The organism is Bradyrhizobium sp. HKCCYLS3013 (genome assembly GCF_051167615.1).
In the GTDB taxonomy this organism is placed as follows: Bacteria; Pseudomonadota; Alphaproteobacteria; order Rhizobiales; family Xanthobacteraceae; genus Bradyrhizobium.
Genome location: NZ_JBNPTK010000022.1, coordinates 54,976 through 111,706, shown reverse-complemented (window position 1 = coordinate 111,706; position 56,731 = coordinate 54,976). Strand labels below are relative to the sequence as shown.

At 65.1% G+C, this 56,731-nt stretch carries 51 protein-coding genes (2 of these 51 running past the window's edge); 18 read left to right on the top strand and 33 right to left on the bottom strand.

Annotation, left to right across the window (positions count from 1 at the left end):
* The 4 genes from ACQR1F_RS29130 to ACQR1F_RS29115 all read left to right on the top strand — a co-directional run.
* On the top strand, positions 1–1,023 hold the 3' portion of the coding sequence (locus tag ACQR1F_RS29130; RefSeq protein ID WP_434914327.1) for a Do family serine endopeptidase. The gene continues 561 nt to the left of window position 1, outside the view; only the last 1,023 of its 1,584 coding nucleotides appear in the window; the start codon falls outside the window, past its left edge; the stop codon is at positions 1,021–1,023.
* Positions 1,024–1,294: 271 nt separating this feature from the next.
* On the top strand, positions 1,295–1,975 hold the full coding sequence (locus ACQR1F_RS29125) for a response regulator transcription factor (protein ID WP_315726077.1): 681 nt from the start codon (positions 1,295–1,297) through the stop codon (positions 1,973–1,975).
* Positions 1,959–3,419, top strand: coding sequence for a sensor histidine kinase (locus ACQR1F_RS29120; protein WP_316238672.1), 1,461 nt, complete (start codon positions 1,959–1,961; stop codon positions 3,417–3,419). The genes ACQR1F_RS29125 and ACQR1F_RS29120 overlap by 17 nt, the downstream gene beginning before the upstream one ends.
* On the top strand, positions 3,416–6,373 hold the full coding sequence (locus tag ACQR1F_RS29115) for a bifunctional [glutamine synthetase] adenylyltransferase/[glutamine synthetase]-adenylyl-L-tyrosine phosphorylase (protein WP_434914326.1): 2,958 nt from the start codon (positions 3,416–3,418) through the stop codon (positions 6,371–6,373). Before ACQR1F_RS29120 ends, ACQR1F_RS29115 begins: the two co-directional genes overlap by 4 nt.
* 24 nt (positions 6,374–6,397) lie before the next feature.
* Here ACQR1F_RS29115 and ACQR1F_RS29110 read toward each other — a convergent pair whose 3' ends face one another.
* From ACQR1F_RS29110 to ACQR1F_RS29090, 5 genes are read right to left on the bottom strand one after another with little or no spacing between them, the layout of a single operon-like run.
* Positions 6,398–6,640 carry a formate dehydrogenase subunit delta gene (locus tag ACQR1F_RS29110; RefSeq protein WP_315777578.1) on the bottom strand — a complete coding sequence of 81 codons (243 nt, stop codon included), beginning with the start codon at positions 6,638–6,640 and terminating at the stop codon, positions 6,398–6,400.
* On the bottom strand, positions 6,630–7,478 hold the full coding sequence (fdhD, locus tag ACQR1F_RS29105; RefSeq protein WP_434837928.1) for a formate dehydrogenase accessory sulfurtransferase FdhD: 849 nt from the start codon (positions 7,476–7,478) through the stop codon (positions 6,630–6,632). Before fdhD ends, ACQR1F_RS29110 begins: the two co-directional genes overlap by 11 nt.
* A 1-nt stretch (position 7,479) precedes the next feature.
* Positions 7,480–10,359 carry a formate dehydrogenase subunit alpha gene (gene fdhF / locus ACQR1F_RS29100; protein WP_316182737.1) on the bottom strand — a complete coding sequence of 960 codons (2,880 nt, stop codon included), beginning with the start codon at positions 10,357–10,359 and terminating at the stop codon, positions 7,480–7,482.
* Between the two features lie 25 nt (positions 10,360–10,384).
* Positions 10,385–11,941, bottom strand: a complete 1,557-nt coding sequence (locus ACQR1F_RS29095; protein WP_315805079.1) for a formate dehydrogenase beta subunit — start codon at positions 11,939–11,941, stop codon at positions 10,385–10,387.
* A complete protein-coding gene (locus tag ACQR1F_RS29090; protein WP_434914328.1) occupies positions 11,938–12,414 on the bottom strand; it encodes a formate dehydrogenase subunit gamma in 477 nt (158 codons plus the stop codon). The genes ACQR1F_RS29095 and ACQR1F_RS29090 overlap by 4 nt, the downstream gene beginning before the upstream one ends.
* 274 nt (positions 12,415–12,688) lie before the next feature.
* Between ACQR1F_RS29090 and ACQR1F_RS29085 the strand changes: the two genes are divergently transcribed.
* Complete coding sequence (locus ACQR1F_RS29085; RefSeq protein WP_316238669.1) at positions 12,689–13,582, top strand: LysR family transcriptional regulator; 894 nt, start codon at positions 12,689–12,691, stop codon at positions 13,580–13,582.
* A gap of 57 nt (positions 13,583–13,639) precedes the next feature.
* On the opposite strand, the gene ACQR1F_RS29080 is transcribed toward ACQR1F_RS29085, so the two are convergent.
* The 6 genes from ACQR1F_RS29080 to ACQR1F_RS29055 form a co-directional block, all read right to left on the bottom strand.
* Complete coding sequence (locus ACQR1F_RS29080) at positions 13,640–13,981, bottom strand: antibiotic biosynthesis monooxygenase (protein WP_434848298.1); 342 nt, start codon at positions 13,979–13,981, stop codon at positions 13,640–13,642.
* A gap of 114 nt (positions 13,982–14,095) precedes the next feature.
* A complete protein-coding gene (locus ACQR1F_RS29075) occupies positions 14,096–14,608 on the bottom strand; it encodes an isoprenylcysteine carboxyl methyltransferase family protein (RefSeq protein ID WP_434914325.1) in 513 nt (170 codons plus the stop codon).
* A 336-nt stretch (positions 14,609–14,944) separates the two neighbouring features.
* Positions 14,945–15,283 carry an antibiotic biosynthesis monooxygenase gene (locus ACQR1F_RS29070; protein ID WP_315805083.1) on the bottom strand — a complete coding sequence of 113 codons (339 nt, stop codon included), beginning with the start codon at positions 15,281–15,283 and terminating at the stop codon, positions 14,945–14,947.
* Between the two features lie 99 nt (positions 15,284–15,382).
* Entirely contained in the window at positions 15,383–16,723 is a 1,341-nt protein-coding gene (locus ACQR1F_RS29065) for a hypothetical protein (RefSeq protein WP_434847671.1), read from the bottom strand.
* A gap of 1,193 nt (positions 16,724–17,916) precedes the next feature.
* On the bottom strand, positions 17,917–20,241 hold the full coding sequence (locus ACQR1F_RS29060; protein ID WP_315805085.1) for a sensor histidine kinase: 2,325 nt from the start codon (positions 20,239–20,241) through the stop codon (positions 17,917–17,919).
* A gap of 207 nt (positions 20,242–20,448) precedes the next feature.
* Positions 20,449–21,762, bottom strand: coding sequence for a cation diffusion facilitator family transporter (locus tag ACQR1F_RS29055; protein ID WP_434914324.1), 1,314 nt, complete (start codon positions 21,760–21,762; stop codon positions 20,449–20,451).
* Between ACQR1F_RS29055 and ACQR1F_RS29050 the strand changes: the two genes are divergently transcribed.
* Positions 21,743–21,871, top strand: a complete 129-nt coding sequence (locus tag ACQR1F_RS29050; protein WP_315716165.1) for a hypothetical protein — start codon at positions 21,743–21,745, stop codon at positions 21,869–21,871. The two genes, ACQR1F_RS29055 and ACQR1F_RS29050, sit on opposite strands and share 20 nt — an antisense overlap.
* Positions 21,872–21,945: 74 nt before the next feature.
* Here the strand turns inward: ACQR1F_RS29050 and ACQR1F_RS29045 are convergent, their stop codons facing one another.
* From ACQR1F_RS29045 to ACQR1F_RS29010, 8 genes are all read right to left on the bottom strand, one after another.
* On the bottom strand, positions 21,946–22,914 hold the full coding sequence (locus tag ACQR1F_RS29045; protein WP_434914323.1) for a quinone oxidoreductase family protein: 969 nt from the start codon (positions 22,912–22,914) through the stop codon (positions 21,946–21,948).
* Between the two features lie 138 nt (positions 22,915–23,052).
* Positions 23,053–23,472: a CBS domain-containing protein gene (locus ACQR1F_RS29040; RefSeq protein WP_315805088.1), complete on the bottom strand. Its 420-nt coding sequence runs from the start codon at positions 23,470–23,472 to the stop codon at positions 23,053–23,055.
* A 212-nt stretch (positions 23,473–23,684) separates the two neighbouring features.
* Positions 23,685–24,998 carry an oxalate/formate MFS antiporter gene (gene oxlT / locus ACQR1F_RS29035; RefSeq protein WP_315805089.1) on the bottom strand — a complete coding sequence of 438 codons (1,314 nt, stop codon included), beginning with the start codon at positions 24,996–24,998 and terminating at the stop codon, positions 23,685–23,687.
* Between the two features lie 244 nt (positions 24,999–25,242).
* Positions 25,243–26,529, bottom strand: coding sequence for an oxalate/formate MFS antiporter (gene oxlT / locus ACQR1F_RS29030; RefSeq protein ID WP_315716169.1), 1,287 nt, complete (start codon positions 26,527–26,529; stop codon positions 25,243–25,245).
* Between the two features lie 218 nt (positions 26,530–26,747).
* Positions 26,748–28,247, bottom strand: a complete 1,500-nt coding sequence (locus tag ACQR1F_RS29025; RefSeq protein WP_434864285.1) for a tripartite tricarboxylate transporter permease — start codon at positions 28,245–28,247, stop codon at positions 26,748–26,750.
* 41 nt (positions 28,248–28,288) lie between these two features.
* Positions 28,289–28,783 carry a tripartite tricarboxylate transporter TctB family protein gene (locus tag ACQR1F_RS29020; RefSeq protein WP_316238662.1) on the bottom strand — a complete coding sequence of 165 codons (495 nt, stop codon included), beginning with the start codon at positions 28,781–28,783 and terminating at the stop codon, positions 28,289–28,291.
* A 10-nt stretch (positions 28,784–28,793) separates the two neighbouring features.
* Positions 28,794–29,792: a Bug family tripartite tricarboxylate transporter substrate binding protein gene (locus ACQR1F_RS29015; protein ID WP_315805092.1), complete on the bottom strand. Its 999-nt coding sequence runs from the start codon at positions 29,790–29,792 to the stop codon at positions 28,794–28,796.
* 388 nt (positions 29,793–30,180) lie between these two features.
* On the bottom strand, positions 30,181–30,318 hold the full coding sequence (locus tag ACQR1F_RS29010) for a hypothetical protein (protein ID WP_315805093.1): 138 nt from the start codon (positions 30,316–30,318) through the stop codon (positions 30,181–30,183).
* A gap of 451 nt (positions 30,319–30,769) precedes the next feature.
* Here ACQR1F_RS29010 and ACQR1F_RS29005 point away from each other — a divergent pair, with 451 nt between their 5' ends.
* Positions 30,770–31,246, top strand: a complete 477-nt coding sequence (locus tag ACQR1F_RS29005) for a peptidoglycan-binding domain-containing protein (protein WP_434914322.1) — start codon at positions 30,770–30,772, stop codon at positions 31,244–31,246.
* A gap of 194 nt (positions 31,247–31,440) precedes the next feature.
* Here the strand turns inward: ACQR1F_RS29005 and ACQR1F_RS29000 are convergent, their stop codons facing one another.
* The 4 genes from ACQR1F_RS29000 to ACQR1F_RS28985 all read right to left on the bottom strand — a co-directional run bounded on the left by ACQR1F_RS29000 (position 31,441) and on the right by ACQR1F_RS28985 (position 36,232).
* Positions 31,441–31,839, bottom strand: a complete 399-nt coding sequence (locus ACQR1F_RS29000; RefSeq protein WP_434885305.1) for a hypothetical protein — start codon at positions 31,837–31,839, stop codon at positions 31,441–31,443.
* A gap of 529 nt (positions 31,840–32,368) precedes the next feature.
* Complete coding sequence (frc, locus tag ACQR1F_RS28995; RefSeq protein ID WP_315805096.1) at positions 32,369–33,646, bottom strand: formyl-CoA transferase; 1,278 nt, start codon at positions 33,644–33,646, stop codon at positions 32,369–32,371.
* 59 nt (positions 33,647–33,705) lie between these two features.
* Complete coding sequence (gene oxc / locus ACQR1F_RS28990; RefSeq protein WP_434914321.1) at positions 33,706–35,439, bottom strand: oxalyl-CoA decarboxylase; 1,734 nt, start codon at positions 35,437–35,439, stop codon at positions 33,706–33,708.
* 61 nt (positions 35,440–35,500) lie between these two features.
* Complete coding sequence (locus ACQR1F_RS28985) at positions 35,501–36,232, bottom strand: GntR family transcriptional regulator (RefSeq protein WP_315805168.1); 732 nt, start codon at positions 36,230–36,232, stop codon at positions 35,501–35,503.
* A 189-nt stretch (positions 36,233–36,421) separates the two neighbouring features.
* Here ACQR1F_RS28985 and ACQR1F_RS28980 point away from each other — a divergent pair, with 189 nt between their 5' ends.
* A complete protein-coding gene (locus ACQR1F_RS28980; RefSeq protein ID WP_434872435.1) occupies positions 36,422–38,563 on the top strand; it encodes an acetate--CoA ligase family protein in 2,142 nt (713 codons plus the stop codon).
* Between the two features lie 126 nt (positions 38,564–38,689).
* Positions 38,690–39,523 (top strand): IclR family transcriptional regulator, encoded by an 834-nt coding sequence (locus ACQR1F_RS28975; RefSeq protein WP_316182749.1) that lies wholly within the window; start codon positions 38,690–38,692, stop codon positions 39,521–39,523.
* Between the two features lie 120 nt (positions 39,524–39,643).
* Here the strand turns inward: ACQR1F_RS28975 and ACQR1F_RS28970 are convergent, their stop codons facing one another.
* Positions 39,644–40,129 carry a hypothetical protein gene (locus tag ACQR1F_RS28970; protein ID WP_316182750.1) on the bottom strand — a complete coding sequence of 162 codons (486 nt, stop codon included), beginning with the start codon at positions 40,127–40,129 and terminating at the stop codon, positions 39,644–39,646.
* Between the two features lie 425 nt (positions 40,130–40,554).
* Between ACQR1F_RS28970 and ACQR1F_RS28965 the strand changes: the two genes are divergently transcribed.
* The 3 genes from ACQR1F_RS28965 to hyi all read left to right on the top strand — a co-directional run bounded on the left by ACQR1F_RS28965 (position 40,555) and on the right by hyi (position 45,137).
* Positions 40,555–42,357, top strand: a complete 1,803-nt coding sequence (locus ACQR1F_RS28965) for an adenine deaminase (RefSeq protein ID WP_434914320.1) — start codon at positions 40,555–40,557, stop codon at positions 42,355–42,357.
* A 168-nt stretch (positions 42,358–42,525) separates the two neighbouring features.
* The gene (gcl, locus tag ACQR1F_RS28960) at positions 42,526–44,313 is read left to right on the top strand and encodes a glyoxylate carboligase (RefSeq protein ID WP_434914319.1); all 1,788 of its coding nucleotides are present in this window, start codon (positions 42,526–42,528) and stop codon (positions 44,311–44,313) included.
* A gap of 32 nt (positions 44,314–44,345) precedes the next feature.
* The gene (hyi, locus tag ACQR1F_RS28955) at positions 44,346–45,137 is read left to right on the top strand and encodes a hydroxypyruvate isomerase (protein ID WP_316182753.1); all 792 of its coding nucleotides are present in this window, start codon (positions 44,346–44,348) and stop codon (positions 45,135–45,137) included.
* Between the two features lie 182 nt (positions 45,138–45,319).
* Here the strand turns inward: hyi and ACQR1F_RS28950 are convergent, their stop codons facing one another.
* Complete coding sequence (locus tag ACQR1F_RS28950) at positions 45,320–46,138, bottom strand: alpha/beta fold hydrolase (protein WP_316182754.1); 819 nt, start codon at positions 46,136–46,138, stop codon at positions 45,320–45,322.
* A 235-nt stretch (positions 46,139–46,373) separates the two neighbouring features.
* On the opposite strand from ACQR1F_RS28950, the gene ACQR1F_RS28945 reads away from it, so the two are divergent.
* Positions 46,374–47,297, top strand: coding sequence for a LysR substrate-binding domain-containing protein (locus tag ACQR1F_RS28945; protein ID WP_316182755.1), 924 nt, complete (start codon positions 46,374–46,376; stop codon positions 47,295–47,297).
* Between the two features lie 137 nt (positions 47,298–47,434).
* Here the strand turns inward: ACQR1F_RS28945 and ACQR1F_RS28940 are convergent, their stop codons facing one another.
* Entirely contained in the window at positions 47,435–48,853 is a 1,419-nt protein-coding gene (locus ACQR1F_RS28940; protein WP_434914318.1) for an ABC transporter substrate-binding protein, read from the bottom strand.
* 663 nt (positions 48,854–49,516) lie between these two features.
* Here ACQR1F_RS28940 and ACQR1F_RS28935 point away from each other — a divergent pair.
* Positions 49,517–50,158 (top strand): hypothetical protein, encoded by a 642-nt coding sequence (locus ACQR1F_RS28935; RefSeq protein WP_315805108.1) that lies wholly within the window; start codon positions 49,517–49,519, stop codon positions 50,156–50,158.
* A gap of 184 nt (positions 50,159–50,342) precedes the next feature.
* Here the strand turns inward: ACQR1F_RS28935 and ACQR1F_RS28930 are convergent, their stop codons facing one another.
* A complete protein-coding gene (locus ACQR1F_RS28930) occupies positions 50,343–50,996 on the bottom strand; it encodes an alpha/beta hydrolase family protein (RefSeq protein WP_434885316.1) in 654 nt (217 codons plus the stop codon).
* A 361-nt stretch (positions 50,997–51,357) separates the two neighbouring features.
* Positions 51,358–51,573: a hypothetical protein gene (locus ACQR1F_RS28925; protein ID WP_434885317.1), complete on the bottom strand. Its 216-nt coding sequence runs from the start codon at positions 51,571–51,573 to the stop codon at positions 51,358–51,360.
* A gap of 599 nt (positions 51,574–52,172) precedes the next feature.
* On the opposite strand from ACQR1F_RS28925, the gene ACQR1F_RS28920 reads away from it, so the two are divergent.
* The gene (locus tag ACQR1F_RS28920; protein ID WP_315805169.1) at positions 52,173–52,562 is read left to right on the top strand and encodes a DUF1236 domain-containing protein; all 390 of its coding nucleotides are present in this window, start codon (positions 52,173–52,175) and stop codon (positions 52,560–52,562) included.
* Positions 52,563–52,619: 57 nt separating this feature from the next.
* On the opposite strand, the gene ACQR1F_RS28915 is transcribed toward ACQR1F_RS28920, so the two are convergent.
* The 3 genes from ACQR1F_RS28915 to ACQR1F_RS28905 form a co-directional block, all read right to left on the bottom strand.
* Complete coding sequence (locus ACQR1F_RS28915; RefSeq protein ID WP_316218496.1) at positions 52,620–52,973, bottom strand: VanZ family protein; 354 nt, start codon at positions 52,971–52,973, stop codon at positions 52,620–52,622.
* A gap of 129 nt (positions 52,974–53,102) precedes the next feature.
* Positions 53,103–53,702: a thiamine pyrophosphate-dependent enzyme gene (locus ACQR1F_RS28910; protein WP_434914317.1), complete on the bottom strand. Its 600-nt coding sequence runs from the start codon at positions 53,700–53,702 to the stop codon at positions 53,103–53,105.
* On the bottom strand, positions 53,699–54,250 hold the full coding sequence (locus ACQR1F_RS28905; RefSeq protein ID WP_316218495.1) for a thiamine pyrophosphate-binding protein: 552 nt from the start codon (positions 54,248–54,250) through the stop codon (positions 53,699–53,701). The genes ACQR1F_RS28910 and ACQR1F_RS28905 overlap by 4 nt, the downstream gene beginning before the upstream one ends.
* Before the next feature lie 149 nt (positions 54,251–54,399).
* Between ACQR1F_RS28905 and ACQR1F_RS28900 the strand changes: the two genes are divergently transcribed.
* The 3 genes from ACQR1F_RS28900 (at position 54,400) to ACQR1F_RS28890 (ending at position 56,093) form a co-directional block, all read left to right on the top strand.
* Entirely contained in the window at positions 54,400–55,449 is a 1,050-nt protein-coding gene (locus tag ACQR1F_RS28900; RefSeq protein ID WP_434914316.1) for a hydroxyacid dehydrogenase, read from the top strand.
* Between the two features lie 33 nt (positions 55,450–55,482).
* A complete protein-coding gene (locus ACQR1F_RS28895; protein WP_434914315.1) occupies positions 55,483–55,611 on the top strand; it encodes a hypothetical protein in 129 nt (42 codons plus the stop codon).
* Positions 55,612–55,880: 269 nt separating this feature from the next.
* Positions 55,881–56,093, top strand: coding sequence for a hypothetical protein (locus ACQR1F_RS28890; RefSeq protein WP_315805115.1), 213 nt, complete (start codon positions 55,881–55,883; stop codon positions 56,091–56,093).
* An 8-nt stretch (positions 56,094–56,101) separates the two neighbouring features.
* On the opposite strand, the gene ACQR1F_RS28885 is transcribed toward ACQR1F_RS28890, so the two are convergent.
* Complete coding sequence (locus ACQR1F_RS28885; RefSeq protein ID WP_434914314.1) at positions 56,102–56,674, bottom strand: GNAT family N-acetyltransferase; 573 nt, start codon at positions 56,672–56,674, stop codon at positions 56,102–56,104.
* 8 nt (positions 56,675–56,682) lie between these two features.
* Positions 56,683–56,731 carry the 3' end of an Orn/Lys/Arg decarboxylase N-terminal domain-containing protein gene (locus ACQR1F_RS28880; protein WP_316218493.1) on the bottom strand. It continues 2,309 nt past the right edge of the window, so the window shows 49 of its 2,358 coding nt (coding positions 2,310–2,358); its start codon lies beyond the right edge, outside the window — the gene reads right to left on this strand; the stop codon is at positions 56,683–56,685.

Here is a 56,731-nt window from a genome sequence, read left to right as displayed (position 1 = left end):
GATCCGCGCACGGATCTGGCGCTGATCAAGGTCGAGGGCGGCTCGAACTTCTCGTTCGCCAAGCTCGCCGACGGCAAGCCGCGCATCGGCGACTGGGTGCTGGCGGTCGGCAACCCGTTCGGCCTCGGCGGCACGGTGACGGCCGGCATCGTCTCGGCGGTCGGCCGCGACATCGGCAACGGCCCGTATGACGATTTCATCCAGATCGACGCGCCCGTGAACAAGGGCAATTCCGGCGGTCCGGCGTTCGATGTCGACGGCAATGTCGTCGGCGTCAACACCGCGATCTACTCGCCGTCCGGCGGCAGCGTCGGCATCGCGTTCTCGATCCCCGCCTCGACGGTGAAGAGCGTGGTGGCGCAGCTCAAGGACAACGGCTCGGTCAGCCGCGGCTGGATCGGCGTGCAGATCCAGCCGGTGACGCAGGACATCGCCGACAGCCTCGGCATGAAGAAGGCCGAGGGCGCGCTGGTCGCCGAGCCCCAGGCCAACGGTCCGGCGGCGAAGGCGGGCATCCAGTCCGGCGACGTCATCACCGCTGTCAACGGCGAGCCGGTGAAGGACGCGCGTGAGCTCGCCCGCACCATCGGCGGCATCGCGCCGGGCGCCTCGGTCAAGCTCAACGTCCTGCACAAGGGCGAGGACAAGACCATCAACCTGACGCTCGGCAAGCTGCCGAACACCATCGAGGCCAAGGCCGACACCGGCGGCGACAATGCGAGCCCGACCCGCGGCGCCGACGTGCCGAAGCTCGGCATGACGGTGGCGCCCGCGTCGAGCGTCGCCGGCGCCGGCAAGGAGGGCGTCGTCGTCACCGAGGTCGATCCGAAGAGCGCCGCTGCCGATCGCGGCTTCAAGGAAGGCGACGTCATCCTCGAAGTGGCCGGCAAGTCGGTGACCTCGGCCGGTGACGTGCGCGAGGCCATCAACGCCGCCAAGGCCGACAACAAGAACAGCGTGCTGATGCGTGTGAAGAGCGGCGGCCAGTCGCGCTTCGTCGCGGTGCCGCTGGCCAAGGGCTAAGGGAGGGCTAAGGCCCTCACGAGATGGGAGACCGCCGGCATGTGCCCCCGCACCGGCGGCTCTTCCTGGGGGCGGGCTTCAAGTTCCGCTCCCGCAAACCTTCCGTTGGATAATGCCCCCCTCCGTCGGAAGGAACTCGGGCGGTGAGGTCCCCCAGCCTCACCGCCCACTTTGCTGCCGATCAACCCCGGGCCCATGCCGCCTTGCACGGAAACGGCGGCCGGTCCATGTAGATGGACATCCAACCGTGACCGCCGCCCCCGTTTCCGCAATGCGCCTCCTGATCATCGAAGACGACCGCGAGTCCGCCGACTATCTGGTCAAGGCGTTCCGCGAGGTCGGACATGTCGCAGACCTCGCCAGCGACGGCGAGGAGGGGCTCGCCATGGCCGAGAGCGGGGATTACGACGTGCTGGTGGTCGACCGCATGCTGCCCAAGCGCGATGGCCTGTCGCTGATCGGCGCGCTGCGCGACAAGGGCAACCGGACGCCGGTGCTGATCCTGTCGGCGCTCGGCCAGGTCGACGACCGCATCAAGGGCCTGCGCGCCGGCGGCGACGATTATCTGCCGAAACCCTACGCCTTTGCCGAGCTGCTGGCCCGCGTCGAGGTGCTGTCGCGCCGCCATGGCGGCCCGGCCGAGGAGACCACCTATAAGGTCGGCGACCTCGAGCTCGACCGGCTGTCGCATCGCGTCGCCCGCGGCAAGGACGAGCTGACCCTGCAGCCGCGCGAGTTCCGCCTGCTCGAATATCTGATGAAGCATGCCGGCCAGGTGGTGACGCGCACGATGCTGCTGGAGAACGTCTGGGATTATCACTTCGATCCGCAGACCAACGTGATCGACGTCCACATCTCGCGGCTGCGCTCCAAGATCGACAAGGGGTTCGACCGCCCGCTGCTCCACACCATCCGCGGCGCGGGGTACATGATCCGTGACGGCCTTCGGTAAGCTGATCCGCACCACGGCGTTCCGGCTGACGCTGGTCTATCTGCTGTTGTTTGCGCTGTTCGCAGCCTCGCTGCTCGGCTATTTCGCCTGGAACACCCGCCGCCTCATCACCGAGCAGATCTCGACCACGGTCACCTCCGAGATCAGCGAGATGACCGACATCTTCGCCCGCTGGGGCCTGCGCGGCATCGTCGGCGCGATCGAGAGCCGCGCGCTGCGGCCGGGCGCCAATCTCTATCTGATCACCACGCCGAGCGGGCAGGCGATCGCCGGCAATGTCGGCTCGCTGGCGCCGGGCGTGATGGGCTCGTCCGGCTGGTCGGAGACGTTCTACCGGCGGCTCGACGACAGCACCGAGCACAGCCACCGCGCGCTGGTCTATGTCACCCAGCTCTCCAGCGGCTTTCGGCTTTTGATCGGCCGCGATCTCGAGGAGCGCCGCCGCCTGTTCGGCATCGTCGCCAAGGCGGCGCAATGGTCGGTGCTGGTCGTGGTGGTGCTCGGCATCGGCGGCGGCATCTTCGTCGCGCGGCGCGTGCTGTACCGGATCGACGCGATGACCGGCACGACGCGGCGGATCATGGATGGCGATCTCTCCGGCCGGCTGCCGGTCGGGCGCAGCGGCGACGAGCTCGATCGCCTGGCGGAGAATCTCAACGCCATGCTGGAACGCATCGAGGCGCTGATGACCGGCCTCAAGGAGGTCTCCGACAACATCGCGCATGATCTCAAGACGCCGCTGACGCGGCTGCGCAACCGCGCCGAGGAGGCGCTGGCGAAGTCGCGCTCCGAGGACGAATATCGCGCCGCGCTGGAGCGGACGATCGAGGAATCCGACGGCCTGATCCGCACCTTCAACGCGCTGCTGATGATCGCGCGGGCGGAGTCCGGGCAGGCGCGCGGCGACATGGTCGAGTTCGATGCGGCCGAGGTCGCCGGCGGCATCCACGAATTGTACGAGCCGCTGGCCGAGGACAACGAAATGACCCTGCGGGTCAAGGCCGCGGCTGCGCCGGTGCACGGCAATCGCGAGCTGATCAGCCAGGCGCTCGCCAATCTCGTCGAGAACGCGATCAAATACGGCAAGCCAGCCGCGCTGCCGCTCGATCCCGCCGCCGCCGCTGACAGCCGCGAGATCCTGATCGAGGCCCGGCGCGAGGGCGGGCAGGTGCTGCTCAGCGTCACCGATCATGGCGAGGGCATTCCCGAGGCCGAGCGCAAGCACGCCGTCGAGCGCTTCGTGCGGCTGGAGGCGTCCCGCACCTTGCCGGGGTCGGGCCTCGGCCTCAGCCTCGCCGCCGCGGTGGCGACCCTGCATGGCGGCGAGCTCCGGCTCGGCGATGCCAGGCCGGGCCTGGTCGCGACCCTGGTGCTGCCGGCCGGCGCAGGCGCACCCGCGAAGCTTGCGGCGCCGGCGCAGGATGTGCCACAGAAGGCCGCATGACCTCATCCGCGCCGGGAAACGCGGACGGGCAGATGCTGGCCGAACGTTTCGTTGCCGGCCCACATGTCCGTGCGCCCGACAAAGCCGAACTCCGTCTCAACGAGTGGCTCGCCGAGCTCGAGCCGTCCTTGGCCGCCTCGCTCCGCCCGCTTCTCGCCGGCGGCTGGGCCCGCACCATCCTGCTCGGGATTGCCGACAGCTCGCCCTATCTGTTCGATCTCGTCCGCGCCGACGGCCATCGCCTCGACCGTCTCTTGCGCTGCGAGCCGCAGGCGCATCTTTCCGAGCTGATCGCCCGCACCGGCCGCGAGGTGTTTGCCGCGTCCAATGAAGCCGAGGTGATGAGCCTTTTGCGCCGGCTGAAATCCGAGGCGGCGCTCCTGATCGCGCTGTGCGACATCGGCGGCGTCTGGCCGGTGATGCAGGTGACGGCGGGGCTGACCGACGTCGCGGTGTCCTCGGTGCAGATGGCGCTGCGGTACCTGTTGCGCCTGGAGACGGTGCGCGGCCGGCTCGCGCCCGTCGATGCCGACGATCCGGAGCAGGGCAGCGGCCTGTTCGTGCTCGCAATGGGCAAGATGGGCGCGGGCGAGCTCAACTATTCGAGCGACATCGACCTGATCGTGTTCTTCGATCCCGAGGTCAATTCGCTGGCGCGCGACATCGAGCCGCAGCCGTTCTTCGTCCGCGTGACCCAGGCGATGGCGCGGCTGCTGCAGAGCCGCACCGCGGACGGCTACGTGTTCCGCGTCGATCTCCGGCTGCGGCCGGATCCGGCCTCGACGCAGGTGGCGATGTCGACCGAGGCGGCGCTGCACTACTACGAGCGCGAGGGCCGCACCTGGGAGCGCGCCGCGATGATCAAGGCGCGGGTCTGTGCCGGCGACGTCGTCGCGGGCGAGGCGATGCTGGCCGAGCTGTCGCCGTTCGTGTGGCGCAAGCATCTCGACTTCCAGGCGCTGACCGACGTCCACGACATGAAGCGGCAGATGCAGGTCTATCGCGGCCACAGCGAGATCGCGGTCGAAGGCCACAACGTCAAGGTCGGCCGCGGCGGCATCCGCGAGATCGAGTTCTTCGCCCAGACCCAGCAGCTGATCGCCGGCGGCCGTCATCCCGAGCTGCGCGTGCGCCCGACGCTCCAGGCGCTCGACGTGCTCACGGCCAGCAACTGGATCACGGAGCAGGCGCGCGACGAGCTCACCACGGCCTATGAGTTCCTGCGCCGGGTCGAGCACCGCCTGCAGATGATGGCGGACGAGCAGATCCACAGCCTGCCCGACGATGTCGAGGGCGTGAGCCGCTTCGCATGCTTCTTCGGCTATGAGAGCCGCGAGCGGTTCGCGGCTGATCTGCTGTTCCATCTCGACATCGTGCAGGGACATTACGCGCGGCTGTTCGAGGGCGATCCGACCGGCACCGTCAGCCTGCCCGCGGTGAACTATGGCGCCGGGCCTGACGAGCCGCGCCTGATGGAGCATCTTGCCGGATTGGGCTTCCGCGATCCGGTGATGGTCGCCAAGACCCTGCAGCAATGGCTGGCGGGCGAGTACCGCGTGTTCCGTGCGGATGCGACGCGCACCGCGTTCACCGATTTCCTGCCCGCGCTGATCGATGGTCTCGCGCATGCCGACGAGCCGGATCGCGCCGTCGTGGCCTTCGACCGCTTCCTGCAGGCGCTGCAGCTCGGCGGCCGCCTGATCACCCTGCTCGGGCAGAACCGTGATCTCGTTGCGCTCGTCGCGCTCGTGCTAGGCGCTGCGCCGCGGCTCGGCGACATGCTGGCGCGGCAGCCGCGGCTGATGGACGGCCTGATCGATCCGCGCTTCTTCGGCGCCATCCCGGACCGGCGCGAATTGTCCGAGCGGCTGGCCTCGACGCTGCAGGATGCCGGGACCTATGAGGAGTTTCTCGATCGTCTCCGGCTGTTCGGCCAGGAAAGCCTGTTCCTGATCGGCACGCGCATCCTCTCCGGCACGGTGTCGGCGCAGCAGGCCGGCACCGCGTTCGCCGACGTCGCCGAGGGCATCGTGCACACCGTGCATGATCTCGTGACCGAGCGCTTCGCCGCCCAGCACGGCCGCATCAAGGGCCAGGAGACCGCGATCGTCGCGATGGGACGGCTCGGGGCCCGCGAGATGACGGCCTCGTCCGATCTCGACCTGATCCTGCTCTATGATTTCGACGGCGATGCCCCGGATTCCGACGGCGAGCGCTCGCTGCAGGGCGCCCACTACTTCGCGCGCTTCACTCAGCGGCTGATCTCAGCCTTCACCTCGCGCACCAATTACGGCGTGCTCTACGACATCGACATGCGGCTGCGGCCGTCGGGCCGCGCCGGCCCGCTGGCCTCGCACATCGACTCCTTTGCGCATTATCAGGAGCAGGAGGCGTGGACCTGGGAGCACATGGCGCTGACGCGGGCGCGGGTGATCTCGGCTTCGCCGGCGTTTCGGGTTCGGATCGAGGAAATCATCCAGGCTGCGCTGCGGCGGGTGCGCGACAGGAGCGCGATCGCGCGCGATGTCGCCGACATGCGCCGCGCGATCGCGGCCGAGAAGGGCGAGGCGGATCTGTGGGACCTCAAGCATGCCGCCGGCGGCATGGTCGACATCGACTTCGTCGCGCAATATCTGCAGCTCGTGCATGCGGCGACGACGCCGGAGATCCTCGACGTCAGCACGCTCGCGGTGCTCGACAATGCCGAGCGGCTCGGCGTTTTGCCGCGGGCCGAAGCCGTGATCCTGCGCCAGGCCGCGCGGCTGTATCACGATCTGACGCAGATCGTGCGGCTGTGCGTCAGCGACAAGTTCAGGCCGGATCAGGCCGGCGAGGACCTGCTGCGGGTGATGGCCCGCGCAGGCGACGCGCCGGATTTCTCGGCGCTCGAGGCGCGGCTGCGCGAGACGCAGACCGAGGTGCGGCGCGTGTTCACCGCCCTCGTGGAGGGATGACCGGGAGCGCGGTCGGACGGCCGCCTATGCCTTTTCCTTGGCGACCGCCGCCTGCTTCAGCCGGCCGATCGCTTCCTTCACCGCCGGGTCGAGGCCGGCGCCGCCGGCATCGTGGTGCGCATAGATCGTCTTGAGCATGCGCGGGTCCCAGAACTTCTTGATGTGCTCGGCGACGCCGGCGACCTCTTTCTCCTGCCCCTGGCTCTGGAAGAACTTGCCGATCTGGTTGGCCATGTAGACGAGGCGCTCGGAGGGGTTATGCGACATGGGTGTTGTCCGTCTCTGTTGGTCGCGCGCCGGTCTCGGCGCCCGCGACGATCCGGTCGGGATGGGTGAAGATTTCGAAGCCGTCGTTGCGGGCCACGGCAATGAGCGTGATGCCCGCGGCGTCCGCCATGCGAATGGCGAGCGCGGTCGGCGCTGACACCGCGATCATGATGGGGGCGCCCATGGCAGCCGCCTTCTGCACCAGCTCGACCGAGACGCGGCTCGTCAGGATCACGAGGCCCTCGCTCGCCGCACAGCGCGCTTGCGCGAGGTGGCCGGCGAGCTTGTCGAGGGCGTTGTGGCGGCCGACATCCTCGCGGAGCGCGACGATGCCGCGCGCCGGCGTCCAGAAGGCGGCGGCGTGCACCGCGCGGGTCTCGTGGTTGAGCTTCTGCAGCGGCTCGATCGCCGCCAGGGCCGCCATGACGTCGCGCGGCGTGAAACGCCGGCCGTCGGGGACATGCGCTGCCGGCCGGACCGCTTCGCTGATGGAATCGATGCCGCACAGGCCGCAGCCGGTGGGGCCGGCGATGTTGCGGCGGCGCTCGGCCAGGCGTTCGGCGAGAGCGTCGGGCAGCCACATCCTGAGCTCGATGCCGTCATCCAGCTCGACGACGTCCAGCGAGATGATGTCGTCGCGGCTCGTGACAAGACCTTCGTTCAGGCTGAAGCCGATGGCGAAGTCGCGGAGGTCCTGCGGCGTCGCCATCATGACGGCCTGGGTGCCGCCATTGTAGGTCAGCGCGACCGCAGTCTCCTCCGGCACGCGGCGGTGGCCCTCGGTGAGGGCTCCGTCGCGCCAGACCAGACGATCCGCGATGCGCACTGCATCGGTCATGCTACTCCGCCGCCTCCACGACCGGGGCGATGCGGCGCGAGTTGCGGGCCTGCTCGTCATAAGCCTTTTGCCAGTCCGACGGACCGTTGGACTGCGACACCTGCACCGCCGTGACCTTGTACTCCGGACAATTGGTCGCCCAGTCCGAGTAATCGGTGGTGATGACGTTGGCCTGGGTCAGCGGATGGTGGAACGTGGTGTAGACCACGCCCGGCGCCACGCGCTCCGAGATCAGCGCATGCAAGGTGGTCTCGCCGGCGCGGCTCGTCAGCCGCACCCAGTCGCCGTCGCGGATGCCGCGCTGCTCGGCGTCATGCGGATGGATCTCCAGCACGTCCTCGCCATGCCACACCACGTTGTCGGTGCGCCGCGTCTGGGCGCCGACATTGTACTGCGACAGGATACGCCCCGTGGTGAGTAGCAGCGGGAAGCGCGGGCCGGTGCGCTCGTCGGTCGCGACATATTCGGTGACCACGAACTTGCCCTTGCCGCGGACGAAGCCGTCGACATGCATGATCGGCGAGCCCTCGGGATACTTCTCGTTGCAGGGCCACTGCACCGAGCCCATCTCCTCGAGCTTCTGGTAGGAGACGCCGGTGAAGGTCGGTGTCAGCGCTGCGATCTCGTCCATGATCTCGGACGGGTGGTTGTACGTCATCTCGAAGCCCATGGCCTTGGCGAGGCCGATCGTGACCTCCCAGTCGGCCATGCCATTGCGCGGCGTCATCACCTTGCGCACGCGCTGGATGCGGCGCTCGGCATTGGTGAAGGTGCCGTCCTTCTCCAGGAAGGTCGAGCCGGGCAGGAACACGTGGGCGTAGTTGGCGGTCTCGTTCAGGAACAGGTCCTGCACGATGACGCATTCCATCGACGACAGCGCCTGCACCACATGCGTGGTGTTCGGATCGGACTGCAGGATGTCCTCGCCCTGCACGTAGAGGCCCATGAAGGTGCCTTCGATCGCCGAGTCGAACATGTTGGGGATGCGCAGGCCCGGCTCGGGGTTGAGCTTGACGTTCCACATCGCCTCGAACTGCTCGCGCACCGCGTCGCCCGCAATATGCCGGTAGCCCGGCAGCTCGTGCGGGAACGAGCCCATGTCGCAGGAGCCCTGCACGTTGTTCTGGCCGCGCAGCGGGTTCACGCCGACGCCGCGGCGGCCGATATTGCCGGTCGCCATTGCGAGGTTGGCGATCGCGATCACCGTGGTCGAGCCCTGGCTGTGCTCGGTGACGCCCAGGCCGTAATAGATCGCGCCGTTGCCGCCGGTGGCGTAGAGCCGGGCGGCGCCGCGGATCGCTTCCGCATCGACGCCGGAGATCTTTGCGACCGCTTCGGGGCTGTTCTTCTCCAGCGCGACGAACTCGGCCCAATCCTGGAATTCGCTCCAGTCGCAGCGCTCGCGCACGAAGGTCTCGTTGACCAGGCCCTCGGTCACGATCACATGCGCCATCGCGGTCAGGATCGCGACATTGGTGCCGGGCAGCAGCGGCAGATGGTAGTCGGCCGCGACATGCGCCGACTTCACGAGATCGATCTTGCGCGGATCGACAACGATCAGCTTGGCGCCCTGGCGCAGCCGCTTCTTCATGCGCGAGCCGAATACCGGATGCGCGTCGGTCGGGTTGGCGCCGATCACCATGATGACGTCGCTGTCCTCGACCGAGTCGAAGTCCTGCGTGCCGGCTGAGGTGCCGAAGGTGGTGGCAAGGCCGTAGCCGGTCGGCGAATGGCAGACGCGGGCGCAGGTGTCGACGTTGTTGTTGCCGAAGCCGGCGCGGATCAGCTTCTGCACCAGATAGGTCTCTTCGTTGGTGCAGCGTGACGAGGTGATGCCGCCGATCGAGTCGCGGCCATACTTCGCCTGGATGCCACGCATCTTGTCGGCGGCGAATTTGAACGCCTCGTCATAGGAGACCTCGCGCCAGGGCTGGTCGATGCTCTCGCGGATCATCGGCTTGAGGATGCGCTCCTTGTGGGTCGCATAGCCCCAGGCGAAGCGGCCCTTGACGCAGGAATGGCCGCGATTGGCCTTGCCGTCCTTGTACGGCATCATGCGCACCACTTCCTCCCCGCGCATCTCGGCCTTGAAGGTGCAGCCGACGCCGCAATAGGCGCAGGTGGTGACGGCCGAGTGCTCGGGCTGGCCGATCTCGATCACGCTCTTCTCGGTCAGGGTCGCGGTCGGGCAGGCCTGCACGCAGGCGCCGCAGGAGACGCATTCCGAGCCGAGGAAGCTCTCGCTCATGCCCGGCGAGACCCGGCTGTCGAAGCCGCGGCCGGAGATGGTCAGCGCGAACGTGCCCTGGACCTCCTCGCAGGCGCGGACGCAGCGCGAGCAGACGATGCACTTGGAGGGATCGTAGGTGAAATAGGGGTTGGACTCGTCCTTCGGCAGCCAGGCCGGATTGGCCTCGCCGCAGGCGTCGGCGAACACGTGGTTCTCACCCTGGTTGCCGTAGCGCACGTCACGCAGGCCGACCGCGCCGGCCATGTCCTGCAGCTCACAATCGCCATTGGCGGCGCAGGTCAGACAGTCGAGCGGATGGTCGGAGATGTAAAGCTCCATCACGCCCTTGCGCAGCTTCTTCAGCCGCTCGGTCTGGGTGTGCACGACGAGGCCCGCGGCCACCGGCGTGGTGCACGAGGCCGGCGTGCCGGCGCGGCCCTCGACCTCGACGAGGCAGAGGCGGCACGAGCCGAACGCGTCGACCATGTCGGTCGCGCACAGCTTCGGGATCTGCGTGCCGGCCTCCATGGCCGCGCGCATGATCGAGGTGCCCTCGGGAACGGTGATGCTCTGGCCGTCGATGGTGAGCGTGACCATCTTTTCGGACTTGGAGAGCGGCGTGCCGTAATCGGTTTCGTGGATGAGCGACATGGTCGGTGTCCTTGTTCCCGATATCTTATTCCGCAGCCTGCAGGCGCGGCTGCTGGGGGCCGAAATCTTCGCGGAAGTGCTTCAGCGCCGAGAGCACAGGGTAGGGCGTGAAGCCGCCGAGTGCACAGAGCGATCCGAGCTTCATAGTGCCGCAGAGGTCCTCGACCAGGGCGATGTTCTCGGCGACGCGCTCGCCGCGGCGGATCTTGTCGATGGTCTCGGCGCCGCGCGTCGAGCCGATGCGGCAGGGCGTGCACTTGCCGCAGGATTCGATGGCGCAGAACTCCATCGCGAAGCGCGCCTGCTTCGACATGTCGACGGTGTCGTCGAACACGACGATGCCGCCATGGCCGATCAGGCCGTCCTTGGCGGTGAACGCCTCGTAGTCGAACGGCGTGTCGAACAGGGCGCGTGGGAAGTAGGCGCCGAGCGGACCGCCGACCTGCACCGCACGAACGGGACGGCCGGTGAAGGTGCCGCCGCCGATGTCGTCGACCAGTTCGCCCAGCGTGATGCCGAACGCGGTCTCGAACAGGCCGCCGAACTTGACGTTGCCGGCGATCTGGATCGGCATCGTGCCGCGCGAGCGTCCCATGCCGAAATCGGCATAGGCCTTGGCGCCCTCGTCGAGGATGAACGGGATCGCGGCGAACGACAGCAGGTTGTTGACCACGGTCGGCTTGCCGAACAAACCATGATGGGCGGGCAGCGGCGGCTTGGCGCGCACGATGCCGCGCTTGCCCTCGAGGCTCTCCATCAGCGCGGTCTCTTCGCCGCAGACATAGGCGCCGGCGCCGGTGCGGACCTCCAGCTCGAACGTATAGTTCGAGCCCGCGATCTTGTCGCCGAGCAGGCCCGCCTTCCTGGCGATGTCGATCGCCTTGGCCATGGTCGCAATCGCGTGCGGATATTCCGAACGCGTGTAGATGTAGCCCTTGGTGGCGCCCACCGCGATGCCGCAGATCGTCATGCCTTCGATCAGGACGAAGGGGTCGCCTTCCATCAGCATGCGGTCGGCGAAGGTGCCGCTGTCGCCTTCGTCGGCGTTGCAGATGACGTATTTGCGGTCGGCTGCCGTCTGCGACACCGTCTTCCACTTGATGCCGGTCGGAAAGCCGGCGCCGCCGCGGCCGCGCAGGCCGGAGGTGGTGACCTCGGCAATCACGGCGTCAGGCGTCAGCGACAGGGCGCGCGTCAGGCCCTTGTAGCCGCCATGGGCGCGGTAGTCGTCGAGCGACAGCGGATCGATGATGCCGCAGCGGGCGAAGGTGAGGCGGGTCTGCCGCTTCAGCCACGGGATCTCCTCGGTCAGGCCGAGCGAGAGCTTGTGCGACTTGTCGGCGATAACAGCGTCGAGCAGCGACGGAACGTCGTCTGCTGTCACCGGTCCGAAGCCGAACCGGCCCTGCGCCGTCTCCAATTCGACCAGCGGCTCCAGCCAGTACAACCCACGCGAGCCGTTGCGCACGATCTCGATATCGACCTTCCGCTCCAGCGCCGCCTTGTGCAGCGCGTGGGCGACCTCATCGGCGCCGACGGCGAGTGCGCCGGCATCACACGGGACAAAAAGACGCACGCTCATCGCTGGGCCTCCGAGACGAGGGCATCGATCCGGGCTTCGTCGAGCCGGCCGACCAGCCGGCCGTCGAGCATCGCCGATGGCGCGGTGGCGCACAGGCCGAGGCAGTAGATCGGCTCGAGCGTGACGCGCTCATCGGCCGTCGTGTTGCCCATGGCAATGCCGAGCTTGGCTTCGGCGCGGGCCGCGAGGGCGTCGCCGCCAGCGGCCTGGCAGGCCTCGGCGCGGCACAGCTTGAGCACGTGACGACCGGCCTTGTTGGCCCGGAAATCATGGTAGAACGTGAACACGCCGTAAACCTCGGCGCGCGAGAGGTTCAAAGCGGATGCGATCATCGGAATGGCATCCTCCGGCACGTGGCCGAACGTCTCCTGCAACGCATGGAGGATGGGCAAGGTTGCTCCCTCCATCTTGCTATGTTCGGCGATGATCTCGGCGCCGCGCGCCGCGTCCCAACTTTCGTACATCGGCGTCATCTTGGGCGTCATCCTGATCCCGATTCTGCGTTGCAAGCGTTTCGCACATCCAAATTGGAATTGCTCAAGATATCAATAAAGCAGTCCCGTGCTGCGATAGCGAAACGCAATCGAGAGATAGCTAGAAGTTGACGAAAAACGGGCCTTCGCGCGACCGGCTTGCGGCCGCGTTTTACCGTGTCGGCGACACCCTCGTCGTGATAGGTTTCACCCTGGCCGGCAGCCGCCGAAAACGCGTGGAACCGGGCCGTTCAACCGCTGGAAGGCCGCCCTCTTGATCGACAAGCTCGAACTGCTGCTGGCGCTGGCCAAGGAGCGTCATTTCGGCCGGGCGGCGGAGGCGTGCGGCGTCACCCAGCCGACCATGTCGACCAGCATCAAGCAACTGGAGGAGATCCTCGGCGTCATGCTGGTGCAGCGGGGATCGCGGTTCCAGGGATTCACTCCCGAGGGCGAGCGGACGCTCGACTGGGCGCGCCGGATCGTCGGCGACTTCCGGGCGATGCGCCAGGAGATCAATGGCCTCAAGGACAAGCTATCCGGCGAAATCCGCATCGCGGCGGTGCCGACCGTGCTCGGCATGGTTGCGTCGCTGACGACGCCGTTCCGCGCCAAGCATCCGGAGGTCCGGTTCCGCATCATGTCGTGCACCTCGGCCGACGTGCTGGGACTGCTGGAGAACCTCGAGGTCGACGCCGGACTGACCTACATCGAGAACGAGCCGATCGGCCGTGTCAGAACCATCCCGCTCTACAACGAGAGCTACCGCCTGCTGACGGCGCCCGACGCCATGTTCGGCGATCGCGAGCAGGTGACCTGGAAGGATGTCGGGCAGGTGCCGCTGTGCCTCTTGACGCCCGATATGCAGAACCGCCGCATCATCGACCGCGCGCTGCGCGCCGCCGGCAACGACGTCACGCCGACGCTCACCTCGAACTCGCTGCTCGTGCTCTACACCCATGTAAAGACCGGCCGCTGGGCCAGCGTGATGCCGGCCAAGTTGGCCGAGACGCTCGGCCTCGCCGACAAGGTGCGCTCGATCCCGATCGTCGATCCCGTGATCAACTACCAGATCGGCCTCGTCATCCCGCAGCGCGACCCGATGACCCCGCTGATCGCGGCCCTGGTGCAGGTGGCGCGCGAGGTCGCGCCCAGCCTGCAGGCGTGAGGCGCATGTCGGCACCGTCACCCGACCTCGCCGGCGTCATCGGCGGACTTCGGGCTCTCATGCGGTCGCGGAGCTCTGGCCTTGCGCGTGGCGCGTGGCCCGGAGCTCGTAATGCGCGGCATGGCCGTCGTAGCGGCTGAGCAGCTTCCGCGCCGCGGGCGGAACCACCGCCGCGTCATGGGCTGGACCCGCAAAGCGAACCACCGCCGCCTGATCTGCGAAGGTCATGATCGTCACGAATTCGACCTCGGCCTCCAGCGGTCTGCGCAGCAGCTCGATGCCTAGAAATCCTTCGATTGCCCGATCGACGATGGCTGGAAAGATCGTCGACCGCAGCAGCTCCTCATAGGCATCGGCATCCACCGCCCTGGTCCAGCCGTGCCAAATCCGCTTCAGCATCGCGATGCTCCTTTGGGTCCGATGATGGTCACCGAACCCTTGCACGGGCGTCGAGCGCCGGACTTGGTGAAAGTTGCGGTCCGCGCTGCGAACTCGCGGAGCGGCTGCCTCCGCTCAGTAGGCCGCAAATTGCTCCCGCATGATCTTCTCCTCCTGCCGGATCCGCAAGGTCAGCGGCACGGCATAGATGATCAGGCCGGCCACGAGCGTGACATAGGCGTGCAGCGTCAGCGCGTAGCCGATCAGCTCAGGCAGGATGTTGAGGAAGTAGTTCGGGTGGCGCACGATCCGGAACAGCGGATGGGTCACCAGCGCGTGGTCGCGCGCGAGCATCAGCTTGACGGTCCAGAGGCGACCGAGCAACTGCGACACCACGAGCAGCATCACCGCGCCGAACAGATAGATCACGAAACCGATGATGCTGACGGCGTCGAGCGGTGCATCCCGGACGAGGCCCTCGGCCGTCGCGGCGAGATAGAAGGCGACATGCACGATGGCCAGCCAGCGCGACACGGATGCGCCGTATTCGACGGCGCCTTCGGCGCGCAGCCGCTTCTCGTTGCGGATCGAGATGCCGAGCATGGCAAAGCGATAGGCGAAGGCGGCAACGATAAAGGCGATGATCACACGCGGTACTCCAGTTCTCGGAGCGATTGCCTTAGTTGCCCATGCGTAGGTGCGTCAATACCACGTTCCGCTCATGTTGCTTACCAAGCACGAAGCGATGTCATGATGCGGTCATCCACCTGCGTCATGCAGCCCGCGCTGCCCTTCTGAAGGGCAAGCCGATCGCATTCCTGGGCATCATCCGCCGCGTCCGTGCCTGGGCACGCATCATCAGTCGTGACAGCATACGCCTCTCTCCACCCGTCATTGCGAGCGCAGCGAAGCAATCCAGGCTGCCGCCGCAGGGATGGTCGGCGCTGCAGGTAGGCCTCGCTAGTGCCATCGGCCGGCGAGGGCTCATGCGCTCCCCGAATGCTGAGCTTGCGCCTGGCCCGTGATCCTTAGCTCATAATGCGCGGCTTGGCCGTCATAGCGGCTGAGCAGCCGTTGCGCTGCCGGTGGCACCACGGCTGTCTCATGCATCGGACCGGCGAAGCACACCACCGCCGCCTGATCGGCGAACGTCATGATCGTCGCGAACTCGCCGCCGTCGATCGGCCTGCGCAGCAGCTCGATGCTCAAAAACCCCGCGATGTTCCGGGCCTCGATCCCTGGAAAGATCGCCGCGCGCAGCAGGTCCTCATAGGCATCGGCATTTGCGGGAGTGCTCCAGCCGCACCAGATACGCTTTAGCATCAGATTGTCCCTCGACAGTGCGATCTCGACTCTCGCGCAGTGAGGTCCGCCAAACTTGGCAATAATTGCTGATCGCCGTCGACGACTGCCACGTGCGGATCAGGCGCCGCCGATCCTCGCCAACAACTCGCGCTGCCAAGATTTGAGGCCAGGGTCGTTGGAACGCATCCTGGCGCTGGCCCTCAACTCAGGTGAAATGTCTTTGCGTTCCGGAGCGAACTGTCGCTCCAGGAGACCTTGCAGCACGGCCTCTGCGTGTCCCGAAACCGGCACACCGATGAGGTCGAACAGGAGCTCGTCGGCTCCAGCCCAGCCTGGAGCGGAAAGCGGCGTTACGGCGCGATACAGGCTGAGACCCAGTGCGACCCGGAGAGGATCGCGACTCGCGAACAGGCCGAGCATGCGCCCCTTGATGCGGTCGGGAAATTGCGTGTATTCCAGAAGCGCGATATTCCTCCAGCGATCGACGGCCATGGCTTCGAGCGTACTCGCGCCAGAGCCGACCAACTGCTGTCGACCGAAATACTGTTCAATCCCGATCAGGACCTCGTCGTAGGGAAACGGATCGACCGGGTGTCGGAGGGCATCGCGACTGACACCGATCGACTCGGCCAGAAGCACCTCGCCATCGACCGGCGGACCAGCCTCCACAGGGGTTGGTCGCTTCTCGAACAGGGCCAGTGGAAGAACCCACTTCATGTCCATGGTCCCCTTGATCCGTCGGGCCAGGACGCGGCTATGTCCGGAGTTTCGTTCCAGAAGTTCGTAGACATAGCCGTGGAAGCGGATCGGCAGGTCGTCCGCCGCCAGCCAATATCTGCCGTCATGGTTTCTCTCCGAAAGGAAGAGGCCATCATCGAAATCGACGACCGAACTTTTCGTGGCGCACTTTCCTGGATAACCGAGACGGAGAAAGTCGAGCGCGCGGACGGCATTCTCCGGTGCGAGACACGCCGTGCCATCCGCCGGCCGATACAGCGTCCAATCGATCCGGCCATAGCCGGTGGACTTCAACGCCACCTCGTGAGCTGACGTGGCGAGCACGCGAATGCTGGCGTCCTCATAGGACTTCGAGCTTTCGATCGCGAGAAGGGCGTGGTTCTGCTTGTCGGGCTGCTGCCGCGGCACAGCCATCTCGACCAGTGCAGCTTCATCTTGCTGCACTCGCCACGAGGAGTGGAGATAAATGGCGCCGGCAAGGACGATGGGACCCAACAGAAAGCCGTAGCGGCCCTTTACGAGCCCATAGAGCGGAATCGCCAAAAAGGGAGCGCAGGCCAGACCTAGGGGAATCAAAAGAAGCGGCGATGCAAACATCGCCACGAAGACGAGGCTGTTCGGGAGTGACGCAAACAGAGCTGCTTCGGCAAGTGATACGAGGAATACGATGCCAGCCGAGAGGACCACGTCGAGCAGAAGCAGAAGAAGGCGGCGAAGCATTGGTGCACCATGCTTTGGCGACAGGCCATGGGAAGACCCAGCCTCCCGGTTGCAGACCTCCAATCTGCAGGCAAAGAGTTAAGGGCTTGATGATCAAGTCCATCGGCGTAGCACCGCCTTGTCATGTTCGCGGGATCTCATTGCGTAACGCGGTCGCGAGCGCGGGGTGAGTCGCCCGTCGAGCGAGACGAGGCCTCGAGATGCCTTGCGAACAGGTCTCGCGTATCCCCGCGGGCCTGCGCCGAGATATAGAATTCGCAAGCGAAATCAACGTGCGACGCTCTGTCAAGATTGCCAGTGAAAAATATTCTGCTTTTCAGAATTAAAATCCTGTGTCTTCCTATGTCCATCCCGCCTCAAGCAAAGGGGCGTTGCGCGCGATCGTCACGACACGCGAGGCGGGGATGCGGTGGCCGCGGGCGTTCGCAGCGTCGTCTCAGGATGGCGCGGACGAACGGATGTCTTGCGGACGTGAAGTCGCAGCGGCCTGACACCCCGAAGCTGGTGTCCAACTCGGAGCGAGGCTTGGCTTCGCGCGGGAATGGTGGCCAACAAGCCGGCGCACCAGGGCGACTGCGTATAAGCGTGAAGACCATCGCGCAGGGAAGGCCGGGTTTGTCCGGCTGCACCTGTGGTACCTGCCGCCTGCATTTTTTCTCGCAGGCGGCCCGCAGGCGTCAGCCGACGCCTGGCCTTCCCTGCTCCCTTTGCAATTCGAAGGGCATGACTGATCGCATCACTCGGGCATCGTGTGCCGCGAGACCGCGGTGTCATGTTCGAAGCGTCCACGGTGTTCGAATGCATGGCTGTATGAGACGTAAATCCGATCTTTCGCGTGTCGTCCCGGGCAAGCCGCGTCGCGCGAGAGCACGTTGCGGCGCCGACCCGGGACGAATACTCCGCGGCGGGTGTGAGATGCGAGTTGGTTGACGAGCGTGCCTCAAACGGCTGCCTGGGGTTATGGGTCCCGGCTCAAGGCCGGGACGACGGCGGTGGTTGTCGATGCAGACAGGGTACGACCAGAGTTCGTAGTTGGGCGCGCTGCCGTAGGGTGGGCAAAGCGGCGCCGTCAGGCGGCGCGTGCCCACCGTCTGCGTCGTGAACATCGGTGGGCACGGCGCGCGATGAAGCGCTGCTCGACACGCAGCTTCACGGGCGCGCCTTTGCCCACCCTACGGCATCGCGCATGCCCCTCAGGCCGCGACCGAGATGCTCGCCGTCGCCTTGTACGCGTCGCGGGGCAGGGTGACGCGGACGACGGTGCCGCACTCCAGCCGCGAGCGCAGCCGCATCGAGCCGCCGTGCAGCTGGGCCAGCGAGCGGGCGATGGCGAGGCCGAGCCCGGAGCCGTGATAGGTCTTGGTCATCTGGCTCTCGACCTGCTCGAACGGCCGGCCGAGCCGCGCCAGCGACTGCGCGGGGATGCCGATGCCGGTGTCGGCGATGATCAGCACGACCTTGTCCTCGAACACGCGGCTCCGCATCGTGACACGGCCGCCTTCGGGGGTGAACTTCACCGCGTTCGACAGCAGGTTGACCATGATCTGCTTGGTGGCGCGACGGTCGGCGACGACGGGGATGCTGCCTCCGATGTCGGCGTCGAGGACGAGGCTCTTGTCCAGGGCGCGACCGGAGACGACGCGCAGCGATTCCGCCAGCGTCTTGGCGAGGTCGAGCGGCTCCATGTCGAGCTTCATACGGCCGGCCTCGATCTTCGACATGTCGAGGATGTCGTTGATCACCTCGAGCAGATACTGACCGGAGGTCAGGATGTCGTGGCAGTATTCCTGGTACTTCTCGGAGCCGAGCGAGCCGAACATGCCGCTGCCCATGATCTCGGAGAAGCCGATGATGGCGTTGAGCGGCGTGCGCAGCTCGTGGCTCATATTGGCGAGGAATTTCGACTTGGTCTGGTTGGCTTCCTCGGCGCGGGTCTTCTCCTGCGAGTATTTCTCCGCGAGGTCGGCAAGCTCGATCGCCTGGCGCTCGAGCGCGCTCTGCGAGCGCTGCAGGTCGATCACGGTGGCGCGCAGGCGCAGGTCGTTGTCGACGAGCTTCTGCTCGTGCTCCTTGATGCGGGTGATGTCGGTGCCGACCGAGACGTAGCCGCCGTCCTTGGTGCGGCGCTCGCTGATGTGCAGCCAGCTGCCGTCGTCGAGCTGCGCCTCGAAGGTGCGGCCGCCCGGCGCCTGCTGGCTGTGATCGTGCAGCCGCGTGCGGATCTCCGGCATCTTGCCGACCTCGATGACGGTCTCATAGGAGGTGCCGGGGATCACGGCGGAGTCCGGCAGCTTGTGCAGCTTCTGGAAATGCGAGTTGCACAGCACCAGCCGGTTGTTGGCGTCCCACAGCACGAAGGCTTCCGAGATCGTCTCGATCGCGTCGCGCAGGCGGAGGTCGGCCTCGACGGTCTTCTCGACCAGGCTCTTCTGCTCGGTGACGTCGACGGCGATGCCGATCAGGTGCAGGCCGGAATCGGAGGTGCCCTGGCTGAGCTCGCAACGCACCCGGAGCCAGATCCAGTGACCCTCGGTGTGGCGCATCCGGAAGCTCTGATCGATCTGGTGGATGTCGCCGGCGACGAGCTGGTCAGCGATCTCGAACAGGTCGATGTCGTCCGAGTTCACCAGCGCGTTGACCTCGCCGAAGGTGAGGAGGTCGGTGCGGTTTTCCAGGCCGAGCATCGCGAACATCGAGTTCGACCAGAAGATGCGGCCGCGCGACAGGTCCCAGTCCCACAGCCCGCAGCGGCCGCGATTGAGCGCGGTGTCGATGCGGCCCCGCACGGCGTCGTTGATCAGGTCGCCCTCGCGGGCGCGGGTCGACTGCCAGTGGAAGGCGAAGCCGAGGATCAGCACGACGAAGCCCGTCGTCGCCGACAGCGTGACCGAGAGTGCGGCGTCCGAGCCCCAGATCGGCTCGAGCTTCTCCTGGATCACCACGACGCGGCCAGGCAGCGCCTTGATCAACTGCGACACCGCGAAGGCCGGACGGCCGTTCGGCAGCGTGATCTCGGTGACGGCGCCCTGCAGGCCCGGCGTCGCCAGGAGCTGCGCGGTGGAGATCAGGTCGAGGATACGGTCGTTCTCGCCGAGTCCGGTGTCGACCGGAACCCGGGCGAGAATGCGGTGGTCGGCGCCGGTCACGATCACGTGGCGGCCGGGCGCTGCGCCCCAGGCGGGGATCAGGTCGGGCAGCAGGCTCTGCAGGTGCTCGATATGGGCGATGCGGTCCGGGCGCATCGCCAGATTGCCGATGCGGTCGGCGAGCAGGTCGGAGATCGCGGCCAGGTCGCGCTTGGTCGCGCCGCGCTTCTGACGGCTCTGGTCGAGCACCTGGACGAAAGCGCCGAGGCAGATGGTGACGAGAAAGGCGATGATCAAAGTAGGGACAGCACGACGCAATACCGGCTCAGCAGTCAGCAGCCTTTGATAGGCCGGTTTCGCGATCGATTGCGCCAACCCCTTGATGGAATCAGAAGATTGGACGCACGCGTTCGCGGCATGCGCACGCGTCATGCTGTAGACCCCCGAAACTTCTTGGATACCCGAATTTCGAAAGAGCCCCAGCCGCTTCCGAATCAAGTTGATTTGAATCCAGATTTCTCGGGCTGTCGAGAGTCAACGATTTGGCAAAAGCTAATAAATCTTATCCAATGCGGATTTGCCATGGCGAAATGCCGGCAGAGTGAGTCCGAAGCGGGAACGCAGCGTGACGTTCAGGCCTCAACCGTGCGGCGGCTCGGCGTGACTGATGACGCGCTTGACGCTCGGGAAGGCGCGACGCACTCCGCGCTCGATGTGGTCGACATTGTCGTGCACCTTCAGCACGCTCATCGACGGCGCTGCGCGGCAGTGGAAGTTGACGATCTCGCCAGCCTCGGTGTTGCGGACGCGGACATTGTGCACGTCGTACATGTCGGTCTCGGCTGCGAGGCGCTGCAGGGCCGCGGCGATCTCGGCGATCCGCTGCGCCGGCGCGTCGACGCCGAATGGCAGCTCGGGCTCGAGCGGCTCGATATGGGTGTCGACCTCGACATCGGCGCCGAATTCGTCGCGGATCGAGCGTTCCAGCTCGTGCGCGATCGCATGTGCCGCGAACAGGCTCATGTCGCCGTCGACCTCGAGGTCGATCGCGACGATCAGGCGCCCGCCGACATCATGGACGGTGACGTGATGGATCGCGAGGCCGGAATTGCGCGCGATCACCATGATGCGCTCGCGCACGCTCTCATTGCTGAGCGCGACCGGTACCGTCGTGAAGGTGACGTCGGCGCCGGACAGGCTGGCATCGACCGCGGCCTGCGCATCGCGCTTGATCTCGTGCACGCGGTCGATCGGGTAGGTGCGCGGCACCTGCACCGTGGCGTCGACGAAATGCGTCGCGCCGACGAGCCGCACCCGCAGCCGCTCGACATCGACGACGCCATTGATCGAACGGATCGCGGCGCGCGCCTTTTCGGCCGCGCCCTCCGGCGCGCGGTCGAGCAGTGTTTCTACGGTGGAGCGCGCCAGCCGCAGGCCGAGCATCGAGATCATCAGGGCGACGGCGACCGCGGCGGCGGAATCCCCCCACCAGAACCCGAACGCGGTGAGGACCAGGCCGGCGATGACGGCGATCGAGCCGAGCACGTCGGAGGCAAAATGCAGAGCGTCGGCGGCGAGCGCCTGGCTGTGGGTCTCGTGCGCGGCCCGCTGCAGCGCGCGGGCGCGCCAGAAATTGACGGCGATGTCGATCAGCAGCACCACGAACGGAATCGCCGACAGCGACGGCGGTGCCGCCGCCTCGCGCAGCCGGCTGACGGACTCGACCAGCACGCCGCCGGCCAGCACGTAGAGCAGGGCGATGACGCCAAGCGCCGACAGGCTCTCCAGCTTGCCGTGGCCGTAATGATGCTCGTCGTCGGCCGGCCGGTCCGATACCCGAACCACCATCCACGTGATGACGGTGGCGACGACGTCGACGGCGCTGTGCAGGGCCTCGGAGACGAGCGCGAGGCTGCCGATCAGGATGCCGACGATGAACTTCGCCGCGGCCATGCTGGCGCTCGCCGCGATCGAGATCGCGGCGACACGGGTTTTCCCGGAATCGACATGGGAGGCGGCGTCTCTCATGGCGGCGGATGTAGCAGCCGAGGCCGCACCATGAAAGCCGGGATCGCGCGGTCCATGTGCGTGGACCGCGCGCTGTTTCGAGTGCTTCTAAATCTCAGAAGGTTGCGTTCACAAGGTCACCACGATCTTGCCGAGATGCTTGTTCGCCTCCATGTGCGCGAACGCCGCGCCAATGTCGTCGAAGGCGAAGACGCGGTCGATCGGCAGCCGCAGCGTGCGCTGCTCGACCGCACCCCAGATGTCCTTCTTCACCTCGTCGAAGATCGCGCGGATCTCCTCGATCGAGCGGGTGCGGAAGGTGACGCCGACATAGGTGATGCGGCGCGCCGCGTGCAGGTCGAAGTTGAAGTCGGCATGGGTGCCGCCGAGCCGGCCGACATTGACGATGCGGCCGAGGACCTTGGTTGCGGCGAGGTTCTGATTGGCGACCTTGCCGGACACCTGGTCGATGATCAGATCGACGCCCTCGCCGTTGGTCGCCTGCAGCACCTGGTCGACCCAGGCAGGATCGCTGGAGTCGATGGCGAGATCGGCGCCGAACTCCTTGAGCCGTCCGCGGCGCATCGCATCGGTCGAGGAGCCGATCACGAGCCGGGCGCCCTTGAGCTTGGCGATCTGCATCGCCATCAGCCCGACGCCGGAGCTCGCACCCTGCACCAGCATGCGCTGGCCCGGCTGCAAAGCGCCGTTGGTGACGACGGCGTTGTGCATCGTGGTCAGCGCGATCGGCAGCGTGGCGGCCTCGTCGAAGTTCATGTTCGACGGCGCGTGGAACAGCCGGCCATCGTCGGCAAGGGTGTATTCGGCGAACGCCGCGCTGCCCGAGCCCATGACCTTGTCGCCGATCTTCACGCCCCTGGCGTCGGGCCCGAGCTCGGCGACCTCGCCGGCCCATTCCATGCCGAGGACGGTGCCGACGCCGCCGGCGGCGCCATGCACATGCCCCTTGGTCATGCCGAGATCGGCGCGATTGAGGCCGCAGGCGCGCACGCGCACCAGCACCTGCGTGCCCTTCGGCGCGGGCTTGGCGATATCGGTGATCGCGGCGCCCTGGGCGCCGTAGACATAGGCTTTCATCGCAAGGAATCCTGTCGGGTCAGCATGAACGGCGACCTTACTGTGCCGCTCCTCTCTGCGCACCGCCTAACAGGCGGCGCGCAGCTCCGACAAGGTTCTCTCAGGATTGAACCGGTTCCGCTGACCGGGCTGGATGCGTCAGGCGGCGACTGGAGCTTCCGCTTCGTCGAAGGCCGAGGAGACGTCGCGCATGCTGATGACGCCGGCCAGCGCGAAGTCGACAATGACCGGGAGGTGGCGGATGTGGTGCACGTTCATCAGGTGCCGCACGTGTTCGAGCGTATCCTCGGTGCTGCAGGAGATCAGCCGCTGCGGCGAGATCAATTGCGAGACCTTCAGGTTGACGCCGGCGGCGCCATGCTCGGCGATGGCGCGCACGACATCGCGCTCGGTGAACATGCCGGCCGCGGTGTTGCCCTCGGTGCGGACGACATCCTTGACGACGAGGGCGCTGACGTTGCTGGCGCGCATCAGCTGCGCCGCGACGCCGACGGTCTCGTTCATTCGCACCGTGATCACGCGCGCCATCTTGTTGCGCAGGATGTCTCCGACCTTCATGGCACCCTCCCGTTTGGTTGGTAGTGAACGGGAGGAAGTCTGGTATACGTTATGCCAGAAGTCAATCGGGTTTGATGGCTTTTCGTGCGCGAGGCCACCGAAAAAACACGTCAGCGACACTGCCGGATATGACCGGGGCATCCCGCCCCGGCGCAAAAAAAAGAGGCGCACCGCTGGTGCGCCTCCTGAAGTCGCGGGAGGAAACCGTGGCGTCACGCCATCCTGGCGTCCTGCGTCACCGGCTCGGTGACCGGCTCCTTGCCGAGGATGAAGGCCCGGCGCAGCGGCTTGATCACGAACAGCGCCATCAAGGCGGCCGTCGCGTTCAGCGCGACGCCGATCACGAACACGGCCTGCCAGCCATACTTTGCTGAGACGATGCTGGCGAGCGGGACCAAGAGCGAGGCGGTGCCCTTCGCAGTGTAGAGCATGCCGTTGTTGGTCGCGGCGTATTTGCTGCCGAACGTATCGCCCGAGGTCGCCGGAAACAGGCTGTAGATTTCGCCGAAGACGCCGAAATAGACGGCGGTGGCGAGCACGAACACGATCGGGTTGTGCCCGTAGCTCGACAGCGTCAGCAGCATCAAGGCGGCCGTGCCGAAGGCGATGAACATGGTGTGCTCACGACCGATCGTGTCGGAGATCCAGCCGAACACGGGGCGGCCGAAGCCGTCGAAAATGCGATCGAGCGAGATCGCGAACGTCAGCGCCGCCATCTGGAAGCCGGCGAGCGACACCGGCTCGTTGGCGATCTTGAAATCGTGGGCGATCGGGGCGATCTGGGCGGCGGTCATCAGGCCGCCGGAGGCCACCATGACGAACACCAGATACATGATCCAGAAGATCGGCGTGCGCAGCACCTGCGGCGGCGTGTAGTCGATCTTGGTCTGCGGCAGGTTGAGCTGCTTCTTGCGGGCCGGCACCGCAACCGTCGGCGGCCGCAGGAAGATCGCGAGCACGAACACGACCAACCCCTGGCCGATGCCGAAGGTGAAGAAGGCGCTCTGATAACCGCTCGAGGCGATCATGCTGGCGATCGGCACCACGGTCAGCGCCGCACCGGCGCCGAAGCCCGCGGCGGTGGCACCAGCGGCGAGCCCGCGGCGGTCGGGAAACCATTTCAGCGCATTGCCGACGCAGGTGCCGTACACCGCACCGGCACCGATGCCGCCAATGACGGCGCCGGCGTAGAGCAGGGTGAGCGAGTCGGCGTAGGAGTTCAGCACCCATGCCAGCGAAATCATGACGGCGCCGAACATGATGACGAGGCGCGGGCCGTATTTGTCGACGAACCACGCCTCGACCGGCACGAGCCAGGTTTCTGTGACGACGAAGATCGTGAAGGCCAGCTGGATCGCCGTGCGACCCCAGTGAAACTTCGCGTCGATCGGATCGACGAACAGTGTCCAGCCATATTGCAGGTTGGCGATCATCGCCATGCAGATGATGCCCATCGCGAGCTGGAGCCAGCGGAAGCCGCTGGACTGTGCCTGGACAGGCGGTGTTGCCTCTGTGCTGGAAACCATGTGTCCTCCCAAACGCGCTCTGTTGGAGGATGCCGCTGCGAGCGCGCTCCTCATCTGCGCATCGAGCCATTCTGGTATAATATATTCCAGTCTGCAATATGGCCTGCGACACAGGGTGCGACATGTTGCCTTGCAGCGAGACCGAAACAGTCCGCCAAGCAAAAGAAAACGCTCGGCAAAATGCCGAGCGTCGTCAATCTGGAAGCGTTCTTTTTTTATTTTTGCTGCGGCGCGAAGGGGTGCGTCAGAGCGTCGATTTCTGCACCACGACCCTCCGCCAGGGCTTGAGCACCGCGATCGCGAGGATCGATGCCAGGATGTTGGCGCCGGCCGCGATGATGAAGACGCGGTCCCAATTGCCGGAGGACTGCTGCATGTAGTTCGCGATCGGCACCAGCAGCGCTGCCGTGCCCTTGGCGGTGTACAGCAGGCCGGCATTGGTGGTCGCGAACTTGGTGCCGAACGTGTCGGTGCAGGTCGAGGGGAAGAGCGAGTAGATCTCACCCCAGGCGAAGAACACGAAGCCCGAGAGGATCACGAACCACACCGGATCGTGGCCCAGCATGTACAGCGCCCAGATGCCGATGCCTTCCATGCCGAAGGCGATGAACATCGTGTTCTCGCGGCCGATCATGTCAGAGATCCAGCCGAAGAACGGACGCGTCAGGCCGTTCAGAACGCGGTCGATGGTGGCTGCGAACGTCACCGCCGTCATGGTCATGCCGATCAGCGTCACTGGAATGTTGTCGACCTTCCAGTCGCCGGCGATCGGCTTGAGGTTGGCCGTCACCATCAGGCCGCCGGCGCCGACGATCACGAACATGAAGTACATCAGCCAGAAGATCGGCTGGCGGATCACTTCGGTCGGGTTGTAGTTGCGGCGGCTCTGGACGAGGTTGGTGTTCTGAGTGACCGCGGGCACCTGGCCTTCCTTGGGCGCGAACAGGAAGAAGGCGAGGATGACGATGATGATGCCCTGGCCGAGACCGAAATACAGGAAGGTGGTCTGGAAGCCGGAGTCGCGGATCATGGCCTGGATCGGTGCGACGGTGAGCGCCGAGCCGGCGCCGAAGCCGGCCGCGGTGATGCCGGCCGCGAGGCCGCGCTTGTCGGGAAACCACTTCAGCGCGTTGCCGACGCAGGTGCCGTAGACGCCGCCGGCGCCGATGCCCGCGATGATCATGCCGAGATAGTAGCCGTTGAGCGAGGTGGCGTAGGCGTTGATCATCCAGCCGATGGCGCAGAGCACGCCACCGACGAGCACGACGATGCGCGGGCCGTATTTGTCGACGAACCAGCCCTCGACCGGCACGAGCCAGGTTTCGAACAGCACGAACAGCGTGAACGCCCACTGGATCGAGGCGCGATCCCAGCCGAACGTCTTGGCGATATCCGGGACGAAGAAGGTCCAGCCATATTGATAGTTGGCGATCATCACCATCGCCAGGACGCCAACCGCGAGCTGCGTCCAGCGATAGGCGTCGCTTACTCTTGCAGATGCGGGCGCCCCCGCGTGAGCCAAGTCCGTCATGTTTCCTCCAGGCTGTCTATTTGCTGTCTATTTTTGTCCTAACAGCTATACGGAGTTTGGTATATGATATGCCAATAGACAAGCGGATTCATCGAGCCGGTTGGCGCTGGTAGACCAGCGATCGACAAAAAAGCCTGCAGAAGCAAGGCAAATCGCTGCAGCGACAATACGACGCAGCAGAGGATCTTTGTAGCTCAACTATCGAAGTAAGGGCGGGTTTATGCGGCGAACGCCCGCAACCGGTTGTAGCCCTGCTGGATCGCCGACCAGAACAGCGCGATCAACCCGAGCGCCATGATGGTGCCGACCAGCCCGTTGGAGAAGAAGATCGCGAGCGATCCCTGGGATCCCAGCAGCGACTGCCGGAAGGCCTCCTCGGCCTTGTCGCCGAGCACGATGGCGAGCACCAGCGGCGCGAGCGGATAGCCGCACTTCTTGAACAGATAGCCGAGCACGCCGAACACCAGCATCAGCACCACATCGAACGTGCTGCTGTGCACCGAATAGGCGCCGATGGCACAGAGCACGAGGATGAGCGGCGCGATGATGCTGAAGGGAATGCGCAGGATCGCCGCGAACACCGGGACGCAGGTCAGCACGACGAGCAGGCCGGCGAGGTTGCCGAGATACATCGAGGCGATCAGGCCCCAGACGAATTCCTTCTGCTCGACGAACAGCATCGGCCCCGGCTGCAGGCCCCAGATCAACAGACCTCCGAGCAGCACCGCCGCCGTGGGGGAGCCGGGCACGCCGAGCGACAGCATCGGCAGCAGCGCCGCCGTGCCCGCCGCATGGGCTGCCGTCTCCGGCGCGACGACGCCCTCGATCTCGCCATGGCCGAACTTCTTGCCGCGCTTGGAGAGGCGCTTGGCGATGCCGTAGCTCATGAACGAGGCCGGCGTGGCGCCGGCGGGGGTGATGCCCATCCAGCAGCCGATCACACAGGAGCGCAGCGCGGTGAGCCAGTGTGCCGGCATCTCCTTCCAGGTGTGCAGCACAACGCGCAGATTGATCTGCGCGTTGCCGCCGCGGAAGCTCAGTCCTTCCTCCATCGTCAGCAGGATCTCGCCGATGCCGAACAGGCCGATCACGGCGATCAGGAAGTCGAAGCCGTTGAGCAGCTCGGTGATGCCGAAGGTGAGCCGGAGCTGGCCGGTGATGGAATCCAGGCCGACTGCGGCGAGCGCGAAACCGATCATCATCGCCGCGATCGTCTTGAACGGCGGCTCCTTGCTCAGGCCGACGAAGCTGCAAAAGGCGAGGAAGTAGACGGCGAACTTCTCGGCGGGGCCGAACTGAAGCGCGAAGCCGGCCACCAGCGGAGCGATCAGCGTGATCATGATGACCGCGAACAGCGCGCCGACGAAGGACGAGGTGAATGCTGCCGTGAGCGCCTCGCCGGCCTTGCCCTGCTGCGCCATCGGATAGCCGTCGAAGGTGGTCGCGACCGACCATGGCTCGCCGGGTATGTTGAACAGGATCGAGGTGATGGCGCCGCCGAACAGCGCGCCCCAGTAGATGCAGGACAGCATGATGATCGCCGAGGTCGGCGGCATGCTGAAGGTCAGCGGCAGCAGGATCGCGACGCCGTTGGCGCCGCCCAATCCCGGCAGCACGCCGATGATCACCCCGAGGACGATCCCGAGGATCATCACCATGATGTTGAAGGGTTGGAGGGCGACGGCGAAGCCGTGAAACAGATTGGCGAGTTCTTCCATGCCGGCTTGGTCCTGCAACCCTCAGCGGATGAGTTTTCTTGTTAGAGTCCGAGCCAGTCCTCGACCGGCCCCTTGGGCAGGGGAACCATGAACCAGCGCTCGAAGATCAGATAGGTCACGACCGGCATGCCGATCGCGACCACTGCCACCGTGAGCCAGCCATATTTGCCGAGCCACCGCATGAACCATGCGATGAAGATCATGGAGGCGACGTACAGGCCGGTGAAAGGCAGGGCGCCGACATAGATCGCCGTCGGCACCACCACGCTCATGACCTGGCGCAGCTGCCCCCATTCAGCGAAGACACGGCCGTCATCCTCGCGCAGCGTGCTGCGGAAGTTCATCGCGCTGGCCGCCACGATGAAAAGTCCGACGTAGAACGGGAAGAATCCTGCCCGCGGTCCTTCGGCTCCCCAGTTGATCCCGGCCTTCACGCTGCCGAGGATCACGATGATCCCGAACAGCGCGATCGCGAGCGTGACGCCGACCTCGACCGCCTTGTGGCTCGGGCCGGCGGATCCACCTTGACGGCTCATGCGAGGGCGCTCAGTTCGAGGCCAGGAAGCCGGCTTCCTTCATCAGGAGCTCGTGCCGCTTCTCTTCGGTCTCGACCCATTTGGCATAATCGGCGCCGGTCATGAAGGTGGTGTTGAAGGCGCCGGTCTTCATGAACTCCTGCCACTCCGGCGTCTCCCGCACCTTCTTGAACAGGTCGACGTAGTATTCGATCTGGTCCTTGGTGGCCCGTGGCGACATGAAGATGCCGCGCAGCATCAGATATTCGATGTCGAGCCCCTGCGACTTGCAGGTCGGGATGTCCTTCCAGGCCTTGCCGTCGGTGATCGGCTCGTCATAGCCCATCGGCTTGTCGTCGAAGACGCAGAGCGGCCTGACCTTGCCGCCGCGCCATTGCGCCACCGCCTCGATGGGATTGTTGACGGTGGATTCGATGTGGTTGCCCACCAGTTGCACGGCCACTTCGCCGCCGCCCTTGTAGGGAATGTAGGTGAACTTCGCGCCGGTCGCCTTCTCCATCGCCACCGTGATGATCTGGTCTTCCTGCTTCGAGCCGGTGCCGCCCATCTTCAAGGTGCCGCCGCCTTGCTTGACCGCATCGATGTAGTCCTTGGCGGTCGCATAGGGCTTCTCGGCGTTGACCCAGAGCACGAACTCGTCGAGCGCCAGCATGGCGACGGGAGTGAGGTCCTTCCAGTTGAAAGGAATGCCGGTCGCGAGCGGCGTCGTGAACAGGTTCGACAGCGTGATGATGATCTTGTGCGGGTTGCCGGCCGACGCCTTGACGTCGAGGAAGCCTTCGCCGCCGGCGCCACCGGACTTGTTGATCACGACCAGCGGCTGCTTCATCAAATTGTGCTTGGTGACGATGCCCTGGATGGTCCGGGCCATCTGATCGGCACCGCCACCGGTGCCAGCCGGAACGATGAACTCGACCGGCCGGACGGGCTCCCATCCCGCCAGAGCCGGGATATGCCCTGCCATCAGGGCGATGCCGGCCATAACGGCCACGCACACGGAACGCTTCATCACGCTTTCTCCCCTTCATTCCCGGAGCGCACGGCTTCTTGCGGCCGCTGTGCCCAATCGAACCACTGACCTGTCGAGCCCGGCCGGCGGCATTTTCCGCCGTGCCGCGCTTCAGGCCGTCGTCAGCTCCGGACTCCCCCGCGATGCCCATGCAGCCAAAAGTTGTGTTGGCAGCCGGGATCAGGCAGCAAGAGGTGCATCCGCAGCCAATCGACCGATTTGATTTTGGTATGAAGAGGTGACCGACCGCAATTGAGGAGATTGGGTGGGATGCCTGGCAGGCCAATTTGTCGCAGGCGGTGGGGTGTCGCGAAAAGCAAAAGCCCCGGAGGTCCGGGGCTCTTGGTTGGGCTTCGGTGCTGGCTGCGCGCCGGAAGCGCCTTCGGCCTCAGAGACCGAAATAGGGCAGGTCGCCGTTGCGGTTGGCAGCGCGGGCGCTGATCATCAGCACGCGGTCGAGGGCGGCGAGGAAGCGGCCGAACAGGGACACGGGCTGAACGAGGGGGAGGGCAACGGTCTTGGCCATGGTTTGTCTCCTTCAGTGAGGCGGTATGACGTTCTGACTGAGGAGAATTTACGTATACCAGATGCCAGATACAACGATCGATATTGCATAGCGGCATGAGCATTTTGCGATGCGGCAGGAATGTTACGATTGGGGTTTCTTATCGCGAACGGCATTTTCATATGGAAAGAGCCGCCCAACCGAGGCGCCGGTCGGTCTCGATCCCTCCTCGGCGGACCGAGCCGGCAAACTCCGGGTATCTCGGCGACTGCCGACATCTGCCATCCCGTGCGCCGATCCCGCGCGTGCAACGCGACGGAACGATCGGCCCGAGGTGAGGGAACTGTGCTGCCCGGGCCGCAGTTACTCTGCAACGAAGCGGAGTGGCGTCGCCGGATGTTGATCGTTCAGTGCGTCGCGCTGTATTCCTCGAAACGTGTCATCGGCAGACCTGAGGGCGAAGGATAAGGCCATGCGCGCCTTGATCGTGGCACTGTCCATCCTGGCGATCGCCGGAAGCGCGCAGGTCGCTCACGCTGGTCTGAGCAGCGCACCGCGTGAAGCATCGGCGCCCGCCGACACGGCGACCGCTGACCAGGAAGCCAATCAGCAGACCGAGAACCAGATCGGCCTCACCAAGGCGAAGCGTCGTGCCGTGCAGCGCGGGCTCACCCGGCTGGGGTTCGGCACCAAGATCAATGGCACGTTCGACGATCAGACCCGCGCCGTCATCGCGCGTTGGCAGGAGGAGCGCGGCTATCCCACGACCGGCTTCCTCAACGCCGCCCAGCACAAGGTCCTGATGCACTCAGCCACCGAGGCAGCCAAATCCGACCGCCAGGCCCGTCGCAGCACGGGGCGCGCGCGACATCAGCGGAATGTCGGAGGTCCCATCGGCGCGATCGGCGGCGCGATGCACCGTGTGGTGGGCGGAATATTTGGCAGGTAGCTCGTCAGATCTAAGAGTTGGAAGTTGCTCGAGGCAATTTCTTCCGTAGGACCTGCCCGCTGAAGCGGCCTTCGTCTTCTCGACGCCCTGCGCTTGCCGACGGCGGCGATATGAAAGCCCCGCCGAAGCGGGGCCGGATCAGGAGCTGCTGGAGGCGACCTCCGGACCAGAATTGGCGCGCGCCAGCTCGATCGCTATCGGAAGAACCCCCAAAGTCGAACCACAACCGTGTCGCCGCTCTGACTGCCGTTTCTCACCACGAACGGCGTCGAGAAAGCAATTCCGGTGCTGAAGGTCCGCTCGACATTGGCTGTCGTCTCCCCGACGAAGCTCCAGCGATTTGTCGTTCCTCCGCTGGAGGGAATATCCTGCGTCAGCGAGACCTCCAACAACATCGCCGTACCAAGGACGGACAGCCGCTGAACGGAGACATCGGTTACCACGAATGTCTTGCCGGCGGGGATCGAGAACGCGGTGTCGTGGCCGTCCGGGTGGACGATGTTTGGGGTCTTGGTTCCGCCCTTCGGCACGGACGTTTCGAGTTGGACGGGAGGGTGCCCCAGGATCGGCGGCTTCCTGATCGGACTTACCAAGACATCCCTCCATCGCACCACAATCGCCATACGCCGCGTTCCAACGCGTTCTCAAGCTCCGGCAGTGTGAAGTTGGGACGCATCGCTGCACACCTCCACGGGAGCCCTCGCAGAATGCACATCGAAGCGCGAGAGGACCTTGCTCTGGATCAAAACGAAATGTTTCTCGGAGGTCTGCGAGTGGGCAGGGCTATGCCAGTGTGCTCTTCGGGGGCGGTTCGCGTCCGCTCTGGCTGCATATCGTGATTTTCGATCATCCGCGGGACAAAACATCAAAGATCGTAGCAATCGAGGCTGTGGGTCACGCGCAATCGGGTCGGCGACAACTGCTCTGTACATTCCATATTTCAGACATTCTCGACAGGTGCGATCGCCGGCCGTAGCCGGACCAAGGTCATCGTCGATGTGCGCTGGGCGCGGGAAATAGACGGGAACGTGAGAATGAAAAAGCCGCCGGCTGATGCCGGCGGCTTGATGTCGAGGAGCTTCACATTCGGCGGTCGCGCCGCCGATCGTCTCTGGCGCTCGATTACTCCGCAGCTTCCTTCCGCGGCGGATCCAGCGCGCCGGAGTCGTGGATCTCGGCGACTTGGTGGTCGCTGAAGCCGAGCACCTGGCGGAGGACCTCGTCGGTGTGCTCGCCGAGCAGGGGCGAGCGGGTCACGTCGGCCGGGCTGTCCGAGAGCTTGATCGGGTTGCCGACCGAGAGATACTTGCCGCGGGTCGGGTGGTCGACCTCGACCAGGGTGCCGGTCTTGCGCAGCGACTCGTCCTCGGCGATCTCCTTCATCGACAGAATGGGACCGCAGGGGATGTCGAACTCGTTCAGGATGTCCATGGCCTCGAACTTGGTCTTGGTCATGGTCCACTGCTCGATGCGGCCGAAGATCTCGTTCAGGCGCGGCAGGCGGGCGGCGGGCTTGGCGTAGTTCGGATCGGTCTTCCAGGTCGGCTCGCCGATCACGTCGCAGATCTTCTCCCAGACCGGGGCCTGGGTGATGAAGTAGATGTAGGCGTTCGGGTCGGTCTCCCAGCCCTTGCACTTCAGGATGCGGCCGGGCTGGCCACCGCCGGAATCGTTGCCGGCACGCGGCACGGCGTCGCCGAACGGCACGCCCTCGCCGAACTGGCTGTACTCCTTCAGCGGGCCGTGATCGAGGCGCTGCTGGTCGCGCAGCTTGACGCGGCAGAGGTTGAGCACGCCGTCCTGCATCGCGGCGGTGACGCGCTGGCCGCGGCCGGTGTGGGTGCGCTGATAGAGCGCGGTGACGATGCCGAGCGCCAGATGAAGTCCGGTGCCGGAATCGCCGATCTGCGCGCCGGTGACGAGCGGCAGGCCGTCACGGAAGCCGGTGGTCGAGGCGGCGCCGCCGGTGCACTGCGCGACGTTCTCGTAGACCTTGCAGTCCTCGTAGGGTCCGGGGCCGAAACCCTTGATCGAGGCGACGATCATCTTCGGGTTGATCGCCTGGATCTTCTCCCAGGGGAAGCCCATGCGATCGAGCACGCCGGGGCCGAAATTCTCGACCAGCACGTCGCACTTCTTGATCAGCTCGGTCAGGACTTCCTTGCCCTTCGGGTTCTTGGTGTCGAGCGTGATCGACCGCTTGTTGTGGTTCAGCATCGTGAAATAGAGGCTGTCCACGTTCGGAATGTCCTGCAGCTGGCCGCGGGTGATGTCACCCACGCCCGGACGCTCGACCTTGATCACGTCGGCGCCGAACCAGGCCAGCAGTTGCGTGCAGGTCGGTCCGGACTGGACGTGGGTGAAGTCGAGAATGCGAACGCCCTCGAGCGCCTTGGTCATGTGTTGCTCTCCGTAACGATTGGTCATCCCGCATCGGCGGGCAGGTGATGTGGGTGGCCTTACTTCTTCTTCGTCAGCACGCTCTGCGGATTGAGGTTGCCGATGCGGCCGCTCTCCGAACCCGCCGCGGGATCGATCACGGCGTTGATCAGGGTCGGCTTGCCGGAATCCATCGCCGCGTTGACGGCGCGCTTCAGCTCGTCGGGGCTCGTCGCGTTGACGCCGACGCCGCCGAAGGCCTCCATCATCTTGTCGTAGCGCGCGCCCTTGACGAACACGGTGGTCGCCGGATCCGACCCCGCGGAGTTCTGGTCGGTGCCGCGATAGATGCCGTCATTGTTGAAGATGACGACGCAGATCGGCAGATTGTAGCGGCAGATGGTCTCGACCTCCATGCCGGAGAAACCGAAGGCGCTGTCGCCCTCGATCGCCAGCACCGGCTTACCGGTCTCGACCGCGGCGGCGATCGCCGAGCCCATGCCGATGCCCATCACGCCCCAGGTGCCGACGTCGAGCCGCTTGCGCGGCTGATACATGTCGATCACGCCGCGGGCGAGGTCGAGCGTGTTGGCGCCCTCGTTGACCAGGATCGCGTCCGGACGCTCCTTGATGATGGTGCGGAGCACGCCGAGCGCGCCGTGATAGTCCATCGGCGAGTTGTTGTTCATCAGCCGCGGCGCCATCTTGGCGACGTTGTCCTCGCGCTTCTTCTGCACCGCGCTCAGCCACTCGGCCGGCGCCTTGGCCCAGTTGCTACCCATCGCGTCGGAGAAGGCGGTGACGACCGAACCGATGTCGCCCACCACGGGGGCGGCGATCTCGACGTTGGAGTCCATCTCCTTCGGCTCGATATCGACCTGGATGAACTTCTTCGGTTGATCGCCCCAGCTCTTGCCCTTGCCGTGCGACAAAAGCCAGTTGAGGCGGGCGCCGATCAGCATGACGACGTCGGAGTCCTTCAGCACCGTCGAGCGCGCAGCACCGGCGCATTGCGGATGCAGGTCGGGCAAGAGGCCCTTGGCCATGCTCATCGGCAGGAACGGCACGCCGCTCTTCTCGACGAAAGTTTTGATCGCCTCATCGGCTTGCGCATAGGCCGCGCCCTTGCCGAGAATGATCAGCGGACGTTTCGCGTTCTTCAACAGATCGAGCGCGCGTTTGACGGAATCGGGGGAGGGGATCTGCGCCGGAGCCGGATCGATCACCTTGACCAGCGAGGCGCTGCCTGCCTGCGCGTTCATCACCTGGCCGAACAGCTTTGCCGGCAGGTCGAGATAGACGCCGCCGGGACGCCCGGAGACCGCGGCGCGGATGGCGCGGGCGAAGCCGATGCCGATGTCCTGGGCGTGCAGCACGCGGAACGCCGCCTTGCACAGCGGCTTGGCGATCGCGAGCTGATCCATCTCCTCGTAGTCGCCCTGCTGCAGGTCGACGATCTCGCGCTCCGAGGAGCCCGAGACCAGGATCATCGGGAAGCAGTTCGTGGTCGCATGCGCCAGCGCGGTGAGGCCGTTCAGAAAGCCGGGAGCGGAGACGGTGAGGCAGACGCCCGGCTTCTTGGTGAGGAAGCCGGCGATCGCCGCGGCGTAGCCGGCGTTCTGCTCGTGACGGAAGGAGAGCACGCGGATGCCTTCAGCCTGCGCCATGCGACCGAGATCGGTGATCGGAATGCCCGGCACGTTGTAGATCGTGTCGATCCCGTTCAGCTTCATCGCGTCGATGACGAGATGGAAACCGTCCGTGAGCTCCTCGTGCGTGTCCGGTGCCTCGGTCTTAACAGCAGTCTGCGCCATGCGCCTCTCTCCCTGGTCGTCTACGAAGGCGCTTTGCGGCGACTTCTTCTGTTTGAACCCGTCAGCTGAATAGTTCCTGGCCGTGCGTCTCGACATAGCTCGCAAGGCCCAGCGTGTGATCCCGCGCGCGCTTCTCGGCGAGCTCGGTGTTGCGTTCCTCCAGCGCCTCGATGATCGCGAGATGCTCGGGCAGGGAGGCCGCGATACGGTCGGTGCGCCCGATCGTGAGCTGGCGATAGCCGCGCACGTGCAGCAGGATGTCGTTGGTCATGTCGACGAGCACCGGCGATTCCGACAGCGAGATCAGCGCCTGATGAAACGCGATGTTCGCCTTGGAATATTCCTCGATGTGCTCCTGCGGCGGGCGATCCTTGCCGAAGTCCTTGAAGTAGTCGCGCAGCGCGCTGATGTCCTTCTTGCGCGCGATCGTGGTGATGAGCCGCGCGGCCATGCTCTCCAGCGCCGCCCAGGCGCGGATCATGTCGACGATCTCGCTCTTTGTCCTGCGGACGACGACGATGCCACGGCGCGGCACGGTCTTCACGAAGCCGTCCTGCTCGAGCATCGCGATCGCTTCGCGGATCGGCGTGCGGCTGACACCGAGGCGCTCGGAGAGCGCGCGCTCGTCGAGCATCACGGGCTCGGGCGAGGCGTAGATGTCCATCTTCAGAATGGCTTCTTTCAAGGCCTCGTAGGCCTTATTCTTGAAGCTCGTCTCCGGGGCGATGCGAGCGATCGCGATGTCGGCCTCGGCCATGATGGGCAATGCCTTGTTTGTTTTCTCTGTAGACAAGACCGATCTCCTCTCCTTGGGAGATGCTTGTTTACAGCATTTTGCGTCCAAGATTTTTGGCATACCAGATGCCAGACTGTCAAGCTGCGTGCTTTTTCAGCGTTTCCACATCTTCGTCGCGCTTGACAAAGTTTGCTTCTGGCATACCAAATGCCATAAACGACGAGCAATCCCCAGGAGGAAGCCCCGATGTCTGACGCCATCCCGAATGCCAAGGCTACGATCCGAGACGTTCTCGATCGTGTGAAGGCGGATAAACGCACCAGCCTGACCGCGCCCGAAGGCAAGATCGTCTGCGATGCCTACGGCATTCCGGTGCCGAAGGAGGGATTGGCGAAGTCAGCCGCCGAGGCGGCCAAGCTCGCGGGAGATATGGGTTTTCCGGTCGTCATGAAAATCGTCTCGCCGGACATTCTGCACAAGACGGAAGCCGGTGGCGTCATCGTCGGCGTCAAGACCGCTGACGACGCGCAGAAGGCGTATGAGACCATTCTCGCGAATGCGAAGAAGTACAAGGCCGACGCCAAGATCGAAGGCATCCAGGTCCAGCAGATGCTGACCGGCGGTACCGAGGTCATCGTCGGTTCGATCACCGACGGCTCGTTCGGCAAGCTGGTGGCGTTCGGCCTCGGCGGTGTGCTGGTCGAGGTGCTGAAGGATGTGACATTCCGCCTCGCCCCCGCGACCAAGGACGACGCGCTGTCGATGCTCGACGGCATCCAGGCGCATGAGATGCTGAAGGGCGTGCGCGGCGGCGATGCGGTGAGCCGCGAGGCGCTGTCCGACGTCATCGTCAAGGTGTCGCAGCTGGTCAGCGATTTCCCCGAGATCGTCGAGCTCGACCTCAACCCGGTGTTCGCGACCAAGACCGGCGCCATTGCCGCCGACGTCCGCATCGTCGTCGATTTCGACTACAAGCCCCGTCCGGCGCCGCGCTCGAACGAGGAAATCGTCACGGCGATGAACCGGATCATGAAGCCGCAGGCGGTCGCCGTGATCGGTGCCTCCGCCGAGGACGGCAAGATCGGCAACTCCGTGATGAAGAACCTGATCAACGGCGGCTACAAGGGCGAGATCTATCCGATCCATCCGAAGGCCTCCGAGATCCTCGGCTACAAGGCTTACAAGAGCGTCAAGGACGTGCCCGGCGTGATCGACACCGCGGTGTTCGCGATCCCCGCGAAGTTCGTGGCCGCGGCGCTGACCGAGTGCGGCGAGAAGAAGATTCCGGGCGCGGTGCTGATCCCGTCGGGGTTCGCCGAAGCCGGCGCGCCGGAGCTGCAGGCCGAGATCGTCGAGGTCGGCAAGAAGTACAACATCCGCCTGATGGGCCCGAACATCTACGGCTTCTACTACACGCCGGCCAATCTTTGCGCGACCTTCTGCACCGCCTATGACGTCAAGGGCCACGCCGCGCTGTCGTCGCAGTCGGGCGGCATCGGCATGGCGATCATCGGCTTCTCGCGCTCGGCCAAGATGGGCGTGTCGGCGATCGTCGGCCTCGGCAACAAGTCCGATATCGACGAGGACGATCTGCTCGCCTTCTTCGAGCAGGATCCGAACACGAACCTGATCGCGCAGCACTGCGAGGACCTCAAGGACGGCCGCGCCTTCGCGGAAGCCGCCAAGCGCGTCTCCAAGAAGAAGCCGGTCATCGTGCTCAAGGCCGGCCGCACCTCGGCCGGCGCCAAGGCCGCCTCGTCGCATACCGGCGCGCTCGCCGGCAACGACAAGATCTATGAGGACGTGCTGAAGCAGTCCGGCGTGATCCGCGCCCGCTCGCTGCGCCAGCTGCTCGAGTTCGCCCGCGGCGTGCCGGTGCTGCCGACGCCGAAGGGTGAGAACGTCGTCATCATCACCGGTGCGGGAGGCTCGGGCGTGCTGCTGTCCGACTCCGTCGTCGACAATGGCATGTCGCTGATGGCCATGCCGGCCGACCTCGATGCCGCCTTCCGCAAGTTCATCCCGCCGTTCGGTGCCGCCGGCAATCCGGTCGACATCACCGGCGGCGAGCCGCCGATCACCTATGTGAACACGGTCAAGCTCGGCCTGTCGGACGACCGCATCCACGCGCTGATCCTCGGCTACTGGCACACGATCGTGACGCCGCCGATGGTGTTCGCGCGCAACATGGTCGAGGTGAAGAAGGAGATGGAGGCCAAGGGCTTCGTCAAGCCGATCGTCGCCTCGCTCGCCGGCGACGTCGAGGTCGAGGAAGCCGCCGAATATCTCTACCAGAACGGCATCCCGGCCTATGCCTATTCGACCGAGCTGCCGGTCGAGGTGCTCGGCGCCAAGTACAAGTGGGCGCGCGGCGCGGGCCTGCTCTAAGTCATAGTGATGCGAATGCCGCTCCGGCGTCTCGCCGGGGCGGCACTTTCTTTGCTAGCGTGACCAAGCAAGATCCGTCCGTCCTGCAACGACGCCGCCTGTAATGGCGGTGCAGAGAGGCGCCACGTGATCCGTCGCAAGACGATCGAGCCACGCCCGGATGCCGCGGCCGAGCCCCGCGACGGCGGCGTGCAATCCGTCGGCCGCGCTCTCCAAATTCTGGAAATTCTCGCTGAGGACGACGAAGGCTATCGCCTGAGCGATCTCGCCATCCGTGCCGGGCTCTCCACCTCCACCGTCCATCGCCTGCTGACGACTTTGGAGAAGCGCCGCTTTGTCCAGTTCGACCGCATGGAATCGAAATGGCATGTCGGCGCGCAGAGCTTCGCGGTCGGCGCCACCTTCACCCGCCGCCGCAATTTCGTCGCGCTCGCCATTCCCTATCTGCGCCGCTTGCGTGACCAGTCGCGCGAGACCGCCAATCTCGCCGTCGTCGACGATGAATCGCTGATGGTGCTGCTGCGGCTGGACAGCCGCGAGATCATGCGCTCGCTGACCAAGGTCGGCGGCCGCCTGTCGATGGTCGCCTCCGGCATGGGCAAGGCGGTGCTCGCGACCTATTCCGACGACGACGTCAACGGCATCATCCACCGCCAGGGCATGCCGCGCCTGACCGAGAAATCCATCATCCGCGCCAGCGACCTGTTCCGCGAGTTGGAGACCATCCGCCGCCAGGGCTACGCCGTCGACGACGAGGAAGCCCGCCTCGGCCTGCGCTGCATCGCCGCCGTCGTTCACGATTCCTGCCGCGAGCCGCTGGCGGCGATTTCGGTGTCCGGCCTGGCGAGCCGGCTGACCGAGGAGCGGGTGCCTGTGGTCGGGGGCATGGTGCGGGATATTGCGGCGGAGCTGACGGTGGCGCTGGGCGGTCCCAAGCCAGCGGCTGACCTTGCGGAGTGATGCAGCAACAGCGGCAGATGCGTGCGAGATCGGCGCAGCAGCCGACAAGGGGAAACCAGCCGCTGTGGCGGGATGGCCGGTCCACGCATCGCGATGTGGTCCGAGCGAGACTGAGTCAGGTCAGTCGGTGAAATCGATGGTGAAGCGGATCGGGCTGATGGGCTTGGTCACGAAATGGATCGTCTTGCCGGCCAACGCCGCCAGCGAGCCCGATGCGAATTTGATGATGCCTGTTCCGGAGGTCTCGTTGCCCACCGGCTTGCCGTCCCGCATCACCGGCGATGCGGTCCCTTCGGTCGCCTGCGTCACCGCGCGCCCGCCGGGGATGCGGTGGACGCCGCCGCCGATCAAGAACGTTCCTTTGGCACCATCCCACTCGACCGTGTTCGAGGCCGTATACACAGCGCCCTTCAGCACGCCGTCGGTGCCGAGGCAGGAATATTCGACCGTCAGGAGGTTGTGATCGGGTCGATCGCCGACCGGCTCGGGAAAGGGGAAGCCGACCACCGTGCATTCGTAATGCGCGATCATGCCGGCGCGCGCTGCGGACCCTGTGGCGCTCGCGGCGAGAATGGAACAGGCCAGGATCAAGATGGTGTTGCGCATGGACGCCTCCTCGGCAGGCGCTCGTCCGAGCGGTCGCCGAACGCGCTCTGGTCTCGACAAAATAACACTGGAATCCAAAGTGTGGTTTTGATCTCTATCAACCGGAAGGAGAACGCTGCAGGTCAGTCCTTGTCATCGTCCTGCGCCTGCGGGCGACCGAGCTTGCATGGGCATCAGCAGGCGGAGAGCTTTCGCGCAGTCCCATTGCCCGAGCACGCCTCGTCATCAGACCTGCCGCAGGCGGTCGCTGCGACGGATGGCTGCAAAGCGACCGTGGCGCCGCGCTGCCGCTGAAGCGGGAGATCGGCAGCCAGCTTCGCTGCCCAAGCCGTAGTCAGCTACGCCGACCTATTTGGGCTTGCCGTCTTGCGTATCGCGCGCAACGATCGTGGCGGATCCCCCGAACACGTCCAGCGAGTTGTGCCATGTCCAAACTCACCCGCTTCTCCGTCGCCCCCCTGCACAGCATGACGCGGCGGCTGGCCGACGTCGCCTCGGGCCGGGTCGCGCCCGATCTCGTGATCACAGGCGCGCGGGTGCTGTCGACCTATTCGGAGCGCATTCTCCCCAACCGCGAGCTCTGGATCACCGGCGGACGCGTCGCGGCGGTGAAGCCGGCGGGTGCGCACAAGTCACTTCCCAGCGGCTTTGCGGTCTACGATGCCGCCGGCGGCATCATCGCGCCGGGCCTGGTCGATCCGCACATCCACATCGAATCCTCGATGGTCACGGCCTGCGCCTACGCCGAGGCGGCGCTGCTCAATGGCACCACGACGATCTTCTGCGACAGCCACGAGATCGGCAACGTGATGGACGTCGCCGGCGTCGAGGCGATGCTGGAGGACGCACGGCAGGCGCCGCTGTCGATCTTCCTCACCGTGCCCTCGACGGTGCCGGCGACATCGGCGGCGCTGGAAACGGCCGGCGGTGATCTCACGCCGGACAAGATCGCCGGCCTGTTCGATCGCTGGCCGGAGGCGGTGGCGCTCGGCGAGAAGATGGATTTCGTGCCGGTCTGCATGGGCGACGAGCGCAGCCATGCCATTCTCGCTGCGGCCCTGCAGCGCGGGCGGCCGGTGTCGGGCCATGTCTATGGCCGCGAGTTCGTCGCGGCCTATGCCGCGAGCGGCGTCACCGACACGCATGAGGCGATCGACCGCGACATCGCCGACGATCTGCTCGATGCCGGCGTCTGGATTTTTTTGCGCGGCGGTCCGCCCACGACGCCGTGGCACAGCCTGCCGCAGGCGATCCGCACCATCACCGAGCTCGGCGCGTCGCACAAGCGCACAGCCGTCTGCACCGACGACCGCGATGCCGACGATCTCATGCTGTTCGGCCTCGACTGGGTGGTGCGCGAGGCGGTCAAGGCCGGGATGTCGCCCGAGCAGGCCTGGTCGATGGGCTCGCTGCACGGCGCCACGCGCTTCGCGTTGGATGGCGAGATCGGCGGCCTCGGCGGCGGCCGCCGCGCCGACCTCGTGCTGCTCGACGACGGCCTGAAGCCGCAATCGACCTGGTATGGCGGCGAGCTCGTCGTCGACAACGGCAAGATCACCGCGCGGCTCGATCAGGCGCTGTCGCAGCGCTATCAATATCCGAAGGCGGCCTATGCGACCGTGAAGCTGCCGGCGCAGATGACGCTGACGCCGCAGCTTCCCACCAAGGCCTGCACCGTCAACGCGATCAAGACGGCGCTGCCGGGCATCACGTTGATCCACGACAAGGTCGCGATCGAGCCGGCCAACGATTGGGAGACGCTGTTCGCGCGCCATGGTCTCTGCTTCGTCGCCGTGATCGAGCGCCACGGCAAGTCGGCGGGGAACGTCGCGCATGGCCTGTTGAAGGACTTTGGCCTGAAGCGCGGCGCCGTCGCCTCCAGCGTCGGCCATGACAGCCACAATATCATCGTCGCCGGCACCAACGAGGCGGACATGCAGGCGGCCGTCGCCGCGATCGGCCAGCACCAGGGCGGCGTCTGCGTGGTCGCCGACGGCGAGGTGAGGGCGATGGTTCCCTTGCCGATCGCGGGACTCTTGTCGGACAAGCGCGTCACCGAGGTCGCCGAGGAGGTAAAGCTGTTGAAGAAAGAGTGGGCGGAAGCCGGCTGCACCATTCCCTACATGGGCTTCAATTTGATTCCTCTATCGGTCATTCCGGAAATTCGCATCACCGACAAGGGCCTCGTGCTCGTGCCGCAGATGGAACTGGCGCCGCTGTTCGAATAACTACTCGCGTCTCATCCTGTTAGGACATGTCAGTGTCGTTCTGTCCTAACTAATTGAGGCCGCCGGTGTTTTGCCGAGCGTGCCGCATCGTGGGAAAAATCGACGACTGAATTGAGATCGCATCCGTCAGCAGCGAAGCTCGCGCATCAAACAAGCGGGAGGCGCGAGATGGCGAAGATGCGGGCGATCGATGCTGCGGTGCGGATCTTGGAGAAGGAGGGCGTCACCTGCGCCTTCGGCGTTCCCGGCGCCGCGATCAATCCGCTTTATTCCGCGCTGCAACGCCGCGGCTCGATCCGCCACATTCTCGCCCGTCACGTCGAGGGCGCCTCGCACATGGCCGAGGGCTACACCCGCGCCAGGGCCGGCAATATCGGCGTGTGCATCGGCACCTCGGGGCCGGCCGGCACCGACATGATCACCGGGCTGTATTCGGCGATCGCGGATTCGATTCCGATCCTCTGCATCACCGGCCAGGCGCCGCGCGCCAGGCTCTACAAGGAGGATTTCCAGGCTGTCGACATCGAGCAGATCGCCAAGCCCGTGACGAAATGGGCGGTGACGGTGCGCGAGCCTGGCCTCGTGCCGCGCGTGTTCAGCCAGGCCTTCCACATCATGCGCTCGGGCCGGCCGGGACCGGTGCTGATCGACCTGCCGCTCGACGTGCAGCTCGCCGAGATCGAGTTCGACGACGAGACCTATGCGCCGCTGCCGGTCTACAAGCCCGCCGCGACCCGCAAGCAGATCGAGAAGGCGCTGGAGATGCTCAATGCCGCCGAGCGCCCGCTGATCGTCGCCGGCGGCGGCGTCATCAACGCCGACGCCAGCGATCTCCTCGTCACCTTCGCCGAGACCGTCAACGTGCCGGTCGTGCCGACCTTGATGGGGTGGGGCGCCATTCCCGACGATCATGTGCTGATGGCCGGCATGGTCGGCCTGCAGACCAGCCATCGCTACGGCAATACCAATTTCCTGGAGTCCGATTTCGTGCTCGGCATCGGCAACCGCTGGGCTAACCGCCACACCGGTTCGCTCGAGACCTACACCAAGGGCCGGACGTTCGTGCATGTCGACATCGAGCCCACCCAGATCGGCCGCGTGTTCAATCCCGACCTCGGCATCGTCTCCGATGCCAAGGCCGCGCTGGAGCTGTTCATCACGGTCGCACGCGAGTGGCGAAAGGCCGGCAAATTGCGCGAGCGGCAAGCGTGGCCGGCCGCATGTCAGGATCGCAAGCGCACCATGCTCCGGCGCAGCGATTTCGACCAGGTGCCGATCAAGCCGCAGCGCGTCTATCACGAGATGAACAAGGCGTTCGGCCGCGACACCTGCTATGTCAGCGTCATCGGCCTGTCGCAGATCGGCGGCGCGCAGTTCCTCAGCGTCAACCATCCGCGCCACTGGATCAATGCCGGGCAGGCGGGCCCGCTCGGCTGGACCCTGCCGGCCGCGCTCGGCGTCCGCGCCGCCGATCCCAAGCGCGAGATCGTCGCGCTGTCGGGCGACTACGACTTCCAGTTCCTGATCGAGGAGCTCGCGGTCGGCGCCCAGTTCAATTTGCCCTACATCCACGTCGTCGTGAACAACGCCTATCTCGGCCTGATCCGCCAGGCGCAGCGCGGCTTCTCGATGGACTACCAGGTGCAGCTGTCGTTCGAGAACATCAACGCGCCGGAGGTCGGCGGCTACGGCGTCGATCATGTCGCGGTCGCGCAAGGGCTCGGCTGTAAGGCGATCCGCGTCACCGATCCGCGCCAGGCCCAGGCGGCGTTCGCGACCGCGCGCGAATGGATGGCGGAGTACCAGGTGCCCGTCGTGGTCGAGTTCGTGCTCGAGCGCGTCACCAACATCGCGATGGGGGCGGAGATCGACAATGTCGTGGAGTTCGAGGAGGTGCTCGATCTGCCGGTGGACGAGACGCCGGCGGAGCCGGCCCGCACCTTGCAGCCGGCCTGACCGCAGCCATCGCTCCTATCGAGAATCACGCCATGCCGCGCTTTGCCGCCAACCTCACGATGCTGTTCAACGAGCTGCCGTTCATGGAGCGCTTCGCCGCCGCCAAGGCCGCCGGCTTCAGCGGCGTCGAGTATCTGTTCCCCTACGAGTTCGACAAGGCCGAGCTGCGCGAGCAGCTCGCGCGCCACGGCCTGACCCAGGTGCTGCACAATCTGCCCGCCGGCAACTGGGCGGCCGGCGAGCGCGGCATCGCGATCTTGCCCGATCGTGTCGACGATTTCCGCGACGGCGTGCGCCGCGCGATCGAGTATGCCCGCGCGCTCGACTGCCGCCAGCTCAACTGCCTCGTCGGCATCGCGCCCGACGATGCCGATCCGCGCGAGCTCAACCAGGTGCTGGTGCGCAATTTGCGCTTTGCCGCGATAGCGCTGAAGGCGCAGGGCATCAAGCTGCTGATCGAGCCGATCAACACGCCCGACATCCCCGGCTTCTTCCTCAACCGCACTGCCCAGGCGCTGCAGCTGATCTCAGATGTCGAGTCCGACAATCTGTTCGTGCAGTACGACATCTACCACATGCAGATCATGGAAGGTGATCTCGCCCGCACGATGCAGAAGCATCTCGCCCGCATCGCCCACATCCAGCTCGCCGACAATCCCGGCCGCCACGAGCCGGGCTCCGGCGAGATCAACTACCCCTTCCTGTTCCGCCACCTCGACGCCATCGGCTATTCCGGCTGGATCGGCTGCGAGTACAAGCCGCGGGCAGGGACCGTCGACGGGCTGGGGTGGCTGGCGGACTACGCGGTCGTTCCGGCGGGCTGAGGTTCGTGGGTGCCACTCGGTCCGACAGCTCTCTTCCGGCTCGTCCCGAGAGCACGCATCGCGGTTGACGATGGGAGAGTCCGAAACGATAGGAAGCGGCTGTCTTGAATTGGAAGAAGAGGCCGCCTTGCGAGCGGCATCTCCTTTGTGCGGGGGAAGGCGACATTCAAGGAGATATGCCGTCAAGACCTGATGAAGGAGAGCAGGTCGGGGTTGAGGACGTCCGCATGCGTGGTGAGCATGCCATGGGGGTAGCCCGGATAAGTTTTGAGCGCCCCGTTCTTGAGCAGGTTGACCGCACGCGGCACTGAACTTGCGAACGGAACGACTTGATCGGCCTCGCCATGCATCACAAGCACCGGCACGGTGATCTTGGTGAGGTCCTCGGTATAATCTTCAAGCCAAGAGTCGACGGTCGCGTAGTGGGCGAGAGCACCACCGGCCATCCCTTGGCGCCACCAGTTCGCAATGACTGCCTCCGAAGGCTTGGCCCCATCGCGGTTGTATCCGTAGAACGGATTCTCTGGAACGAAACGGTAGAACTCCGACCGGTTGCCCAACACGCCTGCTCGGATTGCTTCGAACCACTCCGGCGGCTGCCCTGACGGGTTGTCCTCGCTCCGGTACATGTTCGGCGTCAGTGAAGCGACCAGCACTGCCTTCGCAACGCGCTCCTGGTGACGCGCGACATAGCGAGCCACCTCGCCGCCACCCGTGGAATGGCCGATGTGGATCGCGTCGCGCAGCTGGAGATGTTCGGTCAGCGCCGCGAGATCGGCAACCCACTGGTCCATGTCGTTGCCGGTGCTTGGCTGGTCGGACCGGCCGTGGCCGCGACGGTCGTGGGCGATCACCCGATACCCGTGATGAAGGAAGAACGTCATCTGGGCATCCCAGTCGTCCGCGGTCAGCGGCCATCCGTGGCTGAAGACGATCGGCTGACCTGATCCCCAATCCTTGTAGTAGATGTTGACGCCGTCGTCAGTCGTCATCGTGGGCATCGTGCCGCTCCATCCGTGCTGTCAGATATTTTCACAGGACGCCGATCAATTTAATCCATTGAGCGACGTGTTACTCAGGTTCGCTGGCCGAGCTTGGAGCCGAGGCCCAAGCAGGCCCTTGCCTTGGCAACACCTGTCCGCCAACGCGTTGCCGTTGCGAAGGTAATTCTTGCTTCCGTCAGCTACAAATACCTTGTAGGCTTCGATCTATGCCTTGGAAGCATATTGAGGACGAATGGAACTTCGGCATTTGCGATATTTCGTTGCCGTTGCGGAGGAAGGTAGCTTTTTGACCGCTGCCCAGCGGCGCCTCAACACTTCACAGCCTTCCCTCAGCCGGCAGATCCGCGATCTCGAATCCGAAGTCGGCGTTCCGCTGTTGGAGCGCCAGGCCCGCGGCGTGGCGCTGACCTCCGCCGGACGCGTGTTTCTCGATCACGCGCGATTGGCGCTGCTTCAGGTCGAGGCGGCGACCGAGGGGGCCCGGCAGACGGCTCGCCCGCAAAAGCCTCTCCTTTCGATGGGATTCCTGGTTGGGCTGGAGGTCATGTGGCTTCCGCAGCTGTTGCGCATCCTGCGCGAGGAAGCCCCGGACGTCGAGGTCACGCTCAGCACGCAATCCTCGCCGGAGCTCGCGCTGGCATTGATGCGGGGGAAGCTGGACATCGCCTTTCTCCGTCCCGAGAAAGACAACGAGGGTGTCGTCTTCAAGGTGCTGGCGAAGGAGCCGTTGATCGCGGTGCTGCCCGCCGATCATCGTCTGGCCTCGCGCAAGAAGATCCGGCCGCAGGATCTCGCCCGCGAGATCTATGTCAGCTCGGCGCGGACCTCCCCCGTGTTGCAGGAGGTCATCCAGGACTATGCCTCGCGGGTCGGCATCACTTTGGAGGCAAAGTACGCAGGCGAGAACATATCGTCCGCCATGTCGCTGGTGGCATCGACCGGCGGCATCAGCCTCGTTCCGCTCTATGCGCAGAACATGCTCGCCCCCAACGTCGTCGCGCGGGCGCTCGAGGGCGGCACCCCGACGGTCGATTTGGCCCTGGGATACAATCGGTCAAACCAGTCGCCCTTGCTCCGCCGGCTGTTGTCGCGCGCCGACGAGCTGGTCGCAAACGTTCAGAACCAGAGCATCATTCGCTATGTTGAAGCCGAATAGCGGGGACGATGGACCGCAGGGACGGCCTTTCGGCTGTCGGGCCGCTTACGTCCGCTCGCTCCCTGAACGGACATATCGGGCGCCCAATGGGGCAGGAACTTGCAGCGCTCGCTGCAACCCGAGGCGCCGATGAGGACTCATTGGCCGGGCGCGCCTATCGAAGAGAGCCGAGGGTTGCCCGTCGTTCGCGGTTGATCGGTGGGACCGCCCTGCAGCGTCGTTCGCCGTTCTGCAATGGCATGGTTGAACAATTCAACCGCGAGACCGAATGCGGACAAGTCTTCTGGCTCGATGGCTCCATCGTCATAGCCCTTGAGAGTTTCGCCGATGATCGCGTCGACCTCCCGTTGCCATGTCAGCAGATCCTGTTCGGACCCGGCATTGCGAACCTCCGACATGGCCTCGAGAACGCGGCTGCGGCAACTGGTGCTGTCGTTCGTTTCGTCCCGATTCAGATAGCGACGCAGCCAGGCGGCGGCCGAGCCGATGCCGGAAAGCGCAAGCAAGGCAAACCAGAAGTAGTCGCTGTACTTGTCCAGAAAGGTTCGCTCCGTGCCGTTGATCACTGCCGCGGCGCCCCGATGCACGGAAGGTTCGGTCTCCTTCTCCGTGTCGGGCTTCATGATGCGCGAAGCGCCGGCTGTGCCTTGCGTGATCGTGTCGCGGACCGCAAAGAGCTGCCGGTAGAACGCCGCCGCCTTGGCCTCGGAGAGTTCCTTTCTTGCCAGGATCAGATGACTGACGCTGACAGTGTCGATCTTGTCCTCCGGCCAGGCCGGTCTCGCGCTGAAGACGCTCGGCGGGATCTCCTCGGCCTCGTAGCGCGGGTGCTTCAGGGCAATAGCCTCGGATGCATCGATCGGAAGAAACGTGGGAGCTCCGCGCCCTCGGGAGGTGGCGGTGATTGCGTCCGCGGTGATCTTGCTGTCGAGCGGACCGACTGCGAGATACGCATCGAGGGTGGGATCTTGCGCAAGCTTTTGGATCTCATCTGTCCCGAATTGAGCCGTGGCCACCTTGTCGGGCTGCACGCCGGAGCCCTCCAGAATGGCCTGGAGGACTGCGACATTTGCCCCGGTCTTCCCGATAATCCCGACCTTATGACCCGCCAGACCGGCGATCTCTTTGATAGTGCCGGTACCCTTCTTCTTGGAATCGCTGCCGCGCCGTCCCGAGGGAGACCACAGGACGACGTAGTTCTTCCGCAGGACCGCCAATGTCTGCGCATCGGGCGGCATGCTGAGATCGCCGCGGCCGACCGCGAGGTCAGTTTTATCGGCGGCCAGGAGTGCGAGAGATTCAGCGGCTCCCCCGGTCGTGATCGGGGACAGCCTGACGGTCCTGCTTTCCTCGCCGAAAGCGTCGGCCATGGCTTGGACCACCCGGTGGTCGTCGCTGCCGGCCGGTCCAACGGCGATCCGGAGGGTCTCGGGCTGCAACACGTAGAAGAGGGCCGCCGCGGCGGCGCCAAACGCAACAAATCCCAAAGCAAACACGATCAGCAACCTTCGTTGACGACCATCGTGAGCACTTTTGACGGGATCGAGCGATGACATCGGCAGACCCTCTGAGAGCAACCGCCTGCAGGGTTACAAGCGCTATGGGAACTTGGGGGAACCGGTCTCGGCGCGCAATGTTCCCCCACCCTCGGCGAGTTCACAAAGGCGAATGGCTGTGCAGGGGCGGTCCTGAAGCTCCCCGAGGTCCTTTGAGTCATTGGCCGACATTCCGTTTCTCGCCTGATATGAACGACGCTGCGAGCTGAGGCGGTCCTGGAGAACGAGATGACAGCAATTCTTAGCTACCGGATGACGGCGACCCTTCGCTACCGAACGATGTTGGTTCTGGCGGTGTTTGGTTTCTGTTGTGGCATCGGGGCCAGCCTGACTTGGGCAGTTGTTCTCTCTAGTCGACAGGTACCCGATCTCGGCTCAAGGGTGGCTGCCATCCCGATCTTGATGTTGGCTTCGACGGGCGCGTCTTTCCTTCTGGCTCGGTTTGCCCGAAGGCGGCTCAGGACAATCGCATCCGCAAAATAACGTACCACAGGCCCAAGTCAGTCGTGGTCGTATTCGGTCAGCCAAGGGTCAGGACCGGATCCGTCGGTCGGGCCCAGACATCGGCTTGGGGCCACAAGGAGACATTGCCAACCAGGCCGCACCTGTGGCTTCTTCAGTGCGAAATAGCTCAAGTCGGTCCCTTTGCGATTGAAACAAAACATGCCAGGACCATCCACAAGAAACATGCGTCAACTGCCTGACGTCTTCTCATTAAAGCGGCTGCTTCAATCAATCGCGATGCTTGATGCAATCATCTGCCCTGAGTGGGCGTACCGTTACTACTCTTTCAACGCAAATTGGGCCACGGAAGAAATGATGGGCTCAATGCGGAATGGCCAAGGCGACGAGTTTTTCGTATTGTTCAATTCTCATGGCGCATTCATCAAAGGCTTTGATCACGAGTCGATGGTAGCGTCGTTAAGATTACCAAGTGAGCAGTTCTATCGCGATCTGCCTCGCCAGTTCGCAGCTTGTTGCAGTGAACCTGCGTTCTCGCCGGAGTATGTCACATTTTGCATGTGGCGTCTTTCTGAAGCGCCTGCGTGGTCCAGTGCAAGAATTGAGCTGGCAGCATCCGGAGACAGCGATGGCTCGGCCCATCTGCTTTCAATGCTTGATTGCTCGCCTGAAACGTACCGGCGATGGGCTGCTGATTACTATCAAAGAGAAGTGCCTCCACAAGCCACGATCGCTGTATACGAGCATCGTGTGCTAACGAATGAAATCGTTGCTGCTATTAATCCAACAATCGATCTAGCTTCACTCGGTGAGGATATAGTCCAGATCGGTTATCCAACTTGAGAAAATCCGTACCGATGAGATGGTAGACGTCCGCTCAGGGTCAAAAGCAGTCTTCCGACGGTCGAACGACTTGCTTCCGGTTGAACCCGGGCCGCAAGATCTGGGATGAATCAATCAGCGACACCGGCAAGGGCTGCGTAGCCATGTCACTGGCTTCCAGCGAGATGCTGACGGAAAAACCTGATCATCTCAGCGTGAAGGTGTTGATGAAAATCGTGACGGTCGAAGCCCGGCGCATCGGTGCAAGCCGACGGGTTACCCTGCGCTTCCTTCGGTGTGCAGGTCGCAAGGAAAGAGAAGTGTTTGGCGTTTGTGACGAAGTGATAATCCGGTCTCGGAAGCCCTTGTTTGATCGCTGCCGCACAGCATCCTGACAGGCCATCGCCGTTCTGAGCAGGATCGGAACTCCACAATTGCACGGGACCGCTACTTCCTTCAGGTTCTTCTCGGGGAACACAAATGCCGGATAAGGATCAACGATGACGGCGGCCCTCACACGCGGATCGGACGTGACTGGCTGACCGGGCGCCTCGCCGTTTTCCAGCTGCTTGCAGGCCAACAGGCTGGACGTCGCGCAATTGGGCAGGCCCTTTCGCAAATCGGGATGACCACCGATGACGGCGAGACCCGTATAGCCGCCAAACGAAAATCCGTAGAGACCGATACGCTGGGCGTCGATGCGCGCCGCGTCGGGCCAGCCATCGAGCATGTAGTCGATCAGCCGCTTGATATCCGCAGGGCGCTCCACCAGCACCGAAAGGCTATCGGTACGGCTGGCGTCGCGCCAGGTGTCACCGGGATGATTGAGTGCAGCGACGACAAAGCCCGCGTCGGCCAAGGCGGCTGCAGTGTCATGGTGGCCGCCGAACCTCGTCTGCCGTGCGATATCACGATGAGGGGAAGCTTTTCCCCTGTCACGGCGCATCCGGGGGCTGCAAGGAAAATGGCACCACGTGCATCCATTTCGCGCGGGGTCTCTGCACAAGGTGTCCAAACGAGCAGCCTGATCGCCGGTCCCATCCCGCCAGCAGGAATGTCGAAATTTTTGACACCCGCCGCGTTCGCCACTGTCAGCTCAAGGACAAAACAGAAAGCAGTTAGCAAAATAACGAGACGCATTCTTGGCTCCTGCGGGAAGAGGGCCTGCACAATGGGGAGTTGAACCAACCGATTATGTCGCCTTCGGGTCAAAAGCGGGATCAGCCGTTGTGGCCGAAGCGCTGGCTCCCCGGCGTCTTCGACGTGCTCGTCGGGCAAATCACCGCCGATCCTGCGCGCAGCCATCGAACTCGCCAAGCGCAGCGCGCGAAACATGCCATGGATGTAGGTCGAAATTCGCTCGTCGGATCAATCCGATGTCGCAGCTCGTCGTTGCCAAGGAAAAAATCACTTTCTTTTTTCCAGAAATCATGCATGATGCACGCATCCTGTCCCGCCGAGAGGGGCGTAGCGCGCGATCGTCACGACACGTGGGGCAGGGATGCGGTGGCCGTGTTGTGTCGCAGCGTGCTCAGCGCATGTGGACGAACGACGCATCACGGACGCGAAGTCGTGTGGTCCTGGCCTCCCGGTGCCGAGGTCAAGTTCGCGACGAGGGCTGATGCCCTCGTGCGAGCGACGGGGTCAATCAGCCGGTCCCCGAGGAGAGCGCGAAGGAAGCGTTAAGACCGCCGCGCAGGGAATGCCGGTTGCTCGGCACCACCTGTGGTACCTGCCGCCTGCATTTTTTTCAGCAGGCGGGCCATGGGTGAGGCCTTCACCCGGCATTCCCTGCGCCCTCTCGAATCCTCGAAGGGCGGTCGATCGCAGGACTCGGGCGTGATCCGCCGCGAGAGTGCGAACGTGCGCGTGGTTGTTTGAAACGTGAATAGCAACTGAGCCGTCTCTCCGTGCTGTCCACGAGTTCGAAGTTTTGTTCCCGTAGGCATGATGAAGTTTCGGCCATTTGGAACCGGAACTGCAGCCGATCCCTTGGTGTTGAACGGCATCTCGAACACACTGGAGGAGAGAGATGATGAGAACCCGTCTTGCCGTTTCGCTGATCGCCACCTCGCTGCTGGCATCGACCGCCGCGTTCGCCCAGTCCACGACCGTCGAAGGTGCCGCCAATGGCGCGGCGGCTGGCGGCGCGGTCGCCGGTCCGGTCGGCGCCATGGTCGGCGGCACGGTCGGTGCGGCCGTTGGCGCCGCGGTGGAGATCCCGAATGCGGTGATCACGTCGATCGATGCCGAGCGTGCGCCCTCGGTCGTGGTGCATGAGCGCGTCGTGGTCGGCGAGCCGCTGCCCGCCACCGTCGAACTGCGTCCGGTACCGCGCTACACCGAGTATCGCTATGCGGTCGTCAACGATCGCCGCGTGATCGTCGATCCGCGCACCCGCCGCGTCATCAAGATCATCGAGTGATCTGACATCATCGCACCGGAAGGCCCCGCCGCAAACCGTGGCGGGGCCTTTCTGCGTTCAGGTGGTCTGGGTGCGGATCTGGCGCGCGAGCCAGTCGAGCGCGGCGGCCAGGCCGAAGCCGATGCAGGCGGTGGTGGCGTCGACGATGAAATCCTCCAGCCGCGCATGACGCCCGGGTGCCAGGAATTGCGCCAGCTCCAGCGCCCCGATCAGGATGACCGCGATCCCTGTGGTCAGCAGCCGATGGCTGCGATAGGCGAGGCCGAAGGCCAGGCCGATCAGGACGAAGGCGAGGGCGTGCTCGCCGTCCTGTCCGAGATGGGAATGCGGCCGGTAGTTCGGCGGGCCCAGCGTCGCGAAGGCGACGGCTGCGGCGAGCAGCCAGGCCGAAAGGCGGAATACGATCTTCATGAGCTCTGCTTAGCACGATCCGGGCTGTGGGCCGGGCTCACAGCGGCTTGAGCCCCTAGTGTAGTTAACGCGGCGCGGGCCGAGGTTCATGGCGTCTCATCTTACCGCGCGGCGCCGTCGCCGGGCTTTTCAGATCGGCTGCCGCACGCCCAACCCCTGCATGAAGCGCTCGCGAATCTGCGCGGGATCGCGCCGGGTGGCGCCGACGCCGGGCTTGTCGTCGATGCGGGCCGCGATCAGCACCGGGCCGGCGGTTCCCAGCGCCAGATCGACGAGGCGTTCGAAATCCTCTTTGTCTGCGGCCCAATGGCTGGCGCCAATGCCGCAGCCGGCGGCAATGGCTGCAATGTCGGCCTGCCGGGCCGAGGTCGGCTGGCTGCCGGTGATCTGGTAGACGCCGTTGTCCATGACGATGATGGCCAAATTTTTCGGCGCCAGCGTCGCAATCGTGGCGAGGCAGCCGAGCTGCATCAGCAGCGAGCCGTCGCCTTCGAGCGCGAACACCCGGCGCTGCGGCTGCGCCAGCGCGACGCCGAGCGCGATCGGGCAGGCCAGCCCCATGCTGCCGAGCATGTAGAAGTTCTGCGGCCGCGGGCCCGCCGCCCACAGATCGAAATTGGTGTTGCCGATGCCGCCGATGACGGCTTCCTCATGCTTGAGCTTCGCAACCAGCCGGCAGGTAAGGTCATGGCGGTTCATGATCTTGGTGTTGAGGATCGGCGCGGTCATGCGAACACCTTTCCGCCGGTGAGCAGCGGGGAGAGGATCAGCGCCACCGGCGCCTGCGTCGCGACCGCCTGCTTGATCGAGCGGTCGACGATGAAGTCGAGCTCGTCGAGCCGCGTCATGGTGTGATGCTCCATCGCCAGCGCATCGAGCACCGGCCGCATGGTCCGGCACACCAGCGACTGGCCGACATTGAATTCGCCGAGCGTGCCGCGCTCCGACACGAGCATGATGAGCGGGATCTGGCAGGGCACGACCAGCGAGGCCAGCACGTTGGGCAAGGTCGCGAAGCCCGAGGTCTGCATCAGGAGCGCGCCGCGCCGCCCGCCCATCCAGGCGCCGGCGAGAATGCCGACCGCTTCCTCCTCGCGCGCGGTCGCAAACGTCGTGAAGAACGGATCGTCGTGCAGGCTCCGGATCAGCGGCGTCAGGACGCGGTCGGGAACGTAGGGGATGAGATCGACGTCGTTGCGCTTGAACGTCTGCAGCACGATCTCGTGCCAATTCGGCACAGCGGCTGCGGATCGCGCCGCGTCGGCATCGGCGGCCATTGCTGTTCCTCCGGTCGTCCCTGATGGGGCCCTGTTTGGTGCCGAGCTTGACGGCACCGGGACGATTGTCAACATGCCGGCCCGGCCGGTCAGGCATCCGCCTTTCAAGTCCGAAATCAAGAACCAAGATACCAGGAGGTCGCCTGTTCATGGCCGCGAATTCCAAGCGCGTCTTCTACGTCAAATATCTCGCGCACCCGATCTTCAGCGAGCTGCTCGCAGGCCGCCCCGACGTCCGGCTCGACCGGCTGGAGAACGAGAGCTCCGAGGCCGAGACGGCGCCGATCCTCGCCGCCGCCCACGCCTACCAGATCGGGGCGGCCCGCGACGAACTCGCGCCGCGCTTCCATGTCGATGCGGAGCTGCTCGCCCGCGCGCCGAACCTCCTGATCGTGTCCAGCAACGGCGCGGGATACGATCCCGTCGATGTCGAGGCCTGCACCGCAGCCGGCGTCCTCGTCGTCAACCAGTCCGGCGGCAACGCGCATTCGGTGGCCGAGCACACGCTCGGCATGATGCTGACCCTGTCGAAGCGCATCATCCAGTCCGACCGCCGGCTGCGCCGGGAGGCGGACGTCAACCGCAACGATCTGATCGGCAACGAGGTGCAGGGGCGGACGATCGGCATCGTCGGACTTGGCAATGTCGGCCGCCGGGTTGCCGAGCTATGTCGCGGCCTCCTCGGCATGACGGTGCTGGCCTATGACCCCTATCTCTCGTCGGAGGAGATCGCGGCCCGCGGCGCGGAGAAGGTGGACCTCCATGACCTGATGCGGCGCTCGGATTTCGTCTCGATCAACTGCCCGCTGACGAGAGACAGCCGCGGCATGATCGGCGCCCGGGAGTTTGCGCTGATGCAGCCGCATGCCTATTTCGTCACCACCGCCCGCGGCTTCATCCACGATGAGGAGGCGCTGTTCGCTGCTCTGAGCGAAAAGCGCATCGCCGGCGCCGGGCTCGACGTCTGGGCCAAGGAGCCGCCGCCGCCGGATCATCCGCTGCTCCAATTCGACAACGTGCTGGCGAGCCCGCACACCGCCGGCGTGACGCGGGAGGCGCGGCAGAACATGGGCCGGATCGCGGCCGAGCAACTGCTCGCCGCGCTCGACGGCGGCCGGCCGCCGCGCCTGATCAATCCCGAGGCCTGGCCGCGCTACAGCGCCCGTTTCCGCGAGGCGTTCGGATTGGCGCCGGGCTAGCCGGGAGAGGGGGAGTTGCGGGGAGAAGATTTCATGCGTCGCAAGCCGCAGGGCGGCAATGAATCTTCTCTCCCGGGCGGCTGCGGCGACGTGGACATTGCTATTTTCTGCGCCGTCTCGACAGCCCGGCGGCGGCTGATCATTTTTCCAGAGGCGCCATGAGCTTAGGCCATTTTTTTCGCTCGGCGCGGAAGGGAAACTGGTCCGATGCGCCGGCTGAACGCCATCCTGAAGTCGACCCATGGCCGCGTCCGTCGCGCCGTGTCGCAGTTCGTCGCGATTGCCGCCGCAAGCCTGCCTTCGGTCGGAGCCTGAGCGCCGGTTCCACGAGCTGCGTCAAATATTTGCGTCGGCCGCTTGATATCGGTCAACAGCGGACGGAGAAGCGCGCTAACATCTCCTCGATCACTGCGTGAGAGGCAGGAGGTTGCATGTCGCGCTACGTCATCCATTTCCTGAAGGACGTGCTGGGCGAGAATGGCCGCCAGTGCGAGATTTGCCAGAGCACGCTGGAGGTTGAGGCCGACAGCGAAGGCGAAGCCGCAGAAATCGCAAAGTCCAGGTTCTGCGAACAGCAGGAGCTGCGCGACTGGTCGCTGCACGCCGACCGCATCGAGGTGAAGGCGGCCGACTTTCCCTCCTGAGCTGCGGCTCAGCGGCTCAGCCCAGCCGGTGCATCGCGGGCCCCGGGGCCGAGCGAGCGCTGCACCATCACGGTGTCGCACCAGCGGCCGTAGCGGTAGGCGACGCCCGGCAGCAGCCCCACTCTGGCGAATCCGAAGCGTTCGTGAATGCCGAGCGAGGCGACGTTGTCGGCGTCGATATAGCCGATCATCTGCCGATATCCCGCCGCGGCGGACGCATCGATCAGCGCCTGCATCAGCAGCCGGCCGACACCACGGCCGAGATGCTCATGGTGGACATAGATCGAATGCTTGACCGCGAACCGATAGGCCGGCCGCTTCCTGAACAGGACGACATAGGCATAGCCCACGACCTCGCCGCGGAATGTCGCAACCAGATGCGGCAGGCGATGATTGCGCAGATTCTTGCGCCGCTGCTTGAGATCGTCCGGCTCCGGCGCGCCGGAACCGGGGGCGCTGTCCTCGACCCCGCGGCGGACGTGCCGCCGGTAGATCGAGAGCATGGCCTCGACATCCTCGTCCCGGGATGGCCTGACGAGGACCGGCGGCTCGGTCTCGCCAGCCGTGATCGCGCTGTCCATGGTTCGAATTACTCTGCGCAGACATAGGTGTGGAGCCGGATCCGGCCGGACTCGTCG

Excerpts from the sequence above, each read along its gene's own strand:
- ACQR1F_RS28900 (WP_434914316.1), top strand. The coding sequence starts at position 54,400 with ATGGCCGCGAATTCCAAGCGCGTCTTCTACGTCAAATATCTCGCGCAC.
- ACQR1F_RS28935 (WP_315805108.1), top strand. The coding sequence starts at position 49,517 with ATGCCAGGACCATCCACAAGAAACATGCGTCAACTGCCTGACGTCTTC.
- ACQR1F_RS29020 (WP_316238662.1), bottom strand. The coding sequence starts at position 28,783 with ATGAGCCGTCAAGGTGGATCCGCCGGCCCGAGCCACAAGGCGGTCGAG.
- frc (WP_315805096.1), bottom strand. The coding sequence starts at position 33,646 with ATGACCAAGGCGCTCGAGGGCGTTCGCATTCTCGACTTCACCCACGTC.
- ACQR1F_RS29045 (WP_434914323.1), bottom strand. The coding sequence starts at position 22,914 with ATGAAAGCCTATGTCTACGGCGCCCAGGGCGCCGCGATCACCGATATC.
- ACQR1F_RS28940 (WP_434914318.1), bottom strand. The coding sequence starts at position 48,853 with ATGTCATCGCTCGATCCCGTCAAAAGTGCTCACGATGGTCGTCAACGA.
- hyi (WP_316182753.1), top strand. The coding sequence starts at position 44,346 with ATGCCGCGCTTTGCCGCCAACCTCACGATGCTGTTCAACGAGCTGCCG.
- ACQR1F_RS29025 (WP_434864285.1), bottom strand. The coding sequence starts at position 28,247 with ATGGAAGAACTCGCCAATCTGTTTCACGGCTTCGCCGTCGCCCTCCAA.
- ACQR1F_RS28890 (WP_315805115.1), top strand. The coding sequence starts at position 55,881 with ATGTCGCGCTACGTCATCCATTTCCTGAAGGACGTGCTGGGCGAGAAT.
- ACQR1F_RS29110 (WP_315777578.1), bottom strand. The coding sequence starts at position 6,640 with ATGTCGCATAACCCCTCCGAGCGCCTCGTCTACATGGCCAACCAGATC.
- ACQR1F_RS28965 (WP_434914320.1), top strand. The coding sequence starts at position 40,555 with ATGTCCAAACTCACCCGCTTCTCCGTCGCCCCCCTGCACAGCATGACG.
- ACQR1F_RS28920 (WP_315805169.1), top strand. The coding sequence starts at position 52,173 with ATGAGAACCCGTCTTGCCGTTTCGCTGATCGCCACCTCGCTGCTGGCA.
- ACQR1F_RS28980 (WP_434872435.1), top strand. The coding sequence starts at position 36,422 with ATGTCTGACGCCATCCCGAATGCCAAGGCTACGATCCGAGACGTTCTC.
- ACQR1F_RS29095 (WP_315805079.1), bottom strand. The coding sequence starts at position 11,941 with ATGAGCGTGCGTCTTTTTGTCCCGTGTGATGCCGGCGCACTCGCCGTC.
- oxlT (WP_315716169.1), bottom strand. The coding sequence starts at position 26,529 with ATGACGGACTTGGCTCACGCGGGGGCGCCCGCATCTGCAAGAGTAAGC.
- ACQR1F_RS29060 (WP_315805085.1), bottom strand. The coding sequence starts at position 20,241 with ATGACGCGTGCGCATGCCGCGAACGCGTGCGTCCAATCTTCTGATTCC.
- fdhD (WP_434837928.1), bottom strand. The coding sequence starts at position 7,478 with ATGACCGATGCAGTGCGCATCGCGGATCGTCTGGTCTGGCGCGACGGA.
- ACQR1F_RS29055 (WP_434914324.1), bottom strand. The coding sequence starts at position 21,762 with ATGGCCGCGGCGAAGTTCATCGTCGGCATCCTGATCGGCAGCCTCGCG.
- ACQR1F_RS29125 (WP_315726077.1), top strand. The coding sequence starts at position 1,295 with ATGCGCCTCCTGATCATCGAAGACGACCGCGAGTCCGCCGACTATCTG.
- ACQR1F_RS28950 (WP_316182754.1), bottom strand. The coding sequence starts at position 46,138 with ATGCCCACGATGACGACTGACGACGGCGTCAACATCTACTACAAGGAT.
- oxc (WP_434914321.1), bottom strand. The coding sequence starts at position 35,439 with ATGGCGCAGACTGCTGTTAAGACCGAGGCACCGGACACGCACGAGGAG.
- ACQR1F_RS29070 (WP_315805083.1), bottom strand. The coding sequence starts at position 15,283 with ATGCTAAAGCGTATCTGGTGCGGCTGGAGCACTCCCGCAAATGCCGAT.
- ACQR1F_RS28895 (WP_434914315.1), top strand. The coding sequence starts at position 55,483 with ATGCGTCGCAAGCCGCAGGGCGGCAATGAATCTTCTCTCCCGGGCGGC.
- ACQR1F_RS29050 (WP_315716165.1), top strand. The coding sequence starts at position 21,743 with ATGAACTTCGCCGCGGCCATGCTGGCGCTCGCCGCGATCGAGATCGCG.
- ACQR1F_RS28910 (WP_434914317.1), bottom strand. The coding sequence starts at position 53,702 with ATGACCGCGCCGATCCTCAACACCAAGATCATGAACCGCCATGACCTT.
- ACQR1F_RS28925 (WP_434885317.1), bottom strand. The coding sequence starts at position 51,573 with ATGCATGATTTCTGGAAAAAAGAAAGTGATTTTTTCCTTGGCAACGAC.
- ACQR1F_RS29040 (WP_315805088.1), bottom strand. The coding sequence starts at position 23,472 with ATGAAGGTCGGAGACATCCTGCGCAACAAGATGGCGCGCGTGATCACG.
- ACQR1F_RS29010 (WP_315805093.1), bottom strand. The coding sequence starts at position 30,318 with ATGGCCAAGACCGTTGCCCTCCCCCTCGTTCAGCCCGTGTCCCTGTTC.
- ACQR1F_RS29015 (WP_315805092.1), bottom strand. The coding sequence starts at position 29,792 with ATGAAGCGTTCCGTGTGCGTGGCCGTTATGGCCGGCATCGCCCTGATG.
- gcl (WP_434914319.1), top strand. The coding sequence starts at position 42,526 with ATGGCGAAGATGCGGGCGATCGATGCTGCGGTGCGGATCTTGGAGAAG.
- fdhF (WP_316182737.1), bottom strand. The coding sequence starts at position 10,359 with ATGTCGCTCATCCACGAAACCGATTACGGCACGCCGCTCTCCAAGTCC.
- ACQR1F_RS29090 (WP_434914328.1), bottom strand. The coding sequence starts at position 12,414 with ATGACGCCGATGTACGAAAGTTGGGACGCGGCGCGCGGCGCCGAGATC.
- ACQR1F_RS29065 (WP_434847671.1), bottom strand. The coding sequence starts at position 16,723 with ATGCTTCGCCGCCTTCTTCTGCTTCTGCTCGACGTGGTCCTCTCGGCT.
- ACQR1F_RS28945 (WP_316182755.1), top strand. The coding sequence starts at position 46,374 with ATGGAACTTCGGCATTTGCGATATTTCGTTGCCGTTGCGGAGGAAGGT.
- ACQR1F_RS28905 (WP_316218495.1), bottom strand. The coding sequence starts at position 54,250 with ATGGCCGCCGATGCCGACGCGGCGCGATCCGCAGCCGCTGTGCCGAAT.
- ACQR1F_RS28885 (WP_434914314.1), bottom strand. The coding sequence starts at position 56,674 with ATGGACAGCGCGATCACGGCTGGCGAGACCGAGCCGCCGGTCCTCGTC.
- ACQR1F_RS28915 (WP_316218496.1), bottom strand. The coding sequence starts at position 52,973 with ATGAAGATCGTATTCCGCCTTTCGGCCTGGCTGCTCGCCGCAGCCGTC.
- ACQR1F_RS29115 (WP_434914326.1), top strand. The coding sequence starts at position 3,416 with ATGACCTCATCCGCGCCGGGAAACGCGGACGGGCAGATGCTGGCCGAA.
- ACQR1F_RS28970 (WP_316182750.1), bottom strand. The coding sequence starts at position 40,129 with ATGCGCAACACCATCTTGATCCTGGCCTGTTCCATTCTCGCCGCGAGC.
- oxlT (WP_315805089.1), bottom strand. The coding sequence starts at position 24,998 with ATGGTTTCCAGCACAGAGGCAACACCGCCTGTCCAGGCACAGTCCAGC.
- ACQR1F_RS29005 (WP_434914322.1), top strand. The coding sequence starts at position 30,770 with ATGCGCGCCTTGATCGTGGCACTGTCCATCCTGGCGATCGCCGGAAGC.
- ACQR1F_RS29080 (WP_434848298.1), bottom strand. The coding sequence starts at position 13,981 with ATGCTGAAGCGGATTTGGCACGGCTGGACCAGGGCGGTGGATGCCGAT.